The following is a 55,822-nucleotide window of genomic DNA, read 5'->3' as shown; positions in this document are numbered from 1 at the left end:
GCCATGTCGATCGCCTACAGCTTCGCAGGGATCCTGGCCGGCTTCACTCCCGCGGTCACACAGGTCTTCTCCGACGCGACCGGAGCCGCGTGGTGGCACCCGGGTGCGGTGTTGGCGCTGATGTCGCTGGTGACCATCGCCGGTGCGCTGGGCGCCGGGCGCATGATCAAGGCGAGGTCACAGACTGAACCGGCCGCGGCCGTTGCGGCATAGTTGAGTCCATGACTACACCGACTCGCAACCTGCTGGTCCTGAACGGACCGAACCTGAACCTGCTCGGCACCCGCGAACCGGCGGTGTACGGCAGGCACACACTCGACGACGTCGAGGCCACCGCCATGTCCGCGGCCGAAGCCCACGGCTGGACTGCAGACTGCATCCAGTCCAACCACGAGGGCGACCTGATCGACGCGATCCACGGAGCGCCGGGGCTGGCTGACGCGATCATCATCAACCCGGCTGCTTACAGCCACACGTCCGTGGCCCTGCGCGACGCGCTCTCCGGCGTCGGCCTTCCGGTGGTGGAAGTACACCTGAGCAACATCCACAAGCGCGAAGAGTTCCGCCACCATTCCTTCGTCTCAGCCGTCGCCGAGGTCGTGATCTGCGGAGCGGGAATCCATGGCTACCGGATGGCAGTTGATTACCTCGCCGCCACACTGGACCCGCAGGGCGGGCAATCCCAGTAGCGGCTATTCGCTGATGCACTCCCCTGCCGAGACGGAGCTGCGGTAGCTTGACGCGGCTTCGGCGATCGGCCCGAGCTCGGCAAGTGAGAGTGCATACCCGATCGGCTGGTCGCCGGTGGTCTTCGCGAAGATCACTCCGGCCACCCGTCCGTCAATGTCCAGCAGCGGCCCCCCGGAGTTGCCCTGCTGCACATTGGCGGCAAGCGTGTAGACCTCCAGGACCTCGGGCGAGGTGCCGTAGATGCTGCGGACCGAAACGTCACCGAGGTTCTGGACCGTGGCCGGCTGCAGCCGGAAGGGGCCGCCCGCGGGATACCCGGCGAACGCCACCGTCGTCCCGTCCGCCAGCCGTTCTCCCAGCGCGATCGGTTCGGCATCCAGGTTGTCAACGGCAATCACGGCGAGGTCCCGCGCCGGGTCAAAGTGCACCACGCGTCCCGGCAGAACTCCTCCGCCCGGCACCTGGACCACGGGTTCCCTGACCCCGGCGACGACGTGCGCGTTGGTGATGACGCGGTCATCAGCGACCACGAAGCCGGAACCGGTCTGGTTCTGGCCGCACTGGAAGGCCGTTCCGGTGATCTTCAGGACGGAGGCAGACGACGCCGTCAGGGCCTCGGAGCTAATCCCTTCGGTGGGCACTTCAACGGCTTCCGGCACCGCGCTGTCCAGTATCCGCGGCAGCCCCTCATCAATCGTGAAGGAGCGGATCTGGGCGGCCCAGGTCTTCACCGGATCCGGGGTTGCCGAATCGATCGCTGCCAGGACCCGCGAGGCAGCAATCTGCTGCGAGAGGAAGGGCATGCCCAGGGTTGCGATGCTGAAGGCCAGCATCGACATCACCACCGCGGCGACGACCACGTTCAGCGCCCCACCGAGAATACGGTCCAGGGCACGCAGCGGTGCGAAGTTGAACCAGCGGCGGACTCCGGCGCCCAGGGCAGCACCTGCGGCGTGGCCCACGAGGACCAGGATGACGGCGGTGGCGATCACAGCGACCAGCCGCCACGTCTCGTCGGGAACCCATCCGGAGACCAGCGGGATCGCAAAGAAGGCAGCTATGGCACCGGCCACGAAGCCCACGATGCCGCCGAGACTGACCGCAAGACCGTTGCGCAGGCCCGCCAGGAGGTAGAAAAAGAGCGCCAGCAGCAGGATGATGTCCAGAACGGTGAGTCCGAGCACAAAGAGCTCCAATAAGATGTAAGTACACGTGCGGCTGCCAGGTAGCCCTTAGCATCCCGAGTCTAGCGGGCTGTACCGGCGTTTGAACGGCGGTGTTGCCCGGGCCACAACCGGCGGCCGTTTTATCATCCGAGCGCGAACAAGGCTATTACAGCTGTCACATGGCTCTCCTGTGCGGCAAGATAATAGAAGCGACAACTATTTACAGGAGATTTCATGGATATCGAGGTATTGCGCCGCGCGCCTTTGTTCGCCTCACTGGGAGACGACGTCTTCGCCGCATTGACTGCCGAGCTCACCGAGGTCGACCTGTCCCGCGGAGCGTCTGTTTTCCGCGAAGGCGACCAGGGCGACCAGCTGTATTTCATCGTGTCCGGAAAGATCAAGCTGGGGCGTTCCGCGCCCGACGGCCGGGAAAACCTGCTGGCCATTCTTGGCCCTGGTGAACTCTTCGGCGAGATGGCCCTTTTTGATCCCAGCCCCCGCACCGCAACTGCGACGGCTGTGTCCGAAACCCGCCTCGCCGGGCTGCGCCACGACAACCTGCGGGCACTGATCGAGACCCGTCCCGAGGTCTCGGTACAGCTGCTTCAGGCCTTGGCCCGCCGGCTGCGCCGGACCAACGAATCCCTGGCTGACCTGGTCTTCTCGGACGTACCGGGCCGTGTTGCCAAGGCACTGCTGGACCTTGCCGACCGCTTCGGCCGGCCGGCAACAGACGGCATTCTCGTGGCCCACGAGCTGACCCAGGAAGAGCTGGCCCAGCTCGTCGGTGCCTCACGCGAAACCGTGAACAAGGCCCTCGCGGAATTCGTCCAGCGCGGCTGGCTCCGGCTCGAAGCCCGCGCTGTCGTCATCCTGGACGTACAGCGGCTGCGCCAGCGCTCCCGCTAGGACCGCGGTAAAAAGGCACTGTTTCCCGCGAGGGAACAGTGCCTTTTTTCGTGCGTCAGGTCCGAATCAGCGGCCGCGCTGCCCCGCACCCTCCGCTGCATCGTTGCCGGACACGCGCAGCAGGTAGACGCCGTCGTCGTCCTTCACCAGTTCGGGCTGGTGCACAGTGTTCGGCCGGCGGTGCGCCAGATAGGCAATACAGCCCTTGGCCTTGGCCAGTTTCTCGAGCATCAGCTGCACTGACGGGACGGTGAGCTGCTCAAGGGTCAGGCCCACTGTGTCCGGCTGGCCCACCTCGTCGCCCAGCGCCGTCGTCTGCCGGCGTTCGAATTCGTGCGCCGCGATGCACCATTTGCCCCAGATCCCCTTGCCCTGCAGCAGCGAGGACTCCTGCCCCAGCGGCTGGACGGCCGCAAAGTAATACGTGTCAAAGCGGCGCAGAGCGAAGTCGGCGGTTTGCCAGTGGGACAGCGGACGGAGCAGGTCTGTGCGGAGTCCCAGCCCCCGGCGCGCAAGAAGTGCCGGGAACGATTTCTCTCCGGAGGCTATGCCTTCCCGTGCTTCCATCCATTCCGGTCCGCGGTTGCTTTCCAGCAGGGTGGAGGCATCCGGCCCGGCCAGCAGGATCCCGGTCTCTTCGAAGAGCTCCCGGATCGCGGCCACCACATGGCGCATGGCCTGCTGGTGGTCGTCCATCCCCAGCGCCTTGGCCCACTCCGATGGCGTGGGACCGAACCAGGGCACCTGGTCGCCGTCTGTTTCCTCCAGGCTTCCGCCGGGAAAGGCAATCTTTCCCAGCGGTGACTCGCCCCGGCGGTACCGCAGGAAAACCTCCGCGCCTTCCCGGGAATCGCGCAGGAGGAGTACTGACGACGCGGCGCGCGGCTTGCGGGGCGTGCCCTCGCCGCGCTCAAACCAGCTTTCCGCTGCCGCCTGCTGTGCGGGCGGCAGCGGGAAAAGACGGTTGGTAAAGCTAGGCAAATTCCGCGATCACTTCCACTTCCACCGGGGAATCCAGCGGAAGGACGGCGACGCCGACGGCGGAGCGGGCATGGCTGCCGGCCTCACCGAAGACCTGGCCGAGCAGTTCGGAGGCACCGTTGATGACCCCCGGCTGTCCGGTAAAGGAGGGATCCGACGCCACGAAGCCGACCACTTTCACAATCCTGGTCACACGGTCCAGGTCGCCGATCTGCGCCTTGATCGCGGCCAGCGCATTGACGGCACAGCGTGCCGCATAGGCCTTGGCGTCCTCGGCGGAGACCTCTGCCCCGACCTTGCCCACGGCCGGCAGCCCTCCGTCAACGAATGGAAGCTGCCCCGAGGTGTACACGTGGTTGCCGGTCACGACCGCCGGAACGTAGGCAGCCACGGGTGCAGCTACGCCGGGAAGCTCCAGGCCCAGTTCCGCCAGCCGCTGCTCGACGGCGGATACGGCCTCGGGGCCGGCACTCACTAGGCCTTCTCCCGTTTCATGTAGGCCACGGATCCGGTGCCGTTCGGTGCGGGGGTGATCTGCACCAGCTCCCACCCTTCTTCACCGTGCATGTTCAGCACGGCGCCGGGGGTGTGCAAAGGCAGCGGTGTAATGAAGTATTCCCATTTGCTCATGATCCAAAGACTAGCGCGTGCTTGTAGACTGATCGGCATGGCAGCTAGCAAATCTCCTTTTTTTGACACGGCTACCACGCTGGGCAAGATCGTCGCCTTTTTTGGTGTGAGCGCTTTGTGCGGCGTCCTCGCCGCCGGCCTGCTGGTTCCGGCCGCTGCTGCCGCAGGAACCGCCGCTTCCGGGTCCATCCAGTTCTTCGACCAGCTCCCTTCGGAACTGCAGCGCGGAGCCCTGGCCGAACCGTCCAGCATCTACGCCAGCGACGGTTCACTGATTGCCACGCTGTACGAGGAGAACCGCCAGCCCGTCACGCTGGACCAGATTTCCCCCAACATGATCGACGCCATGCTCGCGATCGAGGACGACCGCTATTACGAGCACGGCGGCGTCGACCTCCAGGGCATCTTCAGCGCCGTTGTCTCCAACGTGACGTCCGACCGGACCCGCGGCGCATCGACCATCACGCAGCAGTACGTGAACAACGTGATCATCGACACCAACCTGCAGGAAGGCGGGGAGGTTGTCTTCAGCGGCCAGAAGACCATTGGGGACAAGCTGCGCGAGGTCAAGCTGGCCATTGCCGTGGAAAAGGAACTCAGCAAGGACGAAATCCTTGAGGGCTACTTCAACATCGTGCCGTTCAGTGGGAAAACTTTCGGCGTGCAGGCAGCTTCCAAGTACTTCTTCAACGTCGAGGCGAAGGACCTGAGCATCGCCCAGGCCGCCCTGCTTGCCGGCGTCGTCAACGGCCCCACCTACTACAGCCCGGAGCTGAATCCGGAGCGTTCGCTGGCCCGCCGCAACCTGGTGCTGGACGCCATGCTGGACAAGGGCCGCATTACCCAGGAGGAACACGACGCCGCCGTCGCCACTCCCATGGAACTGAACCTGACCCCGGTGCCCAACAACTGTGTGGGCGCGGTGCAGGCACCGTACTTCTGCGACTACATCGAGCACCTGGTCCTCAACGACCCGGCCTACGGAGCCGAGCGGGAGGACCGGGAAAAGCTGCTCTACCGGGGCGGCCTGAGCATCACCACCACGCTTAACCCCACGCTCCAAAACGCGGCCCAGGCTGCCATCAACGAAACCGCGAACCCGGACACCACCGATGCAGAAATCGGCCACTCCATGGTCAGCGTGGAGCCCGGCACCGGCAAGATCCTGGTCATGGCGCAGAACACCCGCTACACCCCGGAACTCGCGCCTGGAAACTCAGTGCAGAACTTCAACGTGGACGTCTACCAGGACGGCGACCCCACCAAGTACCTCAACGGCCTGGGCGGTTTCCAGCCCGGATCAACGTACAAACCGTTCACCGTGGCGGCCTGGCTGGACTCCGGCAAGACGCTCAATGCCACCCTGAACGGCAACAAGCGCACGTACCCGGCCGGCACACGCTGGAACGCCAGCTGCTATGGCGGTGCCTATGTCAGCACCGAGCCCTGGACCCCAATCAACTACGGCGACACCAACTACCGCACCACCACCGTGCTTGAGGGCCTGGCCCAGTCCTTCAACACCATCACCCTGGCCGAAGCCCGTGAGCTGGACCTGTGCAAGTTCCAGGAAATGGCCTTCGCGGCGGGCGTGCACAACGGCAAGGGCGCAGACGGGGAACGCGAGATGCTTTCCGTCGACCCGCCGTCCACGTTCGGCGGCGGCGGAGACGCTTCCCCGCTGTCCATGGCCACCGGGTTCGCGACGTTCGCTGCCGAGGGCCTGATGTGTGAACCCCGTGCCCTGGTTTCGGTCAAGACCAGCGACGGCGAAGAACTGCCGGTTCCCGAGCAGAGCTGCAGCCAGGTCATGCGCAAGGAAGTTGCCCAGGGCGTGAACATGGCTACCCAGCGGGTAATGACAGCCGGTTCCGGCATCAACCTCCAGGTCGGCGTTCCGATTGCAGGAAAGACCGGTACCAACGACTTCCGTTCGCAGACCTGGTTCATGGGTTACAGCACCGGCCTCTCCACTGCTTCCTGGATCGGCAACTGGAAGGCCAACAACACCTCCATGTCGGACAAGCTGATTGGCGGGCGGATCTATCCCGAGATTGATGGTTCGCTCATCGCCGGTCCGTCCTGGAAGAACTTCATCCAGCGGGTGCCCGGCCAGTACGGTGCCAACCCGTTTGCCAACCCGCCCGCAAACGTCGTTGGGCAGGCCCCCGCGCCGCCGCGCCCCAGCGCTCCTGCCCCGAACCGGGACAACCGCGGGAACAACGGCAACAACGGCAACAACCAGAACAACGACTGACCTTGGCTGCGACAACACATTCCGTCCTGAAAACCGCGGCCTGGGCAGCCGGCAGCGCTGCCGCAGCCGGCGCAGGTGCCTTCGCCTACGGATCACTCATCGAGCGCAATCTTTTTGGCATCCGCACCGAGGAGGTCGCTGTGCTGCCTCCGGGCAGCCAGCCGATGCGTGTCCTGCATCTCTCCGACATCCACTACGTACCGGGGCAGGCGCGCAAGACCCGCTGGCTGCAGTCGCTGGCGGACCTTGAGCCGGACCTCGTGGTCAACACCGGGGACAACCTCAGTCATCTCGAAGCGGTCCCGCCGCTGCTGGAGGCGCTGAAACCGCTGCTGCGGTTCCCGGGTGTGTTTGTGCCGGGCTCGAATGACTACTACGCGCCGGTGCTGAAGAACCCGTTTACCTACTTCACCTCGCCGTCCAAGCTGCGGAAGAACCCGGCCAAGCTGCCGTTCGGAGAAATGTTCTCCGCGTTTGGCAACGCCGGCTGGGTGGGCCTGGCCAACCGGAACCAGTCCCTGGTCCTGAACGGCATGCGGCTGGACTTCTCCGGCGTCGATGATCCGCACCTGAAGAGGGACCGCTACGCGGGTTTCCCGACCGGCAGTTCGACGTCGGACTCCGCCCGCCACCTGCGCATAGGCGTCGCCCATGCCCCGTACCAGCGGGTCCTGGACTACTTCACCGACGGCGGAGCGCAGCTCATCCTGGCCGGGCACACCCACGGCGGCCAGGTCTGCATTCCGGGCTACGGCGCATTGGTCAGCAACTGCGACCTGCCGACCTGGCGGGCCAAGGGGCTGACCGACTGGGAGCACCGCGGCCGCACGGTCCCGCTGAACGTCTCTGCCGGAATCGGCACGTCCCGGTTCGCCCCGGTGCGTTTCGCCTGCCGCCCGGAAGCAGTCCTGCTCACCCTCACCCCCGCCGAGAGGCCAGTTACGGCTCCTTAGAGCCTTGAAACCAGCCGTAACTGGCCTCTCGGCGGAAAGTAGCCGGCGCCATCGTACCGAAGGGCTGCCGTGGCCTACGATTGAGCGGTATCCGGTCCGCTGCCCCGGCGCGGACCACTGCGAGCTCGAAGAGGATTAATGCCCCGGCAGACAACGTTGCTCCAATCGCTGGGCCGTCTGTACCCGCATGTCAGGCCGATCCTTCCGCGTTTGTTCCTGGGGTTCCTCTGCGCACTGGGCGCCAGCGTCGTCGCCCTGGCAATCCCGCAGGTGCTGCGGGTGCTGGTGAACTCCCACCTGGAACCCGGGGGCTCGGTGCCTGCCCTGTGGTGGGCAACGGGAATCGTGCTGCTGCTCGGGTCGCTTGAGGCTGTTTTCCTGGCCCTCCGCCGCCAGTTCGCGATCGCACCGTCAACGACTGTGGAGACCAGCCTTCGGACAACCTTCTACCGGCACCTGCAGGATCTCTCCATTGCCTTCCACGACCGCTGGGGCTCCGGCCAGCTGCTTTCGCGGGCCATGAGCGACCTGAACCTGATCCGCCGCTGGATGGCGTTCGGTGCCATGATGCTCATCGTCACGGCCCTGACCGTCATCATCGGCGTCACCATCATGTTCTTCACCGCCTGGCAGCTGGCCATCGTGTTCCTGGCCGCGGCCGTTCCGATCATCATTTACGGCTTCCGCTTCCGCCGGTTCTACGGACGCGTCTCGCGGCAGAGCCAGGACCAGGCGGGAGACCTGGCCACCACCGTGGAAGAGTCAGTCCACGGCATCCGGGTGCTGAAAGCGTTCGGCCGCAGCTCCGAAGCGCTCGATGCCTTCGAGGAACAGGCCGAAGGGCTCCGCCAGACCGAGGTCTACAAGGCCAACTCCCTGGCCAAGTTCTCCCTGGTGGTGACGCTGCTTCCGGAGGCGGCGCTGGCCGTCTCCCTGGTGCTGGGGATCCTGCTGGTCGACGCCGGGCAGGTCAGCATCGGCGCCCTGGTCGCGTTCTTTGCCACTGCCGCCGTGATCGCCGGACCGGTGGAGTCCATGGGCCCGCTGCTCTCCATGACCCTGACCGCCAAAACAGCGATCGACCGGCACTTCGAGGTCATGGACGCCAAACGCACCATCACGGATCCTGAGCAGCCCTGCCGCCCGGCCGAAGTCCACGGGCAGCTTTCGTTCGATGACGTGCACTTCGCTTATCCGGATGCGTCCCCGGAGCGGCCGGATGTGCTCGACGGCGTCAGCCTGGACCTTCGCGCCGGTGAAACCATGGCTTTGGTCGGCATCACCGGCAGCGGAAAGTCCACCCTGCTGCAGCTGGTCCCGCGGCTCTACGACGTCACGGCGGGCAGCATCCGGATCGACGGCACCGATGTGCGGGATTACCGGCTGGAAGACCTCCGGTCCATCGTGGCCGTTGCCTTCGAGGACACCACGCTGTTCTCCAGCTCGGTGCGGGACAACGTGCTCCTGGGAGCGGATCCTGCCAGCGATGCCGAGGCGGACCTCCTGCTCCGCGAGGCACTGGAAGTGGCGCAGGCCCAGTTCGTGTACTCGCTCCCCCAGGGTGCTGACACCCTGATCGGCGAGGAAGGACTGAGCCTTTCCGGCGGACAGCGCCAGCGCGTGGCACTGGCGCGGGCGATCGCTGCCCGGCCGGGCCTCCTGATCATGGATGACCCGCTCTCCGCTTTGGACGTCCGCACCGAAGAACTCGTCGAGCACCGCCTCCGTGAGGTCCTGGCCGACACCACGACCCTGGTGGTGGCGCACCGCCCGTCGACGGTCTCGCTGGCCGACCGCGTGGCGCTGATGGAAAACGGCCGCATCTCCGCTGTGGGCACCCACGCCGAGCTGCTGGCCGGCAACGAACATTACCGGCATGTCATCGCGAGCCTTCCTGCGGAACCGCAGGACCTGGACAGCCAACTGGAAACCGAAGACGAAGACGGGGTGGTCCTGTGAGCCGGTTCAGCATCCGCCGGGGCGCTGCCTCCGTTCCGGCTGAGAGCCGTGTTCCTTCCGGCACCGCCGGGGAGGACAACGTCAATCTTGACCGTTCCGAAAACCAGGCCGTCCGACGCCGTTCCCTGACACTGCTGGGGTCCCTGCTGAAGCCCAACCGGGGCCGGTTCATCCTCACTATCGCCCTGGTGGTCATCTCCCAGGCCGCCCGGGTAGCCGGCCCGGCGATTATTGCCTTCGGAATCGACCATGCCCTGCCGGCGCTGCAGGCGGGCAACTCCCTCCCGCTCCTGGCATCCGGCGGAACATACCTGCTCGCCGCAGTGCTGGCCGCCGCCCTGACTGCGGGTTATGTGCGCTCAACGGCTCAGCTGAGCCAGGCCATGCTGCTGGACCTGCGCCTGCGCGTTTTCCGGCACACCCAGCGCCTCAGCCTGGAATTCCACGAACGCTACACCTCCGGGCGGATCATTTCGCGCCAGACGTCCGATCTGGAGGCGCTGCGCGAACTGCTCGACTCGGGCATCAGCTCGCTCGCCTCCGGAGCCATGTACATGGTGTTCGTCGCGGTGAGTATCTTCGCCCTGGACTGGCGCACCGGCGTGCTGCTGTGTGTTGCCTTCGTGCCCATGTACCTGCTCACGCGCTGGTACCAGAAGCGTTCCCAGATCGCCTACCGCGCCTCCCGGGTCACGTCAGCCAGGCTCATCGTGCATTTCATCGAGACGATGACGGGCATCCGCGCCGTGAAGGCTTTCCGGCGGGAGAAGGTCAACGCGCAGAAGAACGACGAGCTGGCCGAGGATTACCGGAAGGCCACGCTGCGCTCGATCAACCTCAACGGGGTGTTCCAGCCGGGCCTGATGTTCATTGGGAACGCCACCGTGTCACTGGTGCTGCTGGTGGGCGGCTTCCGGGTGCTCGACGGCGGACTGGAGGTGGGCGCACTGCTGGCACTGCTGCTGTACGCCAAGCGCTTCTTCCAGCCCGTGGACCAGATGGCAATGTTCTACAACTCGTTCCAGTCCGCCTCGGCCGCGCTGGAGAAGGTCTCAGGACTGCTGGAGGAAGTTCCCACGGTGCGTCCGCCCACAAACCCGGTGGAACTCAAGGACGCGAAGGGAGACATCAGGTTCGACGGCGTGGAGTTCCGGTACGGTGACGGCCCGCTGATCCTGCCGCGGATGGACCTGCACATTCCCGCCGGACAGACGGTGGCCCTGGTCGGCCAGACCGGTGCCGGCAAATCGACCCTTGCCAAGCTGATAGCCCGCTTCTACGACCCGTCGTCCGGGACCGTGCTGCTCGACGGGGTGGATCTGCGGGACCTCACTCAGCGGGACCTGCGCCGCGCCGTCGTCATGGTGACGCAGGAAGCGTTCCTGTTCAGCGGCACGGTGGCTGAGAACATTGCCCTGGGCAAACCGGGCGCCTCGCAGCAGGACATCGAGGCCGCTGCCCGGGCCGTGGGGGCGCATGAGTTCATCGCATCCCTTCCGGAGGGGTACAACACAGACGTGAACAAGCGCGGCGGCCGGGTCTCGGCAGGCCAGCGGCAGCTGATCAGCTTCGCCCGCGCTTTCCTGGCCGATCCGGCGGTGCTCATCCTGGACGAAGCGACGTCCTCGCTGGACATTCCGAGCGAACGGCTGGTGCAGCAGGGCTTGAAGTCCCTGCTGGGCAACCGGACCGCGCTGATCATCGCGCACCGGCTCTCCACCGTCGAGATTGCTGACCGGGTGCTGGTGATGGACTCCGGGGAAGTCGTCGAAGACGGCACGCCTACGGAGCTGACCAGCGGCACCGGGCGTTTCGCTGCGCTCAATGAGGCGTGGCAGGACTCCCTCGTCTGAGTCTTCGGCCCGGACCGACGCCAATTTCGCGCTCCCGGCCCCTGTCGAGTACACTTGTAAAGTTGCTTCGCCGGGAGGGAAACCTTCGGCCAGGCAGTGGTTACGGGGTGTGGCGCAGCTTGGTAGCGCGCGTCGTTCGGGACGACGAGGTCGCAGGTTCAAATCCTGTCACCCCGACCAAATCGAAGAAGGGTCCATCATTTTTGATGGGCCCTTTTTGCTGCCCTGCTGGGGCTCAGTCCCCATCGGGCTAACGGACCCTTTGACGGAGGAAACGCCGCGGGTAAGCTCGGGTTCACTTTCTGCCTAGCCGCCCAGGAGGTTCCAATGGCTGTTCGTGTTGACCTGAACATTTCCCTCGACGGATACGCCACCACTACGGACCAGACCCCCGAATATCCCTTCGGCCAGGACTGGGGGCGGCTGGTCGGCCCGTACGTGGCCACCCGCACCTTCCGGGAGCGCGTGCTGCACGAGACCGGCGGTGAAGGGACCACCGGCGTGGACGATAAGTACGCCGAGGCCTACTTTGACCGGATCGGTGCGGAAATCATGGGGGCCGGGATGTTCGGCCTGCACAACTTTCCCGACGATCCGGACTGGCAGGGCTGGTGGGGAGACGAGCCTCCGTTCCGGGTCCCGGTCTACGTCCTGACGCATACGCCGCGCCCACCGCTGGAAATGGCCAACGGGACCCGCTTCGAGTTCATCACCGCTTCCCCCGAGGAGGCTCTGGAAAAGGCACTGGACGTTGCCGGCGACAGGGACATTCGGGTGGGCGGGGGTCCCACGGTGGTCAGGTCGTTCCTGGAAGCGGGACTGGTCGATCAGCTGCACGTTGGCATCACCCCCATCCTGCTGGGCCGCGGCATCAACCTGTGGGAAGGCCTCCGCGGCCTGGAAGACGCCTACGACGTGATTGCGGAAACAGCGGAAAGCGGAGTCGTGCACCTGACCTTCCGGGGCTGAGCCCCCGGAAGGTCAGGACGGCTTAGGCGAACGCTTTTCCGGTCAGCCGCTCGTAGGCCTCCACGTAGCGGGCGCGGGTGCGCTCGATGACGTCGGCCGGCAGGGCGGGCGGAGGCATATCGGAGGCCTTGTCCCAGCCGGATTCGGCGGAGGTCAGCCAGTCCCGGACGTACTGCTTGTCGAAGGACGGCTGGGGCTTCCCCGGCTCGTAAAGGGATGCGTCCCAGAAGCGCGAGGAGTCCGGGGTCAGCACCTCATCGCCCAGTGTCACCAGTCCCGTGGACGGATCCAGGCCGAACTCAACCTTGGTGTCGGCCAGGATAATTCCGCGTTCCCGGGCAATGGCCTCTGCAGCTGTGTAGATCGACAGGGTCAGGTCCCGGATTGTCGCTGCGGTTTCCGCGCCAACAGCGGTGACGACGGCGTCGTAGTTAATGTTTTCGTCATGCTCGCCCACTTCGGCCTTTGCAGACGGCGTAAAAATCGCGGGCTCCAGCCGCGACCCGTCCACCAGGCCCTCCGGCAGCGGCACGTCGCATACCGTCTGCGACTGGCGGTACTCAACCAGGCCCGATCCGGTAAGGTAGCCGCGGGCAATGGCCTCCACCGGGTACATCGCCAGCTTCTTGCAGATCATCGCCCGGCCGGCTACCTCGGCCGGCACGCCTTCATCGGCGGAAATCACGTGGTTGGGGATCTCGCCCAGCTGGTCGAACCACCACAGACTCAGCTGCGTCAGGATGCGCCCCTTGTCCGGAATCGTGCTGGCCAGGACATGGTCGTAGGCGCTGATCCGGTCGCTGGCTACCACCAGCACGCGGTCTTCGGCGGCATCTGGGTCCGCGGGTACGTAGAGGTCGCGGACCTTGCCCGAATAGATGTGCTTCCAGCCCTGCAGCTGCGGAGCGGCGCTCACAGGAGGCCCTTTTCGTTGTCGACGCCGGCGCTTCCGGCAGGAACCACGATTTCGCTGCGGGAAGCCTTCAGCGCAATGTCAGTGCGGTGCTGCGAGCCTTCCAGGCCGATCTCGGCCACACCGGCGTAGGCGAGGTCGCGGGCCTGGGCCAGGTCCTCCCCCAGCGCGACGACGGCCAGGACGCGTCCGCCGGCGCTGACAATCTCGTTCGCCTCGAGCGACGTTCCGGCGTGCAGTACGTGGACGCCGTCGATCGCCTCCGCTTCAACCAGACCGAGGATCGGGTCGCCGGTGCGCGGGGCATCGGGATAGTTTGCCGAGGCGACGACGACGGCGACTGCCGTGCGGGGATCCCACTTCAGCTGTTCCATGGCGTCCAGTTCGCACTTCGCCGCTGCCAGCAGCAGGCCGCCGAGCGGGGTCTTCAGCCGGGCCAGCACGGCCTGCGTTTCCGGATCGCCGAAGCGTGCGTTGAACTCGATGACCCGCATTCCGCGGGAGGTGAGCGCCAGTCCGCAGTACAGGACACCGACAAAGGGCGTGCCCCGGGCTGCCATTTCGTCCACGGTGGGCTGGGCAACGCGCGCAATGACGTCGTCCACGAGGTTGGCCGGGGCCCATTCCAGGGGAGAGTAGGCTCCCATGCCGCCGGTGTTGGGGCCTTCGTCGTTGTCGAAGATCCGCTTGAAGTCCTGGGCCGGCGCCAGCGGAACCACGTGCCGGCCGTCGGAAAGGACAAAAAGGGAAACTTCCGGGCCGTCGAGATATTCCTCGATCACCACCGTGCCGCCGGCTTCGAAGCAGGCAGCGGCGTGGGCCAGGGCTTCGCCGCGGTCGGAGGTCACCACCACTCCCTTGCCCGCAGCCAGCCCGTCGTCCTTCACGACGTACGGAGCGCCGAAGGTGTCCAGGGCGTCGGCTGCTTCGTCGGCGTTCGCCGCGACGCGCGCCATCGCCGTGGGAACGTTCGCAGCCGCCATCACCTGCTTTGCGAAAGCTTTTGAGGCCTCCAGCTGTGCCGCCTCTTTGGAAGGACCAAACACGGGGATCCCTGCCTCACGCACCGCGTCCGAGACTCCCGCGGCAAGCGGCGCCTCAGGACCCACGACGACGAGGTCGGCTCCGAGCCGCACGGCCAGTTCCGTGACGGCTGCGGGGTCACTGGCGTTGAGGGAATGGACCGGAACGATCTGGGCGATTCCGGCGTTCCCGGGGGCCGCGTGGACCTCGGAAACATAGGGATCGGCCAGCAGGGAACGGACAATGGCATGTTCGCGGCCACCGGGGCCAACAACGAGAACCTTCACAAGACTTCAGCCTACTTGCCCGGGCGCGCGCCCTGAAAGCCGCTACGCGTGCATGACGGCATAAACCCGCCCGCCGCGGTTCCCGGCGTCCCCGCTGTATCAGGCAGTATCCGTAGACTGGCCTTATGCCTGCCACTTTCACTGCTGCCGACGCCGTTGAACTCGCTGTCCTGGAGCGCAACGGCTTCATCGAATCCCGTCATGCGGGGTCCGCCGTCGTCCTCTCCTCGGACGGATCCGTGGTGACTGCACTCGGCGATATCACCACCCCCGTGTTTCCACGCTCTTCGCTCAAGCCCTTCCAGGCCGTCGCTGCCATGCAGGCGGGTGTTCCGCTGCGCGGCGCGCAGGTGGCCCTCGCCGCTGCCAGCCACGTAGGCGCGAAGGAACACACCGACGTCGTGCAAGGCATGCTCGAGGCAGCCGGCGTCACCGAGGACGATCTGCGGTGCCCCGCTGACTGGCCGCAGGACGAACAGGCCCGCATCGAACTGATCCGCTCCGGCAAGGGAAAACAGCGGATCGCGTTCAACTGTTCCGGCAAGCATGCAGCATTCCTGTGGGCCTGCACTGAAAACGGCTGGGACACCTCCACCTACCTGGACCCGGCGCATCCGCTACAGCAGGGCATTGCCCGGGTTATCGAAGACTTCTGCGAAGAGAAACCGGCCCACTGGGCGGTCGACGGCTGCGGCGCTCCGCTCGCGGCCCTCTCCCTGACCGGGCTCGCCCGCGGAATCGGCAAGCTCGCCAAGGCCCCCTCGGACAAGCACGGAGACGCGCGGGCGGCGACTGTTGCCACCGCCATGCTGGATTACCCGTGGGCCGTCCATGGCGTGGGCCGGGAGAACTCCGTCGTCATGGAGGACCTCGGAATCGTTGCGAAGTCCGGCGCTGAGGGAGTCCTCGTGCTGGGAACAGACACCGGTGTCTCGGTCGCGCTGAAAATGCTTGACGGCAACGGGCGCGCTGCCACCCTCGTGGGCCTGACCCTGCTCGCCGCCAGCGGTGCCATCGACCCGGAGGGTGTCTTCAAGGTGCTGGCCAAAGTCGTGCCTCCGGTACTCGGCGGCGGCGAGCCCGTAGGCAGCCTGCGCCTGGCCGCTCCCGTCACCGCGCTGCTGGACTAGTCATGGCGCGGCGCAGGATTTCATCTGCCGACGGCGGAGCTGCCCTTGCCGCTGCCGCGGCAGGCGCGGCGGACCGCCAGACGACGGCGGCTGCCGTACGGTATGCCCTCGAGGAACTGGCCGAGCGGGTACCGGGCAACAGCGTGGAGGTACGGGTACCTCCGTATGGCGTCACCCAGTGCATTCCCGGCCCGCGGCATACCCGCGGAACCCCGCCCAACGTGGTGGAAACCGACGCTGCTACCTGGCTCGCACTGGTGACGGGCACGCTTTCCTGGGCAGACGCCGTCGCCGCGGGAAAAGTCTCGGCCTCCGGCCTGCGGGCAGACCTTGCGGACTGCCTCCCGCTGTTTCCGGGGATCCCCGGCGACGGGAACGCCTAGCCTCTACTGCCGGTAGAATTCCCGTATGACTTCCGAGCAGCACAGCCCCGAGCGGCGCGAGATCACCATCCGGCGCGCTCCCCGTTTTGTCCCCTTCATGGCCTTGGGTGTGGTGGTGGCGTTCGTGGTTGCCCTGGTCATGGCCTACACCGGCCCGGAGAACCCGCAGTACACCCGTGAAGCAGTCCTGGGTTTCTTCACCGTGATGCTGGCGCTTCCCGGCGTCGCCCTGGGCTGCATTGCCGCCCTCATCCTGGACCGGATCAGCGTGCGGCGTTCCGAGCACGCCATCGTTGAAGCCGCCGACGACGATCCCGGCAGCACGGGTCCGTCACCACTGGCGTAACGCACCGCCGCGGAGGCTGATGCGGACCCCGATCGTGAGAGAATGAGTCCCATGGCACGCGGTGACGGAAAGCTTTCCCACGATCTCATGCCCGGCGAGAAAGGACCGCAGGATGCCTGCGGGGTTTTCGGCGTCTGGGCCCCCGGCGAAGAGGTAGCGAAGCTTACCTATTACGGGCTGTACGCTCTGCAGCACCGGGGGCAGGAGTCCGCCGGTATCGCAACGAGCGACGGCAACCGGATCAGCGTCTACAAGGACATGGGACTGGTTTCCCAGGTCTTTGACGAGACCACGCTGAACACCCTGCTCGGGCACATCGCCATCGGCCACTGCCGCTACTCCACCACCGGTGCTTCCCATTGGGCGAACGCGCAGCCCACCCTGGGGGCCACCGCTGCCGGCACCGTGGCACTGGCCCACAACGGCAACCTGACCAACTCCGCAGAGCTGTACGAGATGATTCTTGAACGCCAGGGACGTCCCCGCTCCGGCGAAATCGCCCAGGGCAACACCTCGGATACCGCCCTGGTCACGGCGCTGCTGAACGGCACGGACGGCCGCAGCCTCGAAGAAACGGCACTGGAGCTGCTGCCCAAACTGCGCGGCGCCTTCTCCTTCGTGTTCATGGACGAAGGAACCCTGTACGCGGCCCGCGATACGTACGGAGTCCGTCCCCTGGTCCTCGGCCGGCTGAACCGGGGCTGGGTTGTAGCTTCCGAAGGTTCCGCACTGGCCACCGTCGGTGCAAGCTTCATCCGCGAGATCAAGCCCGGCGAGTTCATTGCCATCGATGAGAACGGCATCCGTTCCCAGATGTTCGGCGAGCCGACGCCGGCAGGCTGCGTCTTCGAATACGTCTACCTCGCCCGCCCGGACGCTTCCATCAACGGGCGTTCGGTCTACGAATCCCGGGTCGAGATGGGCCGCCAGCTGGCCCGTGAAAACTCTGTCGAAGCAGACATCGTGATTCCCGTTCCGGAATCCGGAACACCCGCTGCGGTTGGCTATGCCGAGCAGTCCGGCATCCCCTTTGCCCACGGCTTCGTCAAGAACTCCTACGTGGGACGCACCTTCATCCAGCCGAGCCAGACCCTGCGCCAGCTCGGCATCAAGCTGAAGCTGAACGCCTTGGAATCCGTGATCCGCGGCAAGCGCGTGGTCGTCGTCGACGATTCGATTGTGCGCGGCAACACCCAGCGCGCGATCGTGCGGATGCTGCGCGAAGTCGGCGCCAAGGAAGTCCACGTCAAGATTTCTTCCCCTCCGGTCCAGTGGCCCTGCTTTTACGGCATCGACTTTGCTTCGCGCGCCGAGCTGATTGCCAACGGCGCCAAGGTCGAAGAAATCTGCACCTCGATCGGTGCTGATTCCCTGGCGTACATTTCCGAAGACGGCATGATCGGTGCTACCCAGCAGCCGCGCGAGAAACTGTGCACCGCCTGTTTCACCGGCCAGTACCCGATTGAGCTGCCCTCCGCTGACCGGCTGGGCAAGAACCTGCTGGAACCGCCCTCCGATGCGGACGGCTCCAACGGCTGCGATCCGGGCCCGGACAGTGAATTCGAGACCCTCCTGACCCCCACAGACAAGAAAGAATCAGTATGAGCGCGAGCGAAAACTCCATCACCTATGCCTCCGCAGGTGTGGACGTCGAAGCCGGTGACAAGGCCGTCGAACTGATGAAGGCGGCCGTGAAGGCCACCCATAACGAGAGCGTTCTCGGCGGGGTGGGCGGATTCGCCGGTCTGTATGACGTTTCCCGGCTCCTCACGTACAAGAAGCCGCTGCTCGCCACCTCCACAGACGGCGTCGGCACCAAGGTCGCCATCGCCCAGGCCCTGGATATCCATCACACCATCGGCTTCGACCTGGTCGGCATGGTGGTCGACGACATCGTAGTTGTTGGCGCCGAGCCCCTGTTCATGACCGATTACATTGCCTGCGGCAAAGTGGTCCCGGAGCGCATCGCGGACATCGTCCGGGGCATTGCGGCAGCGTGCGAAGTTGCCGGCACCGCACTGGTGGGCGGCGAAACGGCCGAACACCCGGGCCTGCTGGGCGTCGATGAGTACGACGTCGCCGGCGCCGCCACCGGCGTCGTCGAAGCTGCCGACCTTCTCGGCCCCGAACGCGTTCGCAGCGGTGACGTGGTGATTGGCATGGCGTCCTCCGGTATCCACTCCAACGGCTACTCCCTGGTGCGCCGCGTCATCAACCACGCCGGCTGGCAGCTCGAACGCCAGATCCCTGAACTGGGCCGCACCCTCGGCGAGGAACTGCTGGAACCGACCCGCGTCTACGCGGCGGATTGCCTGGACCTGGCCCGCTACGCGCCTGCCGGCGTGCACGGCTTCAGCCATGTGACCGGCGGCGGTCTGGCCGCAAACCTGGCACGAGTGCTCCCGAAGGGACTCGAAGCCACCGTGGACCGCTCCACCTGGGAACTTCCGCCGGTGTTCAAGCTGGTCAGCGAGCTGGGCAACGTGCCCCTTCCGGACTTGGAACGCACACTCAACCTCGGCGTAGGCATGGTGGCCATCGTTGACGCAGCCGGTGCCGATGCTGCGCTGGCGCGGCTGGCTGAGCGCGGCGTCCCTGCGTGGACCATGGGAACCGTGGGCGAGGGCGGAGAGCCCGAGTCCGGCAACCCGGACTACGTCCAGGGCGCCAAAGGTGTCGACGGCGGCGCTGTCCGTCTGGTCGGCAACTACGCCTAGACCCCACAGGGCTTCCACTTCCCCACTTTCATCGAGATTGCAGAAACTGCCCGTATCAGCTTTGATACGGGCAGTTTCTGCAACCTCTATGGGGAGCGCACATTGGGACCGGCCGGATGCCTGCGGAATTTCCGCCTTTAACGCCCTTCAGCGGATCCACCGTCTGGTGATCCGCTGAAGGAAAGCAATTGGGCTTGTCGAAAACGAGTGGTTCGCTGCACCTAGCCGATGCGGCGGGAGCCCTCGTCGTCGTCTTCCTCGCCAAATTGATCTGCGTACTTATCCTCGTACGCCGAGTAATCCGGCTCGGCCGGCTCCTCGGGATATCGACTCGATGGACGGCTCGTTGGGCCCGACAGCTCGCGCTGCAGGGCCGAGTAATCCGTGGCAGGAGTGAAGTACTTCATCTCGCGTGCCTGCTTGGTTGCTTTTGCCTTTTGACGGCCGCGCCCCATGGCGTGACCCCCTTTTTGCGTCGATCCGGAGGTGGTCGCTCGGGCAGGAGAGCGAGGCCCCGGAATATTCGGTCAATTTGTCGTAACTACAGGTTACATGTTTTCCCGCTGCTGCGTGCCCCGGAGGAGCCGCAGACACATTCAACTTCCAAGTTTAGTCCGCGCATCGCTTCGGCGTGTACTGCGCTGTCACCTGCAAATTCGCTAAAGTCAGGGAGGAGACGACGTTGCGGGACCACGGAGCGGCCATGAACAGGGAGGGCAAACGTTCACCATGAGCGATCAGAAGAGGACGCCAAGGCCGGGCCCGGCCCTGCCTGGAAAGTCCCCGCGGCCATCGCCGAACAGCAGCGCGGGCCCCAAAGGTTCCGGCGCCAAGCCCCCTGCCGCCAAGGCAGCACCGTCCGTCCGGAGCAATCCCGCTACAAGGAGCATTCCAGTTATCAAGCCGCAGCAGCCGGTCGCCAACGGGCGTCCCGCACAGAACGATTCCGCCGCGTCAGGCACCGCGGCCACACCCGGAAAAAACGGGAAGACCGGGAAACCAGGGAAGACAGGCAGGCGGATTCCCGGTTCCAAGCGGCCGGCATCGTCCAAGGGTGCGGTAGCCAAGGGACTGCTCGGTTCAAAGGGCGGGCCCAAGCGCCCCCTGCGCACGGGGCCCGGAGCCAAGGACGCCTCAGGGCCGGCGGATGAGCCAACCCAGCCAGGGAACAATCCGGCCTCCAGCGACGCCGGCACAGGCGGCGATGCAGCTGAGGCAGAAGCTGGCACCGGTCCGGCGCAGGTTCTTCCGGACCTCGTTTCCCACACGGATGCCCCTGCGTGGCTGTCTTCGAACGGGTCCCGCGATGACGAGCTGTGGACGGGCATGTTCGAGGCACAGGTCCAGGACGCAGCACCGGTTGAACCGCAGATCGTTCCGGCCGACGAAGTGCAGCTCAGCGAGCCGTCCCTCGAAGCCCCCTCCATCAGCTCGGACGCCGCAGAAGCCGCGTCCCTCCCCGAGACCGCTGCCGAGGTCCGTGCCGTCACCGAGGAAGCGATCGAGGCCGGCAGGCATGCCGGACTCTCGGAGGCGCCGCCGGAGGGGGCCGAGATCGCCGTTGACGCCGGCGAAGGAATCACGGAACTTGAAACCTCCGCTGAACCGCCGACGGAAAATGTCGACGACGAACCCGCGAACGGGGACCCGGCAGACGGGGCTCCCGGCTCTCCGGCAGACGACGCCGACGCAGATGGCGACGTCGCCGCGGATGAAACAGAAGCCGCGGACGAAACAGCGGCCGCGGACCAGACAGAAGCTCCTGAAGCCGAAGCGGACGAAGCCGACCTTGAGGGCGACGTCGCCGCGGATGAAACAGAAGCCGCGGGCGAACCAGCGGCCGCGGACCAGACACAGGCCTCCGAAGCTGCTGATGCCGAAGAAGACACGGAGACCGACGCATCAGAAGCTTCCGAAGAGGACGCGGAGACCGAGGCAGCCAGCACCGATGCCGCAGATGATGAGGCAGGCGGAGACGGGACGGGAAAAAGCGACTCCGACGACAAAAACCCCGGCAAGGACTCCGACCCGGCGAAAGCAGCCAAGACAGCCGGGAGCAAGGAATCGGCAGCGGAGCCGGAAATCGCTGCTGCCACCGTTAGCGCCGGAGGATCCGACGTATCCGCCCCGGTCACCGATTCGTTCGCCTCACTGTCCCTGACGAAGAAGGTTCCGGCCGAGAACCCTGCGGATACGGGTATCACCCACACCGTCACCCCGTCCGGCTCCAGCGCGGTACCCGGCGACTCGCGCCGTGCCCGCCGCACGCGTGAAGCCGAAGAGGCAGCAGCCAAGAACTCCGGTGCCAGTAAAACGACCCGGACACTGGTGCTGATCGGCTCCATCCTGATCGTTGTCCTGCTGGGTATCTGGCTGGCAACCGTCGTTGCGGACGGCAACCGGGAGGCGGGAGTCCTGCAGGATTCGGTCAAGCCGTTGGATCTCGAGGCAGGTGCCTGCCTCCAGGACTTCCAAAGCGTGAACGCCGAGGTCACCGTGGTTACGTGCGACACTCCCCATAATGCGCAGCTGGTGGCCAGCCAGACCTACCCGGACTCTGACGCTTTCCCCGGCACGGACGCACTGGCCGCAAAGGCGGAAGAAGTGTGTTCTTCCGTGGTCTACACCGATGCCGCGTCGAAGTACACGGATCTTGAGCTTAACCGGGCCGTGCCCACCCAGGGCTCCTGGGACTCCGGGGACCGCCGGGTGGACTGCTTCGTTGTCGCACCGGGCGAGGAGCTGACGGACTCGCTGATCGTCCAGCCGTAGCCGGGTTCGGCGGACGACGCCGGATCCCCTGAAACTAAGCCAAAGGAGGGCCGCCCGCCGGGCGGCCCTCCTTTGTGGGATTGATGCGGGTGCGCCTTGGCTACGCCACGGGAGCCGCTGATTCGACGCTGAGCCCTTGGTTTCCGAACTCTTCCTCGCCGAGCCCTTCGGGGCGATCCACCAGAACCGTGTCTCCATCCGAGATGCGGCCTGCGAGGATGCCCTTGGCCAGCTTGTCCCCGATCTCGCGCTGGACCAGGCGCCGCAGTGGACGGGCGCCGTAGGCCGGGTCGTAGCCGGTCAGTGCCAGCCATTCGCGGGCAGCGTCCGTGACGTCCAGGGTCAGGCGGCGGTCCCGCAGCCGGGTTGCGAGGGCACGCACCTGGATGTCCACGATCTTGGACAGTTCTTCAAGGGTCAGCGGGTCGAAGAGGATGACGTCGTCAAGGCGGTTCAGGAACTCCGGCTTGAAGTTGGCGTTGACCATGGACATGACCGATTCCCGCTTCTGTTCCTCGTTCAGTCCCGGGTCCACCAGGAACTGCGAGCCGAGGTTGGAGGTCAGGATCAGGATGACATTCCGGAAGTCCACCGTCCTGCCCTGCCCGTCCGTCAGCCGGCCGTCGTCGAGCACCTGCAACAGGATGTCGAAGACATCCGGGTGCGCCTTCTCCACTTCATCGAGCAGGATCACGGAGTACGGGCGCCGCCGCACGGCTTCGGTGAGCTGTCCGCCTTCTTCATAGCCGACGTACCCGGGAGGGGCTCCGACCAGGCGCGACACCGTGTGCTTCTCCGCGTACTCGCTCATGTCCATGCGGACCATTGCGCGTTCGTCGTCGAAAATGAACTCTGCCAGCGCCTTGGCCAGTTCGGTCTTGCCGACGCCGGTTGGGCCCAGGAAGAGGAAGGATCCGGTGGGACGGTCGGGGTCGCTGACACCGGCGCGGGAACGGCGGACAGCATCTGCCACCGCTGAGACCGCACGGCTCTGGCCAATCAGGCGGGAACCAATGACAGACTCCATGTCGAGCAGTTTTTGCGACTCACCCTGCAGCATGCGTCCGGCCGGGATTCCGGTCCACGCCGAGACAACTTCGGCAATGTCGTCGGCGGTGACTTCTTCGGAAACCATCAGTTCCCGGGCACCCTCGCCGAACTGGTCCTCCTCGGCTGCCTGCGCCGCGTCCAGCTCCTTCTGCATGGCCGGGATCTCGCCGTAGAGGATCCTCGATGCCTCGGTGAGGTCGCCGTCGCGCTGGGCCTTTTCGGCCAGCGAGCGCAGTTCGTCGATCCGCGCCTTGATGTCGCCGACGCGGTTCAGTCCGGCCTTTTCGGCTTCCCAGCGGGCATTAAGCGCCGCCAGCTGCTCCTTCTTGTTCGCCATGTCTTCGCGGAGGACTTCGAGGCGTTCGAGCGAAGCCTCGTCGGTTTCTCCGGAGATGGCAAGCTCCTCCATCGTGAGCCGGTCGACGGCGCGGCGCAGCTCATCGATTTCCTCCGGGGCGGAGTCGATCTCCATGCGCAGCCGGGACGCGGCCTCGTCGACCAGGTCAATGGCCTTGTCGGGAAGCTGCCTGCCGGTGATGTACCGGTTGGAAAGGGTCGCGGCGGCAACCAGGGCGGAGTCCGCTATGGCAACCTTATGGTGCGCTTCGTAGCGCTCCTTGAGGCCGCGCAGGATGCCGATGGTGTCCGGAACGCTGGGTTCGCCCACAAAGACCTGCTGGAACCGGCGTTCCAGCGCCGCATCCTTCTCGATGTTTTCCCGGTACTCGTTGAGGGTGGTGGCGCCGATCAGCCGCAGCTCCCCGCGGGCGAGCATGGGCTTGAGCATATTGCCGGCGTCCATCGATCCTTCGGCAGCGCCGGCACCGACCACGGTGTGCAGCTCGTCAATGAAGGTGACCACCTGCCCCTCGGAGTTGGCAATCTCCTCGAGGACGGCTTTGAAACGTTCCTCGAACTCGCCGCGGTACTTGGCACCGGCCACCATGGAGCCCAGGTCCAGGGACAGCAGGGTCTTGCCGCTGAGGCTTTCCGGGACGTCACCGGCGACGATGCGCTGGGCGAGGCCTTCGACGACGGCGGTCTTGCCGACACCCGGTTCGCCGATGAGGACGGGGTTGTTCTTGGTGCGCCTGCTCAGCACCTGGATCACCCGCCGGATTTCGGAATCGCGTCCGATGACGGGGTCCAGTTTGCCGGACCGTGCCAAAGCTGTGAGGTCGGTGCTGAACTTCTCCAGCGCCTGGAGGGTGTTCTCCGGATCGGCTGTTGTCACTTTTCGGTCTCCTCGCACAGATGGAAGGGCGCTGACGAGCGCGTCATGGCCGGCATTGTTGTCCCGCAGGGCTTTACCCGCCGGGCCGTTGTCCACGGCCAGGGCCAGCAGCAGATGTTCGGTGGAAACGTAGGCGTCCCCCAGCTGGGCAGCCTCCTGCTGGGCGGTGTTGATGGCCTGCAGCAGGGGACGCGAGAACTGCGGCTGCTGAACCGAGGACCCGGAGCTTGAGGGCAGTTCGTGGATGGCGGTGCTGGCCGCCGCGCTGACCGCGTCAGGGTTCGCACCGGCTGCCTTAAGCAGGGCCACTGCTACGCCCTGGCGTTGGTCCATCAGGGCTTTCAGCAAATGTGCGGGTTCAATTTGCGGATTACCGGCAGTAGTGGCATTCATGGCCGCGGCCTGAAGTGCCTCTTGGCTTTTGTTCGTGAACTTGGTATCCACGGCGGGCTCCTTCTCGGGACTGGAGAAAACCATTCGAGCTCCCGGCGGAGGGCGTTCTATCCGCTGAACTCAACGAACTTGAGTCTAGTACACTCAACTTTGAAAGTAAAGTTATCCACAGCTAAGAACCGCGGTCTGACGTGGGATTATTCAGGCCCCGGGAGGGGTGCGTGCTCGCGCTCAAACTGCTCCCACGCACGCTCCCATTCAGCATTCCGGGCCTCGAAGAGCTCCCTTTCGGCCCCTTCGAGCGCACGCCAGTCGGGAGCCCACCGATGCGGCTCACGGCCTTCCAGATTGGCCGCCAGGTTATCGACGAAGAACTCCCATCCGGCCCCTGCCGCCCATTCACTGCCCTCCGGGTCTATCAGCGAAAAGCGTTTGCGCACTGAGGCATAACGCAGTTCCAGCCGCGTGGATCCGTCTTCATCGGAGAGGTGGATCTCCAGCTCTCCCGCCTTGCCGTGCGGCGGCATCCAGGACACCGTCAGCAGCCGCGGCGGATCGCACCGGAGAATGGTGCCCGATGCAATCCCGGGAACCTCGAACTCTCCGCCGCGCCGGAAGTCTCCATGCGGCTCTTCAAAGTAGGCGCCGAGCCGGGCAGGGTCGGAAATGGCGTTCCACACCTCGCCTATGGGCTGTGGAACGCTCCGTCCAATGACCACCATCTGCGCATGGCCCGCAGCGATCTGGCGAAGACCGAAAGTCCGCTCCGTTTCGGAGAGCAACGCTTCCAATTCGGACATTTACCCGCTCCTTCAGCTTGCCGTCGTTGGCAGTTCCACAGGCTCCGTCCGGATCGGTTCAGCGGTCCGGCCGGGGCGCCTGGCGGAACCGGTGCGTGTGAGGCCCGGCACAGCCCCACTCCCTTTGGAGGTTAGCAAAGAACGGCGTACTGGCACAGGGTTGGCCAGCAGGATTGCGGCTGGCCCGTACAGCGCCGACCCGGGCAGGAAACTGGGACCCAAATCCCATAAATCCGCGTCCCACAAGGTCCTTTGCGCCGAGCCGGGATGAACAAGACAGTTTTCATCGGTTCCGCCGTCGGCATCACCGCCATCACGCTATGGACCATGATCTCCGCCGAGAGCACACGACGACGCGATGCCGCCTTTGGATCCGCAGCTGCGGGTCAAGGGCGTCACGGACACGGCCGCTGCCCCCGGCAGCGGCCGTGTCCGGTTTTGCGCTTCTCCCGGTAGCCTGTCCGGATGGGGAAACACCGTTTGACTGCCGCCGTTCTGACCTTCTCGGTTCTGGGATTCTCGCTCACCGCGTGCTCCGGAGAGGACCGGCCGGCTCCCGAAGACGCGGCCGGAACCCTCGCTGAAGGACTCTCACAGCTCGATGTCTCCGGGAGCTCCTTCCTTGGGGCCACCCCCGATGAAGTGAACACCCAGCTGGCGGAATCGACCGCCGGACTTGCCCCGTTGACGCCGCAGGTCGCAGTCGGTTCGGTGGAGGAGACGGCCGAGGACGAGGCCATGGCCACCCTGAAATACGTGTGGGACGTCAACGCCTCGGAGACGGACTACAGCTATGACACAACGGTCGCCCTCCAGCGGAACGAGGAGGACGTCTGGGAGGTGAAGTTCACGCCCGCAGCCGTCCACCCCGATCTGGCGCCAGGTGACCGTCTGGTGCGCGAGGTGACCCCCGCCCCGCGGGCAGACATTATCGGATCGGGCGGGCAGGTCATCGTGACGGAGCGCCCCGTCTGGAGTGTCGGGATCGACAAGACCTGGGTCGGGGAAGAAGAACTCGCAGCCTCGGCCGCCCGCCTCGCGGAATTCCTGGAGCTGGACCCTGCTGCCTACACGGCGCAGGTAGAGGCCGCCGGAGCAGAAGCATTCGTGGAGGCCGTTACCCTGCGGCAGGATACTGTCAGCCCGCCGGAAGAGTTCAAGGCACAGGTCGCGGAGATTCCCGGCGCCGCGGCGATCGCCGGCACCCTGCCGCTGGCACCCACACGCACGTTCGCCCGCGCCCTGCTGGGTTCAGTGGGCCAAGCCACGGCAGAGCTGATTGACGCTTCCGACGGCGCCCTCAGCGCAGGTGATGTCACCGGATTGTCGGGGCTGCAGCAGCAGTACGACGAGCAGCTGCGCGGCACCGACGGCGTCGTCATCCGGACAGTGAACGCCGAAGATGTCCCCTCGGCGCCGCTGTTCCAGTCCGAGCGTGCCAGCGGCCAGCCGCTGCAGACGACGCTGGACGCGCGGATGCAGAACCTCGCCGAATCAGTCCTGGAAGACGAACCCTCCGCCTCCGCACTGGTGGCCATCCAGCCCTCCAGCGGGAACATCCTCGCTGTGGCCAACGGCCCGGGAAGTGAAGGAGCCCAGACCGCGCTGCTGGGACAGTACGCCCCCGGTTCCACGTTCAAGATGGCGACGTCGCTGGCCATGCTGCGCTCCGGCGCGGCGCCCGAGACAGCAGTCTCCTGCCCGGAAGAACTGAACGTGGACGGACGGCTCTTCAACAACGCGAGCACGTATCCTGCCCAGTTCCTCGGAGAGATTCCGCTGCGCCAGGCATTCGCCCAGTCCTGCAACACGGCCTTCATCAACGCACGCGGAACGGTAGCCCAGCCGGACCTCGCCTCGGCTGCCCAGTCGCTGGGACTTGGAGTGACTGCCTCGATCGGCACGCCTGCCTACTTTGGTTCCGTCCCCGAGGCAGCGGAGGGAACCCTCCACGCCGCATCGATGATTGGGCAGGGTGAGGTCCTGGTCAGTCCGCTGGCCCTCGCGGTTGCCGGAGCGTCGGTTGCCAAGGGGGAACGTGTTTCTCCTGCCCTGGTCCAGCCCGCAAATGCGGCTTCCGGGTCCTCCGCTCCTGCATCCGGTTCCGCCGCCCCGGAAGCCGCTCCCCTGACGGCCGGGGAAGCAGAAACGCTCCGCTCCCTGATGCGTTCGGTGGTGACCGACGGCGGAGTGCAGCTGCTCCAGAGCGTTCCCGGAGAACCCGTCCTGGCGAAAACCGGCACCGCCGAGTTTGGCAGCGACACCCCGCCGCGCACCCACGCCTGGGTTGTGGCGATTCAGGGGGACCTCGCCGTCGCACTTTTCATTGAAGAGGGCGAACTCGGTTCCACCTCCGGCGGACCGGTGATGAAGGCGTTCCTGGACGGACTGGCCGGATAAACCCCGCGGTTCCCGGGCCGCTTCCCGCGCGGTAACGATTCCGGGCTCCGGCGGGGCAATTCGCATCCCCTCTGTCCAGATTCAGACCGGGCGCGGATAGCCTTTGCGGATGGGGAAACACCGGCTGCTTGCTTCATTGTTGTCCTTTTCGGTACTCGGCTGCTCCCTTGCGGCGTGTGCCTCCACCGAACGCCCCGCGCCCGAGGATTCCGCCGGCGTGCTTGCTGACGGGCTGTCCCGCCTGGACGTCTCGGGTGGCCTGTTCGCCAGTTCCACCGTTGACGCCGTGAACGGCATGCTGGCGCATCTGGTCTCGGGCATGGCCCCGCTCAAACCGACCGTCACCGTTGCAGGCGTCGAGGAGATCTCCGGCAACGAAGCGGAAGCCACGCTGGACTGGGTCTGGGACATCAACGCATCCGATACCGACTACAGCTACTCCACAAATGTCACCCTTCAGCTTGGTGCGCAGAATAAGTGGGAAACCCGCTTCCGTTCAACCACCGTCCACCCGGACCTGGAGCCCGGTGAACGACTGGTCCGGGAGACAACGACCGCCCCGCGGGCAGACATCCTCGGCGCACGTAATGCTGTGCTGGTGCGGGATACACCCGTCTGGCATGTCGGGATCGATAAATCCGTCCTGACCGAAAGGGAATACGGGACCTGGGCCGACTATCTTGCCCGTTACCTGGAGCTGGACCCTGGCGCCTACACCGCCGAGGTCCTGGCTGCGGGACGGCGGGACTTCGTGGAGGCCGCCACGCTGCGCAAGGACCGCGTCGCAGCCACGTTCGAAGCGGACATTGCCACCATTCCAGGTGCTGCCACCCATTCGGGACGCCAGTCGCTTGCCTCCTACCCGTCGTTTGCCCAACCGCTGCTCGGCACCGTCGGCACCGCACCGGAGGAGCTGATAGCTGCAACCAACGGAGAACTCGCTCCGGGTGACGAGGCCGGGCTCAGCGGCCTGCAGCAGGAATACGATGCCCAGCTGCGCGGAGCCGCCGCCGTGAAGGTGAGGATCGCCAACGCCGATCAGAAGCTTTCGGAACCCCTCTTCGAATTGCCGGCTGAACCTGGGGCGCCATTGCAGACCACTCTGGATCCCGGCCTTCAGTCCCTGGCGGAATCCGCGCTTGACGGCGAATCCTCGGCTGCTGCCCTCGTTGCCGTGCGGCCCTCCACCGGCGGCATCCTTGCTGCCGCCAACGGGCCCGGGAGCAAAGGCGCACAAACCGCACTCCTTGGCGAATATCCTCCGGGTTCCATGTTCGAGCTCGTCACGGGTCTGGCCGAGCAGCGTGGCGGCGACGATTCGCCGGACAGCGTGGCCGCCGCCGCGCGTGCCCTCGGCATCGGAACCGAATGGCGGTTGGGAACCGCCGCCGCGGCGGGATCCGTACCGCAGACGGGTGCCCAAGCCGAGCAGGCAGCCGTCCTGGCCGGGCAGGGCGGCGTGAGGCTCTCACCCCTGGCCGTCGCCGTCGCGGGCGCCTCCATGGCCAGGGGAGAACGCGTCACACCCCTGCTGATTACGCCTGGCCCGGAACCCGGGGAGAGCCCGGAGACTGAATCCGTTACAGGCGGCGAAGCTGCGAAGCTCCGCCGCGCACTGCTTACACCCGGAGGCGGCGCCCAGATGATGGCAGGGACAGCTGCTTCGGAGTCTGGGAAAGCAAGCCATTCCTGGGCCCTCGCGGTGGACGACGACCTCGCCGTTGCAGTGTTTATCGACAACGGCGCTGCGGACCCGGACTCGGCAGCGAGCCTGCTGCTTGAGATCTTCCTTGCCGCGGTGGCCGGCTAGCCCTTAACGGCCGAAGGGAGCTGGCCCGGGGCCTCCCGGATAGGCAGCGTACGGCGTCCGGGAGTTGTACGGCACCAGTCCGGGGCCGGAGGTGGGAACAATCCGCTTGCCGAGGGGAACCAGCGAAATAGGGATCATCTTGAGGTTCGCAATGCCCAGCGGAATGCCGATGATGCTCACGAACATCGGAATTGCGGTCAGGACATGCCCGATGGCAATCCAGATACCCGCGAAAACCAGCCAAATGACGTTTCCGAGGGTGGCCAGCACCCCGGTTCCCCGCCCGCTGTCGATCACGGTACGTCCGAAAGGCCAGAGTGCATAGGAAGCGATGCGGAAGGACGCGATCCCGAACGGGATGGTCACAATCAGCAGGCAGCAGATGATGCCGGCGGCCACATAGCCAAGGGCCAGCCAGATGCCGCCGAACAGGAGCCAGATGACGTTCAGGATTGCCTTCATGACCCTATTGTTCTCCAGATGTCCCGCTGAGTCACGACCGGGCCTCTTTCCCGGGCCGCCGCGGGTATGCCTAGACTGGGGGCATGCCGCGAACCAACGATGATGCCACGGTCCCTGTCGAACTCGGAGCCAGCGAATGCTGGGACTACATCCGCCAGTCCTCCGTGGGACGCCTCGCTGTGATCTCCGGCGGACGTCCCGAAATCTTCCCCATCAACTTCGCCGTGGACCACGGTTCGGTCGTCTTCCGCACCGCTGAAGGCACCAAGCTCTCCGCGGCCCTGGACGACTCCCCCGTTGCCTTCGAGATCGACGGCTACGACGACCGTCTGAGTTTCGCCTGGAGCGTGGTGCTGAAGGGAACCGCATCGCGGCTCGAATCCATCGAGGACGTCCTGGACTCGGCTGAGCTGGAGCTTTTCCCCTGGCAGGAGGGCGAGAAGAACCATTTCATCCGCATCGAGCCGGAAGAGATTTCCGGCCGCCGCTTCCTGATCAATAACGCCGCACGCCGCCACGTCCTCGCGGCCCGCCGCCGCCAGGCGTTCACGGAATAGCATGCCCGCTCCAGTACTGAGTTTCGCCGCTCTTCCGTCCCGGTCCTGGGGCAGCAATTCCGGCCGCGCCAAGGACCTGGCCACCGGACCGGCCGGCCCCTCAGGCTCCCCCGGCTGGCGCCTGTCCGCCGCAACCATCGAGAAGTCCGGCCCGTTCACGTCCTTCGAGGGCACGGACCGGATCACCGTCCCGGTGGAAGGCGAACTGCTGCTCCTCGACGTGGACGGCACCGAGCACGCCATGGAAAGGCTGCGCCCGCTGCGCTACCCCGGCGACGTACCGGTTCAGGCGTCCCTGCCCACCGGTGAGGTGACGGTACTGAACACGTTCGTGGACCGGAACAGCTACGGAGCCGCCGTCATGGTGGTGGAACTGTCCAAGAAGAATCCGCCGTCCCTCGGCCCGGACCAGTTTCTGGTGCTGCTCCAGGGGTCTGCCAAGGCCGTGCTCGACGGCGGAAGCCGCACCGAAGAGCTCGATTTGCTGGACACCGTTGCCGGCGGCGCCGACCAGCCCCAGGTGCTTGGCCGCGGATTTGCCGCCGTCGTCAGCTTTTACCCGCTGGACTAAGCCGGAATCAGACGCCCAAAGGGGCTGCGCCGGGGTACGGACGTGTCTAGCATCAAGGCATGAGCACATCACCGACGTCACCGGCATCATTGAACGAGCTGCCCCGGATCGGGGCGCCGGCGTCCCGGGGGCTTGGCGCCGCGGGTTTCACCACGCTTCGCCAGCTTGCCGGCGTGCCGCGGCAGGACCTCGCCCAGCTGCACGGTGTGGGGCCAAAGGCCCTGGACATCATTGAAGCGGCCCTAAGTGAACACGGCCTGAGCCTCAAATAACTGCAAAAGGCCCTGCACCCGAAAACGGGTGCAGGGCCTTTGTTATGCGCTGTGGCTAGCGGCCGCGGCGTTCGTTCGACGCTGGTGCGGTTGCGCGGCGGGGACCGGCGGCACGGGCCGGACGGCCTGCGCCTGCCGGAGCTGCCGAACGGGTGCCGGCTGAGCGGTGGGTGCCCGCTGCGGCGACGTCGCCGGCACGCTGGCCGGTGGCGGGGCGGCGGTTGCGGCCCTGAGTGGTGGCTGCGGCGGCCGAGCCGCGGCGGCCTTCAGGGCTGCGCTGGGCGCGGGGAGCCTCGGAGGAGGCAGTGCGCTCGGCAGAGACGCGTCCGCGTCCGCCTGCACCGCCGCGTCCGCCGGCACGGGTACCGGTACCGGTGCCGGTGCCTGAGCGGGCTGCGCGCTTGCGCTGGGCGTTGGCGCCGGTGGAGCGGCCTGCACCCTGCTGCGGGGACTTCGCTGCCAGCTGGGCTGCACGGACGTGCGGCTCGATGACGGCGGCGCGTTCGCCAATCAGCTTCGCGATCGACGGGGAATTGTGGGAGACCTTCTCGATCGAGACGTCGACGCCGGCAGCCTTCATCAGCTTGGACACCTCGCCCTTCTGCTCGGGAAGGGTCACGGTGACGACGGTGCCGTCGGAACCGGCACGGGCAGTACGGCCCGAGCGGTGCAGGTAGGCCTTGTGCTCCGTGGGCGGATCGATGTGGACGACCAGCTCGACGTCGTTCACGTGGACGCCGCGGGCGGCCACGTCGGTGGCGACCAGCACGCGGACGTCGCCGGAGGCGAACTCGGCCAGGTTGCGGTCACGGGCGTTCTGCGAGAGGTTGCCGTGCAGGTCAACGGTGGGGATTCCGCTGTCCGTGAGGAACTTGGCCATCTTGCGGGCATGGTGCTTGGTGCGCATGAACATGATGCGGCGGCCATGGCCGGAGGCCAGTTCCTTGACCAGAAGCTTCTTGGCGGTCTGGTCCTGGACCAGCAGCACGTGGTGCTCCATGGTGCTGACTGCAGCCTGCGGCTCGTCCACGGAGTGGGTCAGCGGGTTGGAGAGGTAGCGGCGGACCAGCTTGTCCACTCCGTTGTCCAGGGTGGCGGAGAAGAGCATGCGCTGGCCCTTTTCCGGGGTGCGGTCCAGCAGGCGCTGGACGACCGGAAGGAACCCGAGGTCGGCCATGTGGTCAGCCTCGTCCAGCACGGTGATTTCCACCGCGTCCAGGCTGATGACCTTCTGCTTCATCAGGTCTTCGAGGCGGCCGGGGCAGGCAATAACAATGTCGACGCCGGCGCCCAGTGCCTTTTCCTGGCGCTGCTGGGACACGCCACCGTAGATGACGGTGGTGTTCAGGCCCAGCTCGGCGGCGAGGGGCTCGATGACGTTGTTGATCTGGGTCGCAAGTTCACGCGTCGGCGCCAGGACCAGGCCCAGGGGGCGGTTCGGGCGGCGGCGGTAGGCAGCTTCGGCCTCGGCCAGGCGGGTTACCAGCGGGAGCGAGAACGCAAGGGTCTTGCCGGAACCGGTCCGGCCGCGGCCCAGGACATCCCGGCCCTTGAGGGTGTCGGGAAGGGTTTCCACCTGGATGGGGAACGGCTCTGCGATTCCCTGGGCGGAGAGGATGGAAACAAGTGCCTTGGGTACGCCAAGTGCAGCAAAAGTGGTCATGAAAAGACGGCAACTTTCGGTAAGTGGCCCCCTAAGCCGTGTGGCGCAGAGGGTTCGCCGAAGAAAAGTCAGACAGTGTCCACCGCCTCGGCCAACGGATTCAGCCGGCGGGACAAAAGAAAGCGTTCATCGACGCAGGTTGCGCTGCTTACACACGCGGCTTTTAGGCGCGGCAGTCGCAACAACTTGCCCCAGTTTACCGGATGAACGCCAGTAACCTAATCGGCGGCCCTCGGGCGGCACGGCCGCATCCCTGCACCCGGTTAGCATTAACGGTGATGACTACTGAACCAGCCCTTCCCGTTTCCGACGACGCCGACGGCGCGGAAGGCCCGGAAACACAGCATTTCCGTGCGCCGGTGTCCTTCGTCCGCCGGGGTTCCCGGCTTCAGGGACGGCGCCAGCAGGCCTGGGACGAACTCTCCGACGTCTTCGTGATCGATGTCCCCCGTGTCTCTTCCGACACCTCCGTGGATCCGGAGTATGTGTTCGACGCCGAAGCCGCCTTTGGCCGCAAGGCGCCCCTCGTCGTCGAGATTGGTTCCGGCCTGGGCGAAGCCATTACCCACGCCGCGGAGCAGAACCCGGAGAAGAACTATCTGGCGGTGGAGGTCTATCTACCCGGCCTCGCGCAGACACTGCAGCGCATCGGGCAGAAGAACCTGACCAACGTCCGGGTTGTCCAGGCGAATGCCCCCGAGGTCCTCTCCACCATGCTGCCGGCCGGCTCGGTCGATGAACTCTGGGTGTTCTTCCCTGACCCCTGGCACAAGACCCGCCACCACAAGCGCCGGATGGTGAAGGATTCCTTCGCTGAGCTGGCGGCCCGGGCCCTGGTCCCGGGCGGCCTGTGGCGCCTGGCCACGGACTGGTCCGACTACGCCGTACAGATGCGCGACGTCCTGGATGCCTCCCCGTGCTTCGAAAACCTGCATCCCGGTGAACGCGGCGGGCCGGACGGCCCGCTGACCCAGGTTCACGCCCAGGGCCTGGAAGGCAAGGAGGCCTCCGACGACGTCGACACCCGCGGCGGCTGGGCCCCGCGGTTCGAGGGCCGTACCCTGACCAGCTTCGAGAACAAGGCCCACCAAGCCGGCCGCCTGATCTTCGACCTCACCTACCGCAAGGCCTGATTCCCATGACTGAACCAAACGACGCACGTGTTGGCCTCTACATCGACTTCGACAACATTGTCATCTCCCGTTATCAGCAGCTGCACGGCCGGAACGCCTTCCAGCGCGACGGCATCCGCGACTTCGACCGCTCAAGCCGTGACGCGGACCCGGAGATCAGCGCCAAGCTCACAGCTGCGACGGTCGACTTCAACGCCATCATCGACTTCGCTGCTTCCTTTGGCACGCTGGTTGTCAACCGCGCCTATGCGGACTGGTCCGTTCCGGTCAACGCCAGCTACCAGCGCCAGCTGATGTCCCGGGCCGTGGACCTCACCCAGCTGTTCACCACCACCACGCGGGGAACCAAGAACGGTGCGGATATCCGGCTGGCGGTCGACGTCGTCGAAGACCTGTTCCGCCTCCCTGACCTCACCCACGTCATTATTGTCGCCGGGGATTCGGATTACATTGCGTTGGCGCAGAAGTCCAAGCGCCTGGGCCGTTTCGTGGTGGGCATCGGGGTTGCCGGCTCCACCAGCACGTCCCTCGCAGCGGCGTGCGACGAGTTCGAGGACTACGATTCATTGCCCGGCATCGACCGGACGGCCGCCGCTGCGGCGGCGGCGGAGCGGCCAGCCCCGGACCGGAAATCACCGGCACCGGCGCAGGCTCCCCTCGAGTCCTCGGACAAGCCCCGCAAGCTCACCACGATCCCCATGTTCTCCCACACCGAAGACATGCAGTTCGAGGAAGCCGACCCGGCCGAGGATATTGATCCGCAGATCCTGGCCACGGAACTGCTGGTGCGCGCCCTGCAGATCAGCCATGCGAAGGGCGACGCCGACGAATGGCTGAACACGGGAACGATCAAGAACCAGATGCGCCGAATGGACCCTTCCTTCAATGAGAAGCCGCTGGGTTTCCGGTCCTTCACCGACTTCCTTTCCTCGCACGCTGATCTTGCCGAACTCCGGGAAGACGGTTCGCAGCGCCTGATCCGCCTCCGCCCGGAGAGCGCCGCCGGCCACTGATCTGTGAACGGGGCGCCCCGGCGCCCCGTTCCGGACAGCCGGATAAAAGAGGTTTCCAAGAAACTCTTCCCACAAAGCAGTTTGTGATGCAAACTACTTTCTATGAATCCACTTCCGGGGAACACCTCATCCACACAGGCGGAGAAGCCGCTGGATCTGCAGGCGGCGCTGGCCGCAGTGCAGGACGCCGAACAGTCCGCCCGCCGAAACCTCGCCGGAAACACCGCTCTGGTCTACCTTCTGTGGGGGCTCACCTGGACGATTGGCTATGGTTCGCTTTGGGGCACCCAGCAGGGGTGGCTGCCCTGGGAACCGACCTCCGCGCTGACCGTCCTGGCCGTTGCCCTTGCTGCGGCCACCGTGACCACCGTTGTCATCTTCACCCGCAGCAGCCGGGGCATCCGGGGACAATCCGCCTTCCAGGGACGGATGTACGGAGCAGCCTGGGCCCTGGGGTTCACTGTCGTGGGTGCCCTCAGCGCCCTAATCGGCAGGGCCGTTGATGACTTCTGGCTCCGTGGACTGCTGATCAACTCGATCGCTGTCCTGGTTGTGGGGCTTTTGTACATCGCCGGCGGTGCTGCCTTCAATGACCGCGCACAGTCCTACCTGGGGATCTGGCTCCTTGTTGTGACCACGGCCGCACTGATCTCCGGGCCGGAGTATTTCCTGGCGGTCTTCCTTTTCCTGGGCGCCACCGGGATGCTGGCCGGCGCCGTCGTCGAGCATCTGCGCACCCGCCGGCGCCGGAGCGGACCGTCCCATGCCTGAACTGGACCCCGTCATCCACGCCGAATCCCGGCTGCGCGCCATGACGATGCTCAACGAAGTCGGAGAGAACAACCAGATTGCCTTCACCAAGCTGCAGAAGATGCTGGACATGACGGCAGGCAACCTCTCCACCCACCTGCGCAAGCTCGAAACCGCCGGCTATGCGGAGGTCACCAAGACCATCGAGGGCCGCACTCCCGCTACATACGTCGGCATCACTCCCGAGGGCCGGGCTGCCTACGCGCGTTACCGCAAGAACCTGAACGACCTGCTCTCCGGGCTCTCCTAGCCAAGTCCAACCGGTCCCGTCCTGAGGAGACACTCCAATGACCGTTCTTCCCACAGGTGCACGAAACGTCCTGGCCGGCGCCTACGGGGTCAGCAAGAGCTACGGCTCAACGACCGCGTTGGAAGGCGTCGACTTTTCCGTCACGGCCGGCGAGACGGTTGGCCTGCTGGGGCCCAACGGTGCCGGCAAATCAACGCTGCTGAACCTGCTCAGCGGCCTGCGGCAACCCGATTCCGGCCGGGTGGAACTCTTCGGCCAGGATCCCCGGAACCCGCCGGCACGCCAGGGCCTGGGCACAACACCCCAGGCCACCTCAGTGCCCGCAACGCTGCGGGTGCGTGAAACGGTGGATTTCGTCGGCTCGCACTACGCCGATCCGGTGCCTACCGCGGAACTGCTGGAGGGATTCGGACTGGGCGCCGTCGCCGGCAAGCAGTGCGGCGGGCTTTCTGGCGGCCAGCAGCGCCGCCTCCTGGTGGCACTGGCCCTGGTGGGCCGCCCGCGCCTCGTGATCCTCGATGAACCCACCACCGGACTGGATGTCGAGGCACGGGAGAATCTGTGGGAACGGCTGGCGGATTACCGGGCCGGCGGCGGAACGCTGCTGATCACCAGCCATTACCTCGACGAGATCCAGACACTGGCAAGCCGTGTGGTGGTCATCAACGACGGCTCCGTGGTGGCCGACGGCGATGTGGACGCCATCCGCAGCCGGGTCAGCGTCAGCCGCGTCTCGTTCCATACTGCCCTGCCGTCGTCGTACTTCGTTTCCCAGCCACACACGGTGTCGGCGAGCCTGTCAGCATCAGGGGCCACCACGGTACTGACGAACGACGCCGATGACACGGTCCGCAGGCTGGTGCAGGACAACGTGGATTTCCGTGGGCTTGAGGTCCACGCCGCAAGCCTGGAAGAGGCCTTTATTTCGCTGACCCATTCCACCGCCGAACGGAAGGCAAGCCGATGACCGGCACCCAGGCGGTTCGCCCGCCCACCATCCCACCAGCCAACAAACCGCTGTTCGAGCTGGTCCGCATCCACACCAGGGCCCAGGTGCTTGAACAGCTGCGCATCCCGGTAGCCGTTCTGTCCTCCACGGTCTTTCCCACCCTGGCCCTGGTGTTCTTCGTGCTGCCGCAGACCGCGGTGACGTCCAATCCGCAGGCCTCGCTCATGGCGATCGCCCAGCTGGCAGTCTTCGGGGTGATGAGCGCGTTCCTGTTCAACTACGGGATAGGTGTGGCCGAAGAACGGGCCAATCCATGGAGCAGCTACGTCCGGACGCTACCCGTCGGCGCATTTCCTGCCACCGTGGCACGGGCAGTCACTGCCATGATGTTCGCGTTCTTCGCGCTGATCCCGGTGCTGGCAGTCGGTGCCACCACCACGGCCGGACTGCAGCTTTACACAGACGGAACCCTGTCCTGGTGGCGCATTCCGGCGTCGGTGCTGGTGTGGCTGCTGTGCGGGCTGCCGTTCCTCTTCCTTGGATTGCTGGTTGGCTACCTGTGCACGTCCAAAGTGGCCATCGCGGTGACGCAGGTGCTCTTCTTTCCGCTGGCCTTCGCAGGCGGCATGATGCTTCCGCCGGAGATCTTCTCCCCCGGCCTGAACACCTTCTCGCAGTTCCTGCCGTCCCGGGCCGCGCGGGACATTTCCGTCTCGGCGCTGTCCGGAGAAGCCCTGCCCGCAACCTCGGTCATCTGCTTCCTTGCCTGGACCGTGCTGCTGTGCGCCGGCGCGGTGTGGGCAAACCGCAGGGACCAGGGACGGCGTTTCCGCTAGCCCTGGCTGGAGTGGAAGAAGTCGCTGCGGTCGGCGGTGTAGCCCAGTTCGGTTTCCACGGCGTGGGCCTTGCCTGCCGGGAGTGCCATCACCCGCCGGCTGCGCGCCACCAGCGCCGCGAGTCCGAGCTGTTTGCCGGCCGGCTTGGCTGCCGGCGGCCGCTGCCCGCGGCTGAGCGTTACGACGTCCCCCGCCAAACCGGCAGCGAAGATCCGGCCCATGTCGCTGCTGCGCTGCTGGATCTGGTCAAGCTCGGCGGAGAGCTGGTCCACCCGTTCCCGCAGCCCTGAGACCTGCTGCTGCAGGTGCATGATGCGTTTGATGCCTTCGAGGGAAACACCCTCCTGCGAAAGCCGCTGGACCTCACGGAGCATCTCGATGTCCCGCTGGGAGTAGCGGCGGGACCGGCCCGGGGCCCTGCTGGGACTCACAATCCCCAGCCGGTCATACTGGCGCAGCGTTTGCGGATGCATGTCCGCCAGCTCAGCGGCAACAGAGATCACGAAGATGGGTGCGTTGACGTCGATGCCCATTGCCCTCTCCTTCTCTGCCTGGTTGTTGTCATAGTAGCCGTCCCGCCGTTTGGGCAGCCGCTGCCCCTAGAGGCGTGCCTTCGCGGCGAGCCCGGCCCTCGGGTCTTCACCCTTTGTCGCTTCGGCGAAAGCCTCGACCGCAGCCTTGGCGTCCTTGTTCAGATGCGACGGAACGGCGACGTCGACTGTCACCAGCAGGTCGCCGTCGCCCTTGGACGTGTGGACGCCGCGGCCCTTGACCCGGAGGGTCCGCCCGGAGGGGGTTCCTGCCGGGACCTTCAGCTTGACCTTGTCCGCGGTGAGGGTCGGGACCTCGATCGTGGCGCCCAGGGCAGCTTCGGGGAAGGAAACCGGCACATGGATGCGGATGTTGTTGCCGTCCCGCACAAAGAAATCGTGCGGCGTGACATGCACGGTGACCATCAGGTCCCCGTTGCCCGCTGCGCCGGGCTGGCCCTTGCCGCGCACCCGGATCCGCTGGCCGTCCTTGACTCCGGCGGGAACCCGGACCTCCACGACTTCCCCGCTGGGTTCACGGAGGCCGATGACCGTTCCATTGATGGATCCGGCAAAGGAAATAGTGGTGCTGGCGGTCCGGTCGGCGCCCTTCTGGGGCGGAGCCGAGCCAAACCCGCCTCCCCCGCCGAAGCCGCCGCCGCCAAACAGGTCGGCAAACTCGGGAGGAATGTTGCTGCCGGTGCTGTACGTATTGCGCGTGCGGCTGCGCCCGGCAGACTGCCCGAACAGTCCGCCAAAAATGTCTTCGAATCCGGCACCGGCTCCGCCTGCGGGGCCCGCGCCGCCGCCTGCCGAGAACCTGGCGCCGCTGCCCATGGCGCGGATGGCGTCATACTGCTGCCGTTCTTCGGCATCGGACAGGACGGAGTAAGCCTCGGAAACGTCCTTGAACATCTTCTCCGCCGCCGGATCATTCTGGTTCTGGTCCGGGTGGTACTTTCTGGCCAGCTTCCGGTACGACTTCTTGATGTCGGCGTCGGAAGCGTCCTTGGGAACACCCAGAATCTTGTAGAAATCCTTGTCGACCCAATCCTGACTAGCCAATTGGTGTCCCCTTCTATGTGTGGTGCCTGTGGTGCGCTGGAAACCGGATATCCACCGGAGATGCCCGGGACCGCCAAGCGGCGGTCCCGGGCATACGGACTACTGCTCCGGTACGGAGACGATGACCTGTGCTGCGCGCAGCACGCGGTCGTTCGACTTATAGCCGGTCCGCAGGATCTGCGTCACCGTGTCGAGCTGCACGTCCGCGCTCTGCTGCTGGATCAGCGCCTCGTGGATGTTCGGATCGAACTCCACTCCGGTTTCATCGATCCGGCCCAGGCCGTAACCCTTGAGCGTGTTTTCCAGCTTGACGGCGATGGACGCGAACGGCCCTTCGGCGAGGTCCCCATGCTGGCGGGCCGCATCGATGTCATCCAGGACCGGCAGGATGGAATTGAGCATTCCGATCACAGCCATTTCCCGGGCAACATCACGGTCCCGCTCCACACGCCTGCGGTAGTTCACGTACTCCGCCTGAAGGCGGAGCAGGTCGTTGCGCAGTTCCGCGGCTTCGGGAGATCCGGCGTCAGCAGGTGCCTCGGCTCCGGCGCTGTTCAGGATTTCCTCTGCCTGGGACAGTGCATCGCCCTGGGCGTTGCTTCCCTCCGCAGCCGGCCCGGCGCCGGCCTCGGAGGAAGAAGCCTGCTGCGACTGCGGTTCCTGGTTCTCCTCCGGCTCGCCGCCGGGGGTCTGGTTTCCGTTGTCGTTGTCAGCAGCCATGATTACTTCTTTTCTTCGTCATCAACGACTTCGGCATCCACGATGTCCTCATCGTTGGAGTCCGAGCCGGTACCTTCACCCGCGGCGGACCCGCCGGCAGCACCGGAGTCGCCGGCAGCCTGTGCCTGCGAGTAGATGGCTTCGCCGAGCTTGGTCTGGGAAGCCTGCAGCTTCTCAAACGCGCTCTTCACCTCGTCGTCGTTGTCGGTGCCTTCCAGCGCCTTCTTCAACGCGTCGACGTCGCCCTTGACCTCGGACTTGACGTCCTCGGGCAGCTTGTCGTCGTTGTCAGTGAGGAGCTTCTCCACGGAGTAGGCCAGCTGCTCGGCGGAGTTGCGGACGTCGGCTGCCTCGCGGCGCTTCTTGTCTTCCGCAGCGTGCTCTTCAGCTTCCCGGACCATGCGGTCGATGTCTTCCTTGGAGAGGGAGGAACCGCCGGTGATGGTCATGGACTGCTCGGCGCCCGTGCCCTTGTCCTTTGCGGAGACGTGCACGATGCCGTTGGCATCGATGTCGAAGGTGACCTCGACCTGCGGCACGCCGCGCGGAGCCGGCGCAATGCCGGTCAGCTCGAAAGTGCCCAGCGGCTTGTTGTCCCGGGTGAACTCACGCTCGCCCTGGAAGACCTGGATCGCCACGGACGGCTGGTTGTCATCAGCAGTCGTGAAGGTTTCGCTGCGCTTGGTCGGGATAGCCGTGTTGCGCTCGATCAGCTTGGTCATCACGCCGCCCTTGGTCTCAATGCCGAGGGAAAGCGGGGTGACGTCGATCAGCAGCACGTCCTTGCGCTCGCCCTTCAGCACACCGGCCTGCAGTGCGGCGCCGACAGCAACAACCTCATCCGGGTTGACGCCCTTGTTCGGCTCCTGGCCGCCGGCCAGTTCCTTGACCAGCTCAGAGACGGCAGGCATGCGGGTGGAGCCGCCGACGAGGATGATGTGGTCGATGTCCGAGACCTTGATGCCTGCCTCGGAGATGACGTCGTGGAACGGCTTCTTGGTCCGGTCCAGCAGGTCCTTGGTGAGGTCCTGGAACTTGGCCCGGGAGAGGTGCTCGTCCAGGTGGACGGGACCTTCGGGGGTGACCGAGAGGTACTGCAGGGAGATGTTTGTGGAGGTAGCCGAGGACAGTTCCTTCTTGGCCTGCTCCGCGGCTTCCTTCAGGCGCTGCAGGGCAATCTTGTCCTTGGACAGGTCTGCACCCTTGGCCTTGGCCTGGGCCAGCAGGTAGTCAACGATCCGCTGATCCCAGTCGTCGCCGCCGAGGCGGTTGTCACCGGCGGTGGCACGGACCTGGATGGTGGAGAAGTCGTCTTCGTCCTTGCCGACTTCGAGCAGGGAGACGTCGAACGTGCCGCCGCCGAGGTCGAAGACCAGGATGAGTTCATCTTCCTTGCCCTTGTCCAGGCCGTAGGCCAGTGCGGCTGCGGTCGGCTCGTTCACGATGCGCAGGACGTTCAGGCCGGCAATTTCACCGGCTTCCTTCGTGGCCTGGCGCTCGGCGTCATTGAAGTACGCAGGGACGGTCACGACGGCGTCGGTGACCTTTTCACCCAGGTACGACTCGGCGTCGGCCTTCAGCTTCTGCAGGATACGGGCAGAGATTTCCTGGGCGGTGTACTTCTTGCCGTCGATGTCGACGCTCCAGTCGGTGCCCATGTGGCGCTTGACGGAGGAAATGGTGCGGTCAATGTTGTTGACGGCCTGGCGCTTGGCGATCTCGCCGACCAGGACCTCACCGGACTTGGCGAAAGCAACAACCGACGGGGTGGTGCGGCCACCCTCGGCGTTGGCGATAACGGTGGGCTCACCGCCTTCGAGGACGGAGACGACGGAGTTCGTGGTTCCGAGGTCGATACCTACTGCACGTGACATATTTGCTTCCTCTTTCCTTGGAAATCGATGGCCCGCTGCCTGCGTAAGAACCGGCAGCTGCCACCCCTCGCGCCGCAGCGCATATTGAGCCTTCTGCACTCAACTTTACCGCGGCGTGGGTTTTTGTCAACAAACTTGAGTCACCTCGACTCAAGTTCGTGCCCATTCCCGCAGTATGACACCGCGTGACCGAAGGCAGGACACGCACCGCCCGCGCGGCGTATCGTCCTGCTATGCCCCAGGACACTTACTCCCACGGCCATCACCGCAGCGTCGTCAACGCACACGCCACGCGCACCGCAGAAGACTCGGCGGCGTATCTCCTCCCGCATCTGTCAGCAGGGATGCGGATGCTCGACGTCGGCTGCGGCCCGGGGAGCATCACCGTGGACCTCGCCGCACTGGTGGCACCCGGACAGATCACCGGCCTGGACCGGTCCGAAGAGGTCCTGGCACAGGCACGGCAGCTCGCGGCCGAACGCGGGGCGGACAACACCGAGTTCACCCCGGGAAATGTCTACGACCTTGAATTCGCTGACGACACTTTCGACGTCGTGCACGCGCACCAGGTGCTGCAGCATCTAACCGACCCGGTGGCGGCGCTGCATGAAATGCGCCGGGTCACGCGCCCCGGGGGCATCGTTGCAGTGCGCGACGCCGACTACCGGGCCATGAGCTGGTTCCCGCTGGTCCCTGAACTGGACGAATGGATGGAAACCTACCAGCGCATTGCCCGCGGCAACCGGGCAGAGCCCGACGCAGGCCGGCGGCTCGTGAGCTGGGCCCTGGAAGCGGGGTTCACCGAGGTGGAAGCGTCGTCGTCGAACTGGCTGTACGCCACCGAGGAACGGCGCCGCTGGCACGCGGGCGCCTGGTCCCAGCGGGTCCTGCATTCAGCTTTCGCCGACCAGGCCCTGGACCTTGGGCTGTCACGGGAAGACCTGCAGCGGATCGCTGACGGGTGGCTGCGCTGGGGCGAGGCGCAGGACGGCTGGTTCCTGATGCCCAGCGGGGAGCTGCTGGCCCGGGCCTGAGCACTCCGTCGGTACGCTTAAGCGATGTACCGCATCATTACGGTCTGCACCGGCAACATCTGCCGCTCCCCCATGGCCCAGTTCTGCCTCACCCGCGCGGTCCGCGACGCCGGACTTGAAGAGGGCGTGGCCGTAGATTCGGCCGGCGTCACCGGGTGGGAGGCCGGGCACCCCATGGACCCCCGCGCTGCGGCCGAACTGCAGAAGAACGGCTTCGGCGAACCTGCCCTGGACAGCTTCCGGGCGAGGGCCTTTGAACCCGAGTGGTACCGGGACCGCAACCTCATCCTGGCCCTGGACTATGGCCACTTCACCCACCTGGAGGCCGGGGCACCTGCCCGGGAGCGCGGCAAAATCCGGATGCTGCGCAGTTTCGATCCTGCAGCCGCCGGCCTGCCGCCCCAACAGCAGGGCATCGAGGACCCCTGGTACGGCGATATGTCCGACTTTGACTCCTCCTACGCGCTGATTATGGCCGCCGTTCCCGGCGTCGTGGAATTCGTTCGCAGCGCGCTGGCGGACGGTCCCTGATGCCTCCAGCGTCCGCGCGCCCGCTGCTGATCGGCATCGACGGATTCTCCGGTGCGGGCAAGACCAGCCTGGCACTGGAGCTGGCCGCGCAGCTGCGCGCCCACCGCAGTGTTGCCCTGTTCCATTTGGAGGATGTCTATCCCGGATGGGATGGGCTTGCCGCGGGCATGGACTACTACCGCGGCACCGTCCTGGAGCCGCTGGCCGCAGGAGAGGAAGCGCACTGGCAGGCCTGGGACTGGCAGGCAGGACGCTACGGACCCCGGCGCACCACGGTGCCGGCAGAGATCGTGATCTTCGAGGGGGTCGGCGCCGCCCACCGCGCCGCGCGGCAGCTGCTGGACGCGGTGGTGTGGGTCGACGCTCCCGAAGCCGAACGGAGGGAACGGGCCCTGGCCCGCGACGGCGACACCTACGCTCCGCACTGGAACCGCTGGGCTGCCCAGGAAGCCAGGTGGGCGGCTGCCGATCCGGCCCAGGCCGGCGCCGACCTTCAGGTGGCGGCCGGGGAATCCACCGGGCGCGCTCCCCTGCACGCCTATGTGCTGCGAGCCCTGGGCTCCCTGCCGCTGCCCGCACCTGGACTTGGCCTGCCGCAGTCCGCGCTGCAGGTGGACGCTGAAATCCTGGACGCTGATCCAGACCCGCTGCAGCTCTACTCGGAGCTCTTTGGCTCCTCCGGGAACGCTGTCTGGCTCGACAGTTCAGACGCCGGAACCGCGGGCGCGGGCGGCAGCCCTGCGGAACGCAGCCGCTTCAGCATCATGGCCGACGACGGCGGCCTCCTGGGACGCTATGCCGAGCATGCGGCCGGTACCACGAGGGTCAGCCACGGCCCGGTGCAGGTTGCCGTACGGGAGCCGTTCTTCCGGTGGCTGCACAGTGAGTGGGGAACCGCTTCGGTACCGCAGGAACTGGACTGCCCGTTCGCGCTGGGCTGGGTGGGGTGCCTCGGGTACGGACTCAAGCGGGAAACCGGGGGCGCCGATGTCCCTTTCGATGTCCCTTTCGACGGCCCTGACGCTGCCCTGGTCTTTACCGGCCGCGCCGTGGTCCTGGACCACGTACTCAAACGTGTCTTCCTGCTCACCCTGAAGGATCCGTGGTTTGACGGACAGGCGGGCAGTGCAGCCCCTTCCAGCAGCGCAGCCCTTTCCGGCAGCGCGGTCGATTCCAGCAGCGCAGCCCGCTCCGGCGAAGCCTGGCTGGAATCGGCCCGGCGTGCTGTGGCCGCGTCCTCCGTCCGGGCTGCGGCATCCGCTGTGGCCGGGGCACCCGGCGGCCCGGCTTCCCCGCAGGGCTGGCGTCCGGCCGGCAGCGGGCCGGCCTTCTCGTTCCGCGACAGCCGGGCGGATTACCAGGCCAAGGTACGTCTGGCCCAAGCACACATCGCGGAGGGGAACACCTACGAAGCGTGCCTCACCACGCAGCTGCGGGCAGAGCTTCCGGAAGAGCTGGAGCCGCAGGAACTCCTGGACCTGTACGCGGCGCTGCGGCGGCGGAGTCCGGCACCGTTCGCGTCCTTCCTCCGGCTGGGGAATCTTGTCTTGGCCGGTACGTCTCCCGAACGGTTCCTGCGCATCAGCGCAGCGGGGAACCTGCGCGCCGAGCCAATCAAGGGCACCCGGCCCCGCGGCGGGACACCCGCCGCCGACGCCGAGCTGCGCCAGGACCTGCTGCGGAGCGACAAGGACCGCGCGGAAAACATCATGATCGTGGACCTCATGCGCAATGACCTCTCCCGGCTGGCAGAACCGGGGTCGGTGACAGTCCCGCGGCTGTGCGTGGTGGAAAGCTACGCCACCGTCCACCAGCTGGTCAGCACCATCGACGCCCGGCTGGCGTCCGGAGCGAGCCGGGCCGAAGCCATTGCCGCGGCTTTCCCGGCCGGCTCCATGACCGGCGCTCCCAAATCCAGCACCATGACCATCCTGGACCGGCTCGAAGGAGCAGCGCGCGGGATGTATTCGGGCGCCGCCGGCTATTTCTCTCTGACGGGCGCGGCTGACCTCTCCGTCGTAATCCGGACCCTGGTCCTTTCCCCCAAACCCGGCGGCGTTACGGTGCTTAGCCTCGGCGTCGGCGGGGCCGTCACTTCCGGTTCCGATCCGAAGGCAGAGTGGCAGGAAGTACGCACCAAGGCACGCGGCGTGCTGGGCAGCCTCGGCTCCGCAGTCCCGGAGGACTAGCGCGTTACTGCAGCGTCGCCGTCAGCCTGGCCACGTTGTCGACGTAGCGCTGCCAGACCGGACGGTTCTTCCACTCCTCAAGGATCAGTTCCTTGGACAGGGACCGGTACGTGTCTTCGATCCTCCGCATCTTTTCCACGATGTCCCCGCCAAACATCATCATGGAAACTTCCAGGTTCAGCGAGAAGGAGCGCATGTCCATGTTGGAGGACCCCAGGACCGCGACGTCGCTGTCCACGGTGAAGTGCTTGGCGTGCAGGACCAGCGGAGCAGGGTACTGCCAGATCCGGATACCGGCTTCCAGCAGTCCTTCGTAGTAGGAGCGCTGGGCATGGTCCACCAGGAACTGGTCGCCGCGCTCGGAGACGAACAGCTCCACCTGGACACCGCGCTGCGCCGCCGTCGTAATGGCATAGAGAAGGGAATCATCCGGCACGAAGTACGGGCTGGTAATCGAGATCCGCTCCGACGCCGAATACAGCAGCGACGTGAAAAGGCGGAGGTTGTTCTCCGTGGTGAATCCGGGTCCGGACGGGACCACCTGGCAGGTGATGTCGCCGGGCTTTGAGGTCCACTCGTACAGGCTCAGTTCCTGTTCGAGGTTCTCATCCGTTTCCATGTTCCAGTCAGTGGCAAACACAACGTTGATTTCATCCACCACCGGGCCTTCGAGCCGGCTCATGAGTTCCACCCATTTGCGCCCGATCCTGTGGTTTCCCGGCTTGCGGTAGCCCGGCTCCACCAGGTTCTGCGAGCCGGTGAAGCCGATCACGCCGTCCACCACCAGGATCTTGCGGTGGTTGCGGAGGTCAGGGCGCCGCCAATGGCCGCGCAGCGGCTGGATGGGCAGCATTCGGCGCCACCGGATCTGGCTGTCTTCGAGCTCTTTGAGCAGCTTGCGGTAACCCTTCACCCGCAGCGTTCCAATATGGTCGAACAACAGGCGGACTTTGACCCCGCGCGCGGCGGCGTCCTTGAGCGCGGCGAAGAACTCGTGGGTTACGGCGTCGTAGCTCATGATGTAGAACTCGACGTGGACGTAGCGGGAGGCACCCCGGACCGCCTCGGTCATTTGGCGGATCGACTCTTCATAGTCGCGCTGGAGTTCCACGTTGTTGCCGTCCAGGCTGGGGAACGATCCCAGCCTGCGGTTGAGTTCGACGGCGGAGAGCACCCACTCCGGCCCGGAATAGGAGCTGGTCTCCGCGTTGAGTTCGCCGGTGTTCTCACGCACCGCCTTGCTGATTTCCGTCTGCCGCTGCACCCGCTGCTCGGAGAGCCTGTGGTTGCCGAAGAGGGAGAACAGGATGATGCCCGGCACCGGGAGGAAGAAGATGCAGAGCAGCCAGGCCATGGCCGTCGTGGGCCTCCGGTTGCCCGGAACAACGCCCAGCGCAACAATCCGGATGCCGAAGTCCAGCAAGGTGAGCGCAGTGGCCAGCCAGGCTGGAGCACTAACTGTCCACCACACGTTGTCTTCCCTCCAGCCAACCCGAATGTCTTCAGCCTAGTCGGAAGGGTGCCGTGGAACGTGTTCCCGCGCGCACTAGGCTTGGCACATGACTGTTTTGGTGTTCCTGGACCCTGCGTTCCCCTCCGGCCGTGTTGCCGATGCTTCCGTTCCCCAGCTCCTGGCAACCGATCTCGGGGCGACCCGCGGAGACGGCGTCTTCGAGTCGATGCTGGCGGTAGACGGCAAGCCGCGGAAAGTGTCCATGCACCTGGACCGGATGGGCGCCTCTGCTGCGGCACTGGAACTGGCGTTCCCCGCCCCGGGGCAGTGGGAACCCGCAATCTCCACGGCCCTTGCCGAGTTCGGCCGAGTTCACGGGGAACCGCAGGCCGTGGTGAAGCTGATCCTGACCCGCGGCCCCGAAGGCGCGGACCAGCCAACCGCCTGGGTCCAGGCCTCCCCCGTCCCTGCCTCCGCCGCCCGGCAGCGGGAAGCCGGGCTCGACGTGCTCCTGCTGGACCGCGGCTATGACAGCACGGTTGCCGAGCACGCACCGTGGCTGCTGCTGGGTTCCAAGACGCTGTCCTATGCCGTCAACATGGCCGCCATCCGCTACGCCCGCGAACACGGTGCCGATGATGTGATCTTCACGTCCTCGAACGGAAAAGTCCTCGAAGGTCCCACCTCCACAGTTGTCCTGGCCACGGTCCAGAACGGCACCAAGACGCTGCTGACGCCGGAGCTGGAGAGCGGGATCCTGCCCGGCACCACGCAGGGCGCCCTCTTTCAAGCGGCTGAAAACGCCGGCTGGCAGCTGGGCTACGGTCCGCTGGAGCCCACGCACCTCCACCAGGCCGACGGCGTGTGGCTGGTCTCCAGCATCCGCCTCCTGGCGCCGGTGAAATCAATCAACGCCGAACCCATCGCGGTCAGCCCCTCACTCACCGCCGAACTCGCTGCCCTGGTTGAAACCGTCCTTTAGCCGTCCTAGCTGAGGATGAAGTTGAACGTCCCGGCTCCCGCCGCGGCGGCCACGGCCGCTGCTGCGAGTCCGACGCCGTAAGCGAGCACCCAGGCATCGATGCGGCTGAACGTGGACGTCCGCGCCCAGGTCCGTGTTCCGCTGCCGAACCCGCGGGCTTCCATCGCCACGGCCAAGCGGGTTGCCCGGCGGATGGCCTGGACCAGCAGCGCCAGGCCCTGGCCCAGGAAATTCCGGAACCGTCCCAGCGGGGAGCTGGCGGCGTCGGCTCCCCTGGCGTGCCTGGCCAGTCCCAGCGTGCGCCATTCCTGGACGAGCAGGCCCACCAGCCGCATCGCGGCCAGCGCACCCAGGACGAACCGGGACGGCAGGCGCAGCCGCTGGGCCAGCGCATCAGCCAGGTCCGTCGGATCGGTAGAGACCAGCAGGAAGATACCGGGCAGGGCGATGGCCAGTCCACGCAGGCCGATGGCGATTCCGGCCGTCACCGAGTCTGTTGTGAAAAGCAGCGGGCCGGCGTCGAGCAGTACCTCACCGGTCTTCTCCGCGAGCAGCGCCGTCCCCCATGCGCCGATGGCGGCAGCGATCAGCAGCGGCCAAATCCGCTTCACCAGGGTCCAGGGGCCAATCCGCAGCAGCGGCAACAGGGCCAGCTCTCCTGCGAGGACCACAGTGGCGCTGACCCAGTCCACGGTCAGCAGTACCGCAGCCGTCACGGCAACCGCGGCGCCCAGCGTCGAGAGCGGATTCGCCGCCGCCAGCCGTGAGGCGCGTCCGCCCGGACGTGCCTGCTCGTGGGGGCGCAGCACCGTGGCGCTCATGCGGCTTCTCCCCCGGCGCCGCGGCCGGTGCCGATGCCGGTTTCACTGCCGGTCCGGAGCCCTTCAGGCGGCGGAACTTCGCTCACCCGGCCATTTGCCACCTGCAGGAGCGCCCCGCCCAGCGCGGCAGTGAACTCGGCGTCGTGGGTCACCGAAACCACAGTGCATCCGCTCTCGTCCCGCTGCTCAGCGAGCATCGTGACGAGTTCCCGCCAGGTGTTGGCGTCCTGTCCGAAGGTGGGTTCGTCCAGGATCAGGATGTCCGGAGCCGTGGCCAGCATGGTCGCAACGGACAACCGCCGTTTCTCGCCGCCCGAGAGCGTGAACGGATTGACGGTAAGAAGCTTGTGCAGTCCCAGCCGTTCGGCAAGGCGGTCTGCCCGCCGGAGCCCTTCGGCCTCAGAGAGCCCGGCCCGGCGGGGACCGAACGCCAGTTCGTCCCGCACGGAGCCGGTAAGGAACTGGTGTTCCGGTTCCTGGAACACGGTGCCGATCCGGGTCACCAGCTGCGCAGACTTCCAGCTGGAAGGGATAGACCCTGCTTCGCGCGCCAGGGCAGGGGAGGCCGCAAGCTCCCCGCCGCGGGGACGGAGCAGCCCGCCCAGTGTGAGTGCCAAGGTGGATTTTCCGGCACCGTTCGGTCCCGTGATGCCCAGGGCGGTTCCGGCCCTGAGCGTTACGTCCACGCCTGAAAGCACGGCCGGTCCCTTGGGCTGGCGGGCAACGTCCAGTCCCCGGGCCGTGAGCAGCTCCGCTGCCCCGGGGTTCCGCGGCGGGGGCGGCGGGAAGGCAGGAGCCGCGCCGGGAAGCCACACCCCGGCAGCTGCCAGCCGCGAGCGGGTTTCCGCCCCGGTGAGTACCGCGGCAGGCGGTCCATCGGCCAGCAGTCCGCCGCCGGCGTCGAGCACAATCACCCGGTCCACCACATCCGCCCAGGCCGCGACCCGGTGCTCCACCACGATCAGTGTGGCACCGGTCCGGTCCAGGACGCGGGCGACGGCGTCCCGGATTTCCAGCACGCCGTCAGGGTCCAGGTTTGCGGTGGGCTCATCGAGAAGCAGCAGGCCCGGCTGCATGGCAAGGATCGAGGCCAGGGCCAGGCGCTGCTTTTGTCCGCCGGAAAGCGCTGCCGTCGAATGGTCCAGCGGAACGTTGAGGCCGACGTCGTCGAGCGCGGAGTGGACGCGTTCCCAGATCTCGTTGCGCGCAACGCCGAGATTCTCCGCCCCGAAGGCCACTTCATCCCCCACGCGGGAAAGCACAATCTGCGCGTCCGGGTCCTGCAGCAGCAACCCGGCACGGCCGCGTGCGGCCTGCGGATGGACACCGTCGAGCGTCAGTGTTCCTGTCTCGGTACCCCCGGTGTCCTCGCCCAGGACACCGGCCAGGGCGTGGAGCAGCGTTGATTTGCCCGCGCCGGAAGCACCGAGCAGCAGGACCCGCTCACCGGGCTGGATCTGGAAGTCCGCGCCGGCGACTGCGGGCGACCTGCGCCCGGCATGACGCCAGCCCCATTGTGCCGCTGTTACCGCGGCTGGAGCCGTTCTGGAAACCATCGCTAGGCGTCCGCGGTGCGGCCGGCAGCGAAGGCGGAAAGCGCCCCGGTGCGTGCCAGCGACCGAACCGCAAGCCAGGACAGGAGTCCGGCCAGGACCAGTCCGGAGACTGCCGCGAAGAGCACGTACAGCGCCTGCCACTGGAAAGCCCATTCGGGTTTGTACAGGATGGATTCGCTGACGCCCAGGAAAACCCCGGAGACGAGGCCCGCCAGAAGGGCGACGGGAAGGTTGAACTTCTTGTACATAAAGAGCAGGAAGACCAGCTCGGCGCCCAGCCCCTGGATCGCGCCGGAGAGCAGCACGGAGAGGCCAAACTGGGTTCCCAGGACACCGGACACGGCTGAGGCCAGGACCTCGCAGTACAGGGCAGCTCCGGGCTTGCGGATAATCAGGGCGCCCAGGACGCCGGCAATCAGCCAGCCGCCGGTGTAGAGTCCGCCAATCGGGGGGAAGGCCAGGACAATGGCTTCAACGCCGCCGTAGGCCAGCGACCAGGCCCAGAAGACGACGCCGACGGCGACGGCGACAACCGACGCGACAACGATGTCCACCACGCGCCAGGACCAGCGGCTGCGGGTGGGTGGAAGTGTGTGCTGCATGGAAGGTTCCTCCTGTTTTCAGGAGGGGAGGGAAAGCCGCCGCAGCTGCGGCGGCGCACCCCTGAGATCTCGACTCCCTTCGCCGGTACTAACCGGAGCAGGTTCGAGGGTCTGCGGCTTGATCCGCACTCTCAGCGCCCGGATTCCGCTTTCCGGTTTCCCGGATCCGCGGAAAGCTGCGCTCCCCTGTCGTATGTATGCGTGGTCCACTGTACACGGTGGCCGTCCGCGTTTTGGGGCAGCGGCGGGTAGCGTAGGACCAACACCAACGCACAACGCCAAGGAGTACTCATGAACATGATCCTGAAACTGCTGGGAACCGGCGCCAGCATCGGCGCGGGCCTGGCCTCGGCAAAACTCCTGGACTTCGTCTGGACCAAGGCCACAGGCAATGAACCCCCCAAGGACAAGGACGGCGCACTGGACGCCAGCCTGCGCTCGGCCGTCATCTTTGCCCTGGTCTCCGGGGCCGTCAGCCAGGTCATCCGCGTCCTGACCAACCGCGGCACGCAGCGGGCTATCGCCCGGTACCAGCGCACGCCCGAGGTCGTCTAACCCGTTTCCGCCTCACCGAGATGACAGAAACTGCCCGTATGAGCGCTCATACGGGCAGTTTCTGTCATCTCGGGGGACGTGCTTCCCCCCGTCAGCCCTCGCGGCTTCGCCCGGGCGGTGTCGGTTTCTCAGCCTCTGAACGTGCCCGGGCCAATTCTTCGTCGTTGAGGTCCCCGGTGTAGTAGCTTCCGTCGCTTTCGTGCTCCGGTGCGCCGCCGGTTGTCGGGTCATCATCACCTGAGTTATCGACAGGCTCATTCGCGGCCTCGAACATCAGCTGCTGGGCGCGCTCGACGACGTCGTCCAGCTCATCAATGGTGAGCAGCTCGGGGCGAAGATGCTTGGTTCGGTAGCCGGCACGGCCCACCATGTGGGCGGAGACCGGCGCAGTGAGCAGCATAAAGATCCAGCACAGGGCCAGCACCGGCAGCAGTGCCCAGCTGCGGAACTCCACAGCCATGGCCAGCAGGAAGAGCAGCAGGCCGAGCACCTGAGGCTTGGTCGCGGCGTGCATCCGGCTCATCAGGTCGGGGAAGCGGGTGAGGCCGATCGCCGCCGCGAAGGACATGGTGGCGCCGCCCAGCAGCAGGGCTCCAACGATGACGTCAATCACGGTTTCACTCATGGCTACCTCCGGTCCGTTACGAAGCGGGCCACCGTCACGGAGCCGATGAAGCCGATCAGCGAAATCGCTATCAGCAGGGCGAGGTAATCAAGGTTCCGGTTCACGACCATGTCCACTATGAGGGCGCCGCCTACGATGGCCAGCAGTACGTCGGCGGCGAGGACGCGGTCAAGGATTGAAGGTCCGCGGACAATCCGGAAGATGGCACCGGCGGCGGAGAGGGCCAGCATAATCGACACGATAGTGATGACGGCAGTCATCGGCTGACCTCCCCTTCGCGCAGTTCCTTGAGGTCTTTCTGTTCGGCCCGGACCAGGGCCAGGTCTTCTCGTGTGCCCATCATGCGGATCAGCCACGATTCAGTGGCACGCACGTCATCACGGACCTTTTCCGCTGCTGCCTGGCTGTTCACGCCCAGGCAGTGGAGGTAGAGCGTGGACGTGGACCGGTCCACTTCCACCACCAGCGAGCCGGGGATCAGGGAAAGCGCATGGCCGGTGGCCGTGACCAGAAGGTCCGAGTGGCTGCGCAGCTTCACGGCGACCACGGCGTTCTTGATCCGCGGTCCGTGGACAGCGGCCAGCCAGAGCACATGGACGCTCGCGATCACCAGCTTGTAGAGGAACCGGATCCCGAAGCCCGCCGCATACAGGACGTTGAACCGTCCTGACAGGTCCACCGGGGGCAGGTAGAAGATGTTGGTGACAACAAACGCGATGATGGCGCCGAACACCAGGTTGCCCAGGCTGAAGTCCTGCCAGAGCGCGCCCCAGAGCAGCACCAGCCAGATGATCAGCGGCAGTTCCTTCAGCAGGGGTATCCGCGGGTGGTTGCGCATGCGTGCTTTTTGAGTCACGGTGCGCTCCCTTCACCAAGAACGGCTTCGATGTACGGTGTGCGGTCCAGCAGGTCCTGGGCTGCCCGGTCGCTAAGCGAGAAGAGCGGGCCGGCAAGGATGGTCAGGGATACGCCCAGGGCTACCAGTCCCACCGTGGGGTAGACCATGGACTTCGGCAGGAGGTTCACGGTGGAGCGGCCGCCGAAGCGTCCGCTGCTGTGCCCGCTCACGTTGCCGGAGTCGCGGACGGTGCTGCCGTCGGTGGTGGTGGCCAGCAGGATCGGATCAGGGTGGACTGCGTCCTCCGGGGTTCGCCAGAACGCACGGTTCCAGACCCGGGCCATGACCAGCAGGGTCAGCAGCGAGGTGAGGACGGAGGCGGCAACCAGCACGTAGGCCAGCGGCGTGCCCAGTTCCACGCCTGCCTGCATCAGGCCGAGCTTGCCCAGGAAGCCGGAGAACGGCGGGATGCCGGCCAGGTTGATCGCCGGGATGAAGTACAGAACTGCCAGCAGCGGTGAAAGCCGGGCGAGCCCGCCCAGACGGTCCATGTTGGCGGTTCCGCCGCGCCGCTCGATCAGGCCGGTCACCAGGAACAGGCTGGTCTGGACGGTGATGTGGTGGACCACGTAGAACACGGCTGCGCCGATACCCACAATCGAGGCAACCGCGAGGCCGAACACCATGTAGCCGATGTGGCTGACCAGCGTGAAGGAGAGCATACGTTTGATGTCGGTCTGCGCCAAGGCACCCAGGATGCCCACCAGCATGGTCAGGCCCGCCACCACCATCAGCAGCGTGTTGATCCGGTCCCCGGGGAACAGCAGCGTCTCGGTGCGGACCATGGCGTACACACCCACCTTGGTGAGCAGGCCGGCGAACACCGCAGTGACCGGCGCAGGTGCGGTGGGATAGGAGTCAGGCAGCCAGAAGGAAAGGGGGAAGACTGCGGCCTTGATGCCGAAGGCGACCAGCAGCATCAGGTGCAGCATCAGCTGTGTTCCCGGGTCCAGCTCGCCCAGCTTGATGGCCAGGTCCGCCATGTTCACCGTGCCGGTCGCGGCGTAGATCATGCCGATTGCGGTGAGGAACAGGACGGAGGAAATAACGCTGACGACGACGTAGGTCACGCCCGCGCGGATTCGCGGCGTAGTGCCGCCCAGGGTCATCAGCACGTAGCTGGCCGTCAGCAGGATTTCGAAGCCGACGTACAGGTTGAAGAGATCACCGGCCAGGAAGGCGTTCGAAACACCTGCCACCAGGATCAGGTAGGTCGGATGGAAGATGGAAATCGGTCCGTCTTCATCACCGTCGGTCATGCCCTGGCCGGCGGCATAGATCAGCACCGCGAGGCTGATGGCAGTGGAAACCACGAGCATCAGGGCGGAGAACTGGTCCACCACCATGGTGATGCCGAACGGCGGCAGCCACCCGCCCAGGTTCACGGCCTGCGCCCCGGTCTCCCAGACCGCGGCGAGCAGGAAGCACTCCAGGACCAGCGTCAGGGTCAGCACCGTAACGCTCACGATGCGCTGGGAGCGCTGGTGCCGGATCAGGACGAAGGCCAGCGCCGCGCCAAGGAACGGCAGGACGACGGCGAGCGGGGCAAAACTGGAAGCGTTCATCGTTTTGCCTCTCCTGTGGATCCGGTGCCCTGTCCGCGCTGCGAACCGGGTGCTTCTTCGGCCTCGTCAGCCGGCGTGAACTCGGTCGTGTCCTCGGGGACATCGGCGTCGTCTTCCGCGTCGTAGCTGCTCTGGCTGGCCACGCGGCGGTCTTCGATGTCGTCCTGGACCTCATCCTGGCGCCCCAGCACCCAGGAGCGGTAAATGATGCCGAGCATGAAGGCCGTTACGGAGAAGGAAATGACGATCGAGGTGAGGATGAAGGCCTGCGGCAACGGGTCGTTGTAGTCCTCCGGCGGAATCTCGGCGCTGAACAGCGGCGCCAGTCCCTGGAAGCCTCCGGTGGCCAGCAGCAGGATGTTGGTCGCGTTGGTCATCATGGCCAGCCCCAGCACCACCCGGGTGAGGCTGCGTTCCATGACCAGATAGATACCTGCCGCATAGAGGGCGCCCATGATGAGCAGCAGCGTGATGTTGACGCTCATCGGGACACTCCTTCCGGTTCCAGGATTTCGGGTTCGGGTTCCACCAGGTCATCGTCGCCGTCATCGGAACCGCCTTCGGAGCGTTCGTCGATTTCCGAACCGAGGCTGCGCAGGACGTCAAGCACCAGGCCAACCACCACCAGGTACACGCCGATGTCGAAGATGGTTGAGGTGACGAACTTGATGTCGCCGA

53 protein-coding genes, 1 tRNA gene, 2 pseudogenes and 1 riboswitch (2 of these 57 running past the window's edge) are annotated in these 55,822 nt (G+C 66.0%); of the genes and pseudogenes, 31 read left to right on the top strand and 25 right to left on the bottom strand.

Translation table 11 applies throughout. The annotated features are described in order from the left end of the window. Positions 1-213, top strand: partial view of an MFS transporter gene (locus LOC59_RS01885; RefSeq protein WP_229970411.1) — the end only. 1,116 nt of this gene lie to the left of the window's left edge; only the last 213 of its 1,329 coding nucleotides appear in the window; the start codon falls outside the window, past its left edge; it ends in the stop codon at positions 211-213. A gap of 8 nt (positions 214-221) precedes the next feature. Beyond that, the gene (gene aroQ, locus LOC59_RS01880) at positions 222-689 is read left to right on the top strand and encodes a type II 3-dehydroquinate dehydratase (protein ID WP_227894066.1); all 468 of its coding nucleotides are present in this window, start codon (positions 222-224) and stop codon (positions 687-689) included. A gap of 3 nt (positions 690-692) precedes the next feature. On the opposite strand, the gene LOC59_RS01875 is transcribed toward aroQ, so the two are convergent. Beyond that, entirely contained in the window at positions 693-1,874 is a 1,182-nt protein-coding gene (locus tag LOC59_RS01875) for a MarP family serine protease (RefSeq protein ID WP_227894065.1), read from the bottom strand. A gap of 216 nt (positions 1,875-2,090) precedes the next feature. Here LOC59_RS01875 and LOC59_RS01870 point away from each other — a divergent pair, with 216 nt between their 5' ends. Continuing rightward, the gene (locus LOC59_RS01870) at positions 2,091-2,768 is read left to right on the top strand and encodes a Crp/Fnr family transcriptional regulator (RefSeq protein WP_227894064.1); all 678 of its coding nucleotides are present in this window, start codon (positions 2,091-2,093) and stop codon (positions 2,766-2,768) included. A gap of 66 nt (positions 2,769-2,834) precedes the next feature. Here the strand turns inward: LOC59_RS01870 and LOC59_RS01865 are convergent, their stop codons facing one another. The 3 genes from LOC59_RS01865 to LOC59_RS01855 are packed head-to-tail and all read right to left on the bottom strand — an operon-like array spanning position 2,835 to position 4,379. Further along, positions 2,835-3,749: an NUDIX hydrolase gene (locus LOC59_RS01865; protein ID WP_229970409.1), complete on the bottom strand. Its 915-nt coding sequence runs from the start codon at positions 3,747-3,749 to the stop codon at positions 2,835-2,837. After that, the gene (locus tag LOC59_RS01860; protein ID WP_227894062.1) at positions 3,742-4,224 is read right to left on the bottom strand and encodes a RidA family protein; all 483 of its coding nucleotides are present in this window, start codon (positions 4,222-4,224) and stop codon (positions 3,742-3,744) included. Before LOC59_RS01860 ends, LOC59_RS01865 begins: the two co-directional genes overlap by 8 nt. Beyond that, positions 4,224-4,379 carry a DUF4177 domain-containing protein gene (locus tag LOC59_RS01855; protein ID WP_141653630.1) on the bottom strand — a complete coding sequence of 52 codons (156 nt, stop codon included), beginning with the start codon at positions 4,377-4,379 and terminating at the stop codon, positions 4,224-4,226. Before LOC59_RS01855 ends, LOC59_RS01860 begins: the two co-directional genes overlap by 1 nt. A gap of 37 nt (positions 4,380-4,416) precedes the next feature. On the opposite strand from LOC59_RS01855, the gene LOC59_RS01850 reads away from it, so the two are divergent. From LOC59_RS01850 to LOC59_RS01825, 6 genes are all read left to right on the top strand, one after another. Beyond that, complete coding sequence (locus tag LOC59_RS01850) at positions 4,417-6,636, top strand: transglycosylase domain-containing protein (RefSeq protein ID WP_227894061.1); 2,220 nt, start codon at positions 4,417-4,419, stop codon at positions 6,634-6,636. Beyond that, entirely contained in the window at positions 6,633-7,589 is a 957-nt protein-coding gene (locus LOC59_RS01845; RefSeq protein WP_442860566.1) for a metallophosphoesterase, read from the top strand. The genes LOC59_RS01850 and LOC59_RS01845 overlap by 4 nt, the downstream gene beginning before the upstream one ends. A gap of 138 nt (positions 7,590-7,727) precedes the next feature. Continuing rightward, positions 7,728-9,548 (top strand): ABC transporter ATP-binding protein, encoded by a 1,821-nt coding sequence (locus LOC59_RS01840; RefSeq protein ID WP_229970405.1) that lies wholly within the window; start codon positions 7,728-7,730, stop codon positions 9,546-9,548. A gap of 11 nt (positions 9,549-9,559) precedes the next feature. Continuing rightward, a complete protein-coding gene (locus LOC59_RS01835) occupies positions 9,560-11,401 on the top strand; it encodes an ABC transporter ATP-binding protein (protein WP_229970852.1) in 1,842 nt (613 codons plus the stop codon). Positions 11,402-11,504: 103 nt separating this feature from the next. Further along, positions 11,505-11,581, top strand: a tRNA-Pro gene (locus tag LOC59_RS01830). 147 nt (positions 11,582-11,728) lie between these two features. Then, on the top strand, positions 11,729-12,370 hold the full coding sequence (locus LOC59_RS01825; RefSeq protein ID WP_227894058.1) for a dihydrofolate reductase family protein: 642 nt from the start codon (positions 11,729-11,731) through the stop codon (positions 12,368-12,370). A gap of 22 nt (positions 12,371-12,392) precedes the next feature. Here the strand turns inward: LOC59_RS01825 and LOC59_RS01820 are convergent, their stop codons facing one another. Further along, a complete protein-coding gene (locus tag LOC59_RS01820; RefSeq protein WP_229970403.1) occupies positions 12,393-13,286 on the bottom strand; it encodes a phosphoribosylaminoimidazolesuccinocarboxamide synthase in 894 nt (297 codons plus the stop codon). Next, the gene (gene purD, locus LOC59_RS01815) at positions 13,283-14,593 is read right to left on the bottom strand and encodes a phosphoribosylamine--glycine ligase (RefSeq protein ID WP_229970401.1); all 1,311 of its coding nucleotides are present in this window, start codon (positions 14,591-14,593) and stop codon (positions 13,283-13,285) included. The genes LOC59_RS01820 and purD overlap by 4 nt, the downstream gene beginning before the upstream one ends. A 125-nt stretch (positions 14,594-14,718) precedes the next feature. On the opposite strand from purD, the gene LOC59_RS01810 reads away from it, so the two are divergent. From LOC59_RS01810 to purM, 5 genes are read left to right on the top strand one after another with little or no spacing between them, the layout of a single operon-like run. Further along, positions 14,719-15,723 (top strand): asparaginase, encoded by a 1,005-nt coding sequence (locus LOC59_RS01810; protein ID WP_229970399.1) that lies wholly within the window; start codon positions 14,719-14,721, stop codon positions 15,721-15,723. Positions 15,724-15,725: 2 nt separating this feature from the next. After that, on the top strand, positions 15,726-16,106 hold the full coding sequence (locus LOC59_RS01805; protein WP_229970397.1) for a sterol carrier family protein: 381 nt from the start codon (positions 15,726-15,728) through the stop codon (positions 16,104-16,106). A 25-nt stretch (positions 16,107-16,131) separates the two neighbouring features. Beyond that, positions 16,132-16,452, top strand: coding sequence for a hypothetical protein (locus tag LOC59_RS01800; protein ID WP_229970395.1), 321 nt, complete (start codon positions 16,132-16,134; stop codon positions 16,450-16,452). 51 nt (positions 16,453-16,503) lie between these two features. Next, entirely contained in the window at positions 16,504-18,057 is a 1,554-nt protein-coding gene (gene purF, locus LOC59_RS01795) for an amidophosphoribosyltransferase (RefSeq protein ID WP_227894566.1), read from the top strand. Beyond that, complete coding sequence (gene purM, locus LOC59_RS01790) at positions 18,054-19,169, top strand: phosphoribosylformylglycinamidine cyclo-ligase (protein ID WP_227915610.1); 1,116 nt, start codon at positions 18,054-18,056, stop codon at positions 19,167-19,169. Before purF ends, purM begins: the two co-directional genes overlap by 4 nt. 221 nt (positions 19,170-19,390) lie before the next feature. Here the strand turns inward: purM and LOC59_RS01785 are convergent, their stop codons facing one another. Beyond that, entirely contained in the window at positions 19,391-19,624 is a 234-nt protein-coding gene (locus tag LOC59_RS01785; protein ID WP_227894051.1) for a DUF3073 domain-containing protein, read from the bottom strand. Positions 19,625-19,898: 274 nt separating this feature from the next. Here LOC59_RS01785 and LOC59_RS01780 point away from each other — a divergent pair, with 274 nt between their 5' ends. Then, entirely contained in the window at positions 19,899-21,941 is a 2,043-nt protein-coding gene (locus tag LOC59_RS01780) for a septum formation family protein (RefSeq protein WP_229970393.1), read from the top strand. A 100-nt stretch (positions 21,942-22,041) separates the two neighbouring features. Here the strand turns inward: LOC59_RS01780 and clpB are convergent, their stop codons facing one another. Then, positions 22,042-24,669, bottom strand: coding sequence for an ATP-dependent chaperone ClpB (gene clpB, locus LOC59_RS01775; RefSeq protein ID WP_227894049.1), 2,628 nt, complete (start codon positions 24,667-24,669; stop codon positions 22,042-22,044). A gap of 146 nt (positions 24,670-24,815) precedes the next feature. Further along, positions 24,816-25,418 (bottom strand): SRPBCC domain-containing protein, encoded by a 603-nt coding sequence (locus LOC59_RS01770; protein ID WP_227894048.1) that lies wholly within the window; start codon positions 25,416-25,418, stop codon positions 24,816-24,818. A 465-nt stretch (positions 25,419-25,883) separates the two neighbouring features. On the opposite strand from LOC59_RS01770, the gene LOC59_RS01765 reads away from it, so the two are divergent. Together LOC59_RS01765 and LOC59_RS01760 are read left to right on the top strand one after the other, a co-directional pair. Continuing rightward, the gene (locus tag LOC59_RS01765; protein WP_229970391.1) at positions 25,884-27,818 is read left to right on the top strand and encodes a penicillin-binding transpeptidase domain-containing protein; all 1,935 of its coding nucleotides are present in this window, start codon (positions 25,884-25,886) and stop codon (positions 27,816-27,818) included. A gap of 109 nt (positions 27,819-27,927) precedes the next feature. After that, complete coding sequence (locus LOC59_RS01760; RefSeq protein ID WP_227894046.1) at positions 27,928-29,628, top strand: hypothetical protein; 1,701 nt, start codon at positions 27,928-27,930, stop codon at positions 29,626-29,628. 3 nt (positions 29,629-29,631) lie between these two features. On the opposite strand, the gene LOC59_RS01755 is transcribed toward LOC59_RS01760, so the two are convergent. Then, positions 29,632-30,090 carry a YccF domain-containing protein gene (locus LOC59_RS01755; protein WP_227894045.1) on the bottom strand — a complete coding sequence of 153 codons (459 nt, stop codon included), beginning with the start codon at positions 30,088-30,090 and terminating at the stop codon, positions 29,632-29,634. 83 nt (positions 30,091-30,173) lie between these two features. Between LOC59_RS01755 and LOC59_RS01750 the strand changes: the two genes are divergently transcribed. The 3 genes from LOC59_RS01750 to LOC59_RS01740 are packed head-to-tail and all read left to right on the top strand — an operon-like array spanning position 30,174 to position 31,490. Continuing rightward, positions 30,174-30,647: a pyridoxamine 5'-phosphate oxidase family protein gene (locus tag LOC59_RS01750; protein WP_227894044.1), complete on the top strand. Its 474-nt coding sequence runs from the start codon at positions 30,174-30,176 to the stop codon at positions 30,645-30,647. A gap of 1 nt (position 30,648) precedes the next feature. Further along, positions 30,649-31,218, top strand: coding sequence for a HutD/Ves family protein (locus tag LOC59_RS01745; RefSeq protein ID WP_227894043.1), 570 nt, complete (start codon positions 30,649-30,651; stop codon positions 31,216-31,218). A gap of 59 nt (positions 31,219-31,277) precedes the next feature. Beyond that, positions 31,278-31,490 carry a hypothetical protein gene (locus LOC59_RS01740; protein ID WP_227915617.1) on the top strand — a complete coding sequence of 71 codons (213 nt, stop codon included), beginning with the start codon at positions 31,278-31,280 and terminating at the stop codon, positions 31,488-31,490. A gap of 55 nt (positions 31,491-31,545) precedes the next feature. Here LOC59_RS01740 and LOC59_RS01735 read toward each other — a convergent pair whose 3' ends face one another. Then, positions 31,546-33,153 (bottom strand): DEAD/DEAH box helicase, encoded by a 1,608-nt coding sequence (locus LOC59_RS01735; RefSeq protein WP_229970389.1) that lies wholly within the window; start codon positions 33,151-33,153, stop codon positions 31,546-31,548. A gap of 278 nt (positions 33,154-33,431) precedes the next feature. On the opposite strand from LOC59_RS01735, the gene trmB reads away from it, so the two are divergent. The 6 genes from trmB to LOC59_RS01705 all read left to right on the top strand — a co-directional run bounded on the left by trmB (position 33,432) and on the right by LOC59_RS01705 (position 38,144). Continuing rightward, positions 33,432-34,286: a tRNA (guanosine(46)-N7)-methyltransferase TrmB gene (gene trmB, locus LOC59_RS01730; RefSeq protein WP_229970387.1), complete on the top strand. Its 855-nt coding sequence runs from the start codon at positions 33,432-33,434 to the stop codon at positions 34,284-34,286. Between the two features lie 5 nt (positions 34,287-34,291). Next, a complete protein-coding gene (locus tag LOC59_RS01725; RefSeq protein ID WP_229970385.1) occupies positions 34,292-35,299 on the top strand; it encodes an NYN domain-containing protein in 1,008 nt (335 codons plus the stop codon). 102 nt (positions 35,300-35,401) lie between these two features. Beyond that, positions 35,402-36,070 (top strand): hypothetical protein, encoded by a 669-nt coding sequence (locus LOC59_RS01720; protein WP_227894038.1) that lies wholly within the window; start codon positions 35,402-35,404, stop codon positions 36,068-36,070. Further along, positions 36,063-36,359 (top strand): transcriptional regulator, encoded by a 297-nt coding sequence (locus tag LOC59_RS01715; protein ID WP_227894037.1) that lies wholly within the window; start codon positions 36,063-36,065, stop codon positions 36,357-36,359. Before LOC59_RS01720 ends, LOC59_RS01715 begins: the two co-directional genes overlap by 8 nt. 37 nt (positions 36,360-36,396) lie before the next feature. Continuing rightward, entirely contained in the window at positions 36,397-37,326 is a 930-nt protein-coding gene (locus LOC59_RS01710) for an ABC transporter ATP-binding protein (protein ID WP_227915621.1), read from the top strand. Next, positions 37,323-38,144 (top strand): ABC transporter permease, encoded by an 822-nt coding sequence (locus LOC59_RS01705; RefSeq protein WP_229970383.1) that lies wholly within the window; start codon positions 37,323-37,325, stop codon positions 38,142-38,144. The genes LOC59_RS01710 and LOC59_RS01705 overlap by 4 nt, the downstream gene beginning before the upstream one ends. Before the next feature lie 155 nt (positions 38,145-38,299). On the opposite strand, the pseudogene LOC59_RS01700 reads toward LOC59_RS01705, so the two are convergent. The 4 genes and pseudogenes from LOC59_RS01700 to dnaK all read right to left on the bottom strand — a co-directional run. Continuing rightward, positions 38,300-38,677, bottom strand: a pseudogene (locus LOC59_RS01700) (heat shock protein transcriptional repressor HspR); the annotation flags it as partial. Positions 38,678-38,743: 66 nt separating this feature from the next. Then, a complete protein-coding gene (locus LOC59_RS01695; RefSeq protein ID WP_227894034.1) occupies positions 38,744-39,739 on the bottom strand; it encodes a DnaJ C-terminal domain-containing protein in 996 nt (331 codons plus the stop codon). A 99-nt stretch (positions 39,740-39,838) separates the two neighbouring features. Then, positions 39,839-40,459 carry a nucleotide exchange factor GrpE gene (locus LOC59_RS01690; RefSeq protein ID WP_227894033.1) on the bottom strand — a complete coding sequence of 207 codons (621 nt, stop codon included), beginning with the start codon at positions 40,457-40,459 and terminating at the stop codon, positions 39,839-39,841. A 2-nt stretch (positions 40,460-40,461) separates the two neighbouring features. After that, complete coding sequence (dnaK, locus tag LOC59_RS01685; protein WP_227894032.1) at positions 40,462-42,333, bottom strand: molecular chaperone DnaK; 1,872 nt, start codon at positions 42,331-42,333, stop codon at positions 40,462-40,464. 185 nt (positions 42,334-42,518) lie between these two features. Between dnaK and LOC59_RS01680 the strand changes: the two genes are divergently transcribed. Genes LOC59_RS01680 through LOC59_RS01670 form a run of 3 tightly spaced genes read left to right on the top strand, consistent with a single transcriptional unit; the run spans position 42,519 to position 46,087 of the window. Next, a complete protein-coding gene (locus LOC59_RS01680) occupies positions 42,519-43,367 on the top strand; it encodes a class I SAM-dependent methyltransferase (RefSeq protein WP_331460385.1) in 849 nt (282 codons plus the stop codon). A 24-nt stretch (positions 43,368-43,391) separates the two neighbouring features. After that, the gene (locus LOC59_RS01675) at positions 43,392-43,898 is read left to right on the top strand and encodes a low molecular weight protein-tyrosine-phosphatase (RefSeq protein WP_227894030.1); all 507 of its coding nucleotides are present in this window, start codon (positions 43,392-43,394) and stop codon (positions 43,896-43,898) included. Further along, complete coding sequence (locus LOC59_RS01670; RefSeq protein ID WP_229970380.1) at positions 43,898-46,087, top strand: chorismate-binding protein; 2,190 nt, start codon at positions 43,898-43,900, stop codon at positions 46,085-46,087. Before LOC59_RS01675 ends, LOC59_RS01670 begins: the two co-directional genes overlap by 1 nt. A gap of 4 nt (positions 46,088-46,091) precedes the next feature. On the opposite strand, the gene cls is transcribed toward LOC59_RS01670, so the two are convergent. Continuing rightward, on the bottom strand, positions 46,092-47,558 hold the full coding sequence (gene cls, locus LOC59_RS01665) for a cardiolipin synthase (RefSeq protein WP_227894028.1): 1,467 nt from the start codon (positions 47,556-47,558) through the stop codon (positions 46,092-46,094). An 88-nt stretch (positions 47,559-47,646) separates the two neighbouring features. Here cls and LOC59_RS01660 point away from each other — a divergent pair, with 88 nt between their 5' ends. Then, on the top strand, positions 47,647-48,522 hold the full coding sequence (locus LOC59_RS01660) for an aminodeoxychorismate lyase (RefSeq protein WP_229970378.1): 876 nt from the start codon (positions 47,647-47,649) through the stop codon (positions 48,520-48,522). Positions 48,523-48,527: 5 nt separating this feature from the next. Here LOC59_RS01660 and LOC59_RS01655 read toward each other — a convergent pair whose 3' ends face one another. From LOC59_RS01655 to LOC59_RS01645, 3 genes are read right to left on the bottom strand one after another with little or no spacing between them, the layout of a single operon-like run. Beyond that, positions 48,528-49,343, bottom strand: a complete 816-nt coding sequence (locus tag LOC59_RS01655; protein WP_227915625.1) for an energy-coupling factor transporter transmembrane component T family protein — start codon at positions 49,341-49,343, stop codon at positions 48,528-48,530. Beyond that, entirely contained in the window at positions 49,340-50,899 is a 1,560-nt protein-coding gene (locus LOC59_RS01650) for an ABC transporter ATP-binding protein (RefSeq protein WP_229970376.1), read from the bottom strand. The genes LOC59_RS01655 and LOC59_RS01650 overlap by 4 nt, the downstream gene beginning before the upstream one ends. A gap of 2 nt (positions 50,900-50,901) precedes the next feature. Next, entirely contained in the window at positions 50,902-51,501 is a 600-nt protein-coding gene (locus LOC59_RS01645) for an ECF transporter S component (RefSeq protein ID WP_227894024.1), read from the bottom strand. Between the two features lie 57 nt (positions 51,502-51,558). Continuing rightward, positions 51,559-51,699, bottom strand: a riboswitch (TPP riboswitch). A 93-nt stretch (positions 51,700-51,792) separates the two neighbouring features. On the opposite strand from LOC59_RS01645, the gene LOC59_RS01640 reads away from it, so the two are divergent. Then, complete coding sequence (locus tag LOC59_RS01640; RefSeq protein ID WP_227894023.1) at positions 51,793-52,056, top strand: DUF4235 domain-containing protein; 264 nt, start codon at positions 51,793-51,795, stop codon at positions 52,054-52,056. 283 nt (positions 52,057-52,339) lie between these two features. Here the strand turns inward: LOC59_RS01640 and mnhG are convergent. From mnhG to LOC59_RS01610, 6 genes and pseudogenes are all read right to left on the bottom strand, one after another. Beyond that, a pseudogene (gene mnhG / locus LOC59_RS01635) lies at positions 52,340-52,681 on the bottom strand (monovalent cation/H(+) antiporter subunit G); the annotation flags it as partial. A gap of 2 nt (positions 52,682-52,683) precedes the next feature. Further along, a complete protein-coding gene (locus LOC59_RS01630; protein ID WP_227894022.1) occupies positions 52,684-52,941 on the bottom strand; it encodes a monovalent cation/H+ antiporter complex subunit F in 258 nt (85 codons plus the stop codon). Next, positions 52,938-53,519, bottom strand: a complete 582-nt coding sequence (locus LOC59_RS01625; protein ID WP_229970848.1) for a Na+/H+ antiporter subunit E — start codon at positions 53,517-53,519, stop codon at positions 52,938-52,940. Before LOC59_RS01625 ends, LOC59_RS01630 begins: the two co-directional genes overlap by 4 nt. Positions 53,520-53,533: 14 nt before the next feature. Further along, positions 53,534-55,144: a Na+/H+ antiporter subunit D gene (locus tag LOC59_RS01620; RefSeq protein ID WP_227894021.1), complete on the bottom strand. Its 1,611-nt coding sequence runs from the start codon at positions 55,142-55,144 to the stop codon at positions 53,534-53,536. After that, positions 55,141-55,629, bottom strand: a complete 489-nt coding sequence (locus LOC59_RS01615; protein WP_227894020.1) for a Na(+)/H(+) antiporter subunit C — start codon at positions 55,627-55,629, stop codon at positions 55,141-55,143. The genes LOC59_RS01620 and LOC59_RS01615 overlap by 4 nt, the downstream gene beginning before the upstream one ends. Beyond that, positions 55,626-55,822 carry the 3' end of a Na+/H+ antiporter subunit A gene (locus tag LOC59_RS01610; protein WP_229970374.1) on the bottom strand. The gene runs 2,809 nt beyond the window's last position, so only the last 197 of its 3,006 coding nucleotides appear in the window; its start codon lies beyond the right edge, outside the window — the gene reads right to left on this strand; it ends in the stop codon at positions 55,626-55,628. The genes LOC59_RS01615 and LOC59_RS01610 overlap by 4 nt, the downstream gene beginning before the upstream one ends.

Source organism: Arthrobacter sp. zg-Y916 (genome assembly GCF_020907385.1).
Classification (GTDB): Bacteria; Actinomycetota; Actinomycetes; order Actinomycetales; family Micrococcaceae; genus Arthrobacter_B; species Arthrobacter_B caoxuetaonis.
The sequence above is the reverse complement of the archived record's forward strand: the minus strand, read 5'-3'. Positions and strand labels throughout refer to the sequence as shown.

Coding starts and splice junctions, on each gene's coding strand:
- LOC59_RS01750 (WP_227894044.1), top strand. CDS start 30,174: ATGCCGCGAACCAACGATGATGCCACGGTCCCTGTCGAACTCGGAGCC.
- LOC59_RS01800 (WP_229970395.1), top strand. CDS start 16,132: ATGACTTCCGAGCAGCACAGCCCCGAGCGGCGCGAGATCACCATCCGG.
- LOC59_RS01630 (WP_227894022.1), bottom strand. CDS start 52,941: ATGACTGCCGTCATCACTATCGTGTCGATTATGCTGGCCCTCTCCGCC.
- LOC59_RS01660 (WP_229970378.1), top strand. CDS start 47,647: ATGACTGTTTTGGTGTTCCTGGACCCTGCGTTCCCCTCCGGCCGTGTT.
- LOC59_RS01840 (WP_229970405.1), top strand. CDS start 7,728: ATGCCCCGGCAGACAACGTTGCTCCAATCGCTGGGCCGTCTGTACCCG.
- LOC59_RS01710 (WP_227915621.1), top strand. CDS start 36,397: ATGACCGTTCTTCCCACAGGTGCACGAAACGTCCTGGCCGGCGCCTAC.
- LOC59_RS01850 (WP_227894061.1), top strand. CDS start 4,417: ATGGCAGCTAGCAAATCTCCTTTTTTTGACACGGCTACCACGCTGGGC.
- LOC59_RS01715 (WP_227894037.1), top strand. CDS start 36,063: ATGCCTGAACTGGACCCCGTCATCCACGCCGAATCCCGGCTGCGCGCC.
- dnaK (WP_227894032.1), bottom strand. CDS start 42,333: ATGTCACGTGCAGTAGGTATCGACCTCGGAACCACGAACTCCGTCGTC.
- LOC59_RS01720 (WP_227894038.1), top strand. CDS start 35,402: ATGAATCCACTTCCGGGGAACACCTCATCCACACAGGCGGAGAAGCCG.
- LOC59_RS01655 (WP_227915625.1), bottom strand. CDS start 49,343: ATGAGCGCCACGGTGCTGCGCCCCCACGAGCAGGCACGTCCGGGCGGA.
- LOC59_RS01810 (WP_229970399.1), top strand. CDS start 14,719: ATGCCTGCCACTTTCACTGCTGCCGACGCCGTTGAACTCGCTGTCCTG.
- LOC59_RS01780 (WP_229970393.1), top strand. CDS start 19,899: ATGAGCGATCAGAAGAGGACGCCAAGGCCGGGCCCGGCCCTGCCTGGA.
- LOC59_RS01690 (WP_227894033.1), bottom strand. CDS start 40,459: ATGGCTGCTGACAACGACAACGGAAACCAGACCCCCGGCGGCGAGCCG.
- LOC59_RS01650 (WP_229970376.1), bottom strand. CDS start 50,899: ATGGTTTCCAGAACGGCTCCAGCCGCGGTAACAGCGGCACAATGGGGC.
- LOC59_RS01745 (WP_227894043.1), top strand. CDS start 30,649: ATGCCCGCTCCAGTACTGAGTTTCGCCGCTCTTCCGTCCCGGTCCTGG.
- LOC59_RS01670 (WP_229970380.1), top strand. CDS start 43,898: ATGCCTCCAGCGTCCGCGCGCCCGCTGCTGATCGGCATCGACGGATTC.
- LOC59_RS01705 (WP_229970383.1), top strand. CDS start 37,323: ATGACCGGCACCCAGGCGGTTCGCCCGCCCACCATCCCACCAGCCAAC.
- purF (WP_227894566.1), top strand. CDS start 16,504: ATGGCACGCGGTGACGGAAAGCTTTCCCACGATCTCATGCCCGGCGAG.
- LOC59_RS01770 (WP_227894048.1), bottom strand. CDS start 25,418: ATGTCCGAATTGGAAGCGTTGCTCTCCGAAACGGAGCGGACTTTCGGT.
- LOC59_RS01645 (WP_227894024.1), bottom strand. CDS start 51,501: ATGCAGCACACACTTCCACCCACCCGCAGCCGCTGGTCCTGGCGCGTG.
- LOC59_RS01760 (WP_227894046.1), top strand. CDS start 27,928: ATGGGGAAACACCGGCTGCTTGCTTCATTGTTGTCCTTTTCGGTACTC.
- LOC59_RS01620 (WP_227894021.1), bottom strand. CDS start 55,144: ATGAACGCTTCCAGTTTTGCCCCGCTCGCCGTCGTCCTGCCGTTCCTT.
- purM (WP_227915610.1), top strand. CDS start 18,054: ATGAGCGCGAGCGAAAACTCCATCACCTATGCCTCCGCAGGTGTGGAC.
- aroQ (WP_227894066.1), top strand. CDS start 222: ATGACTACACCGACTCGCAACCTGCTGGTCCTGAACGGACCGAACCTG.
- LOC59_RS01640 (WP_227894023.1), top strand. CDS start 51,793: ATGAACATGATCCTGAAACTGCTGGGAACCGGCGCCAGCATCGGCGCG.
- LOC59_RS01755 (WP_227894045.1), bottom strand. CDS start 30,090: ATGAAGGCAATCCTGAACGTCATCTGGCTCCTGTTCGGCGGCATCTGG.
- LOC59_RS01735 (WP_229970389.1), bottom strand. CDS start 33,153: ATGACCACTTTTGCTGCACTTGGCGTACCCAAGGCACTTGTTTCCATC.
- trmB (WP_229970387.1), top strand. CDS start 33,432: ATGACTACTGAACCAGCCCTTCCCGTTTCCGACGACGCCGACGGCGCG.
- LOC59_RS01785 (WP_227894051.1), bottom strand. CDS start 19,624: ATGGGGCGCGGCCGTCAAAAGGCAAAAGCAACCAAGCAGGCACGCGAG.
- LOC59_RS01740 (WP_227915617.1), top strand. CDS start 31,278: ATGAGCACATCACCGACGTCACCGGCATCATTGAACGAGCTGCCCCGG.
- LOC59_RS01825 (WP_227894058.1), top strand. CDS start 11,729: ATGGCTGTTCGTGTTGACCTGAACATTTCCCTCGACGGATACGCCACC.
- LOC59_RS01765 (WP_229970391.1), top strand. CDS start 25,884: ATGGGGAAACACCGTTTGACTGCCGCCGTTCTGACCTTCTCGGTTCTG.
- LOC59_RS01805 (WP_229970397.1), top strand. CDS start 15,726: ATGGCGCGGCGCAGGATTTCATCTGCCGACGGCGGAGCTGCCCTTGCC.
- LOC59_RS01615 (WP_227894020.1), bottom strand. CDS start 55,629: ATGAGCGTCAACATCACGCTGCTGCTCATCATGGGCGCCCTCTATGCG.
- LOC59_RS01725 (WP_229970385.1), top strand. CDS start 34,292: ATGACTGAACCAAACGACGCACGTGTTGGCCTCTACATCGACTTCGAC.
- LOC59_RS01625 (WP_229970848.1), bottom strand. CDS start 53,519: ATGCGCAACCACCCGCGGATACCCCTGCTGAAGGAACTGCCGCTGATC.
- LOC59_RS01675 (WP_227894030.1), top strand. CDS start 43,392: ATGTACCGCATCATTACGGTCTGCACCGGCAACATCTGCCGCTCCCCC.
- LOC59_RS01870 (WP_227894064.1), top strand. CDS start 2,091: ATGGATATCGAGGTATTGCGCCGCGCGCCTTTGTTCGCCTCACTGGGA.
- LOC59_RS01855 (WP_141653630.1), bottom strand. CDS start 4,379: ATGAGCAAATGGGAATACTTCATTACACCGCTGCCTTTGCACACCCCC.